Here is a 57059-nt window from a genome sequence, read left to right as displayed (position 1 = left end):
ATGACGCTCCTTCAAATGCCCGAGGACGTCGCTATGGCGGCAGTGGATTCAGCCGTGGCCACCGGCCAGCCAATCGTCTTCTACTGCTACACCCCGCACCATGTTTTCCAGCTTCATGACATTGTGCAATTGACGGAACCCAAGCACGATCCCGCCAAATGGAAAGTCGTGCTGCCGAGTGACGACCCGCAGTGGCTGTCGAAATCCGACGCGCCGGTCGCATGGGACGCATCGCATTTCAGCATAGGATTTGGATCCGCAATGGCGGACCGTCTGCCGAAAGTGGCAGCCTTTCTCTCCAACATCGATTTTACGCCCGAGGAGATCACCCAGATGTCCTATGCGCTGCAGGTCGACCGTCAGGATCCGGCCAAGTTCGCCCAGGACTGGATTGCCAAGCACGAGGACAGGCTAAGAGCCTGGTCGAAGTAGGAGAGGGAGAGCGACCATGATCTTTTCGCTCAGACGCCGGTCCGTCGCTCCGGGGCGCGATGACCGTCCAGTCGCGGGCCGTGGCGCGATTTCTAGCGTTTGCGCTGTAATTGTCGCTATCGCAATTGGCGCGACCGCCTTTGCCGCCGGAACGCAGATCTTCGATCCCAAGACGCGAAAATGGGTCGACTACGACAAGACCAAGGCGTGGAAATACTATTCTGTTCACAAGCAGGTCCCGGAAGCATTTCGCCCCCAGATCGTCCAGTTCCGGACTGCCGAAGTGCCGGGCACGATCATCATCGATGGCAACCAGCACTTCCTCTATCTCGTCATGCCCGGCAAGCAGGCCATGCGCTATGGCATCGGCGTTGGTCGTGACGGTTTCGGCTGGGCCGGTATCGTGCGGATCGGTCGCATGGCCGAATGGCCCACCTGGACGCCACCGGCGGAGATGGTGGCTCGCGACCCCAAGGCGGTTCCCTTTGCCGCCGGCATGGAGGGAGGTCCCAACAACCCGCTCGGCGCAAGGGCGCTGTATCTTTACGAGGGCGACAACGACACGATCTACCGCATCCACGGCACGCCGGAGCCATGGACGATCGGGTTGGATGTTTCGTCCGGCTGCATCCGCATGAACAATGACGACATCATGGACCTGTATGACAGGGTGAAAGTCGGGGCGAAGGTCATTGTGCTCATGCAGGGGGCCGCCCTCTACAAGGGCGTTTGACGACCGCATTCATGTAGGAGGGACAGACATGTCAGCAGTCGGAGTTCGCGCGCCGCAAATTTCAGTTTCGGCCGCAGTTGCGAGTGTCTTGCTCATCGCAAGCTGTGTTGCCGCCCCCACGCCGGATCAGATGTCCAGGACCAAGGTCGAGACCGCGCCGGCCGACCTGCAACTGATCTGCGCCAGCGCAGCGGCCAAGAACAGCGGGGTCGACAGCAGCAAGGTTCTTCCGGTCAGCTCGAGCCGTGTCGATCCAAAGACATTCCAGGTCGATCTCGATATGGGCGGAAAGAAATGGCGCTGTCTCGTCGATGACCAGGGCAATGTGCAATCGGTCCAGCCGGCCTGACGTGGCGCATTGCGGCCGGCGCTCCTCCCCCGTTTAGGTGCCCGGCACGGAGATGAGAAGCAGCGTCAAGCTGAAAACGGAAGCGCCTAAATCGACCGACGCCCGGATAAATACGGGTTGCCGCTCTATCCGTCAGTTTTTGCCGCATTTGTGCAACGCCAAGTGATTCCACTTGGCTGCAAAATATTCTAGCGCGATTTCCTCCCGCGCTCAGCCGGCGTCAGATCCGCAAACAGCGTATCGACCAGATCCACCATCCGCTCGTGCATGTCCGATCGCCAGAGCGCGAAAGCGATGTTCGCTTCGACGAAGCCCTCGGGCGAGCCACAGTCGAAAGTGCGGCCTTGGAAATGATAGCCGTGGAAAGGCTGCCTTTTGAGCAGCTTCAGCATGGCGTCGGTGAGCTGGATCTCGTTCCCGGCGCCGCGCTCCTGGCCCTCCAGTATGGAGAAGATTTCGGGCTGCAGGATGTAGCGCCCGTTGATGTAGTGGTTCGAGGGCTCGGTGCCCCGCTTCGGCTTCTCGACCATTGCCGTGATCTCGAAACCGGAATGGACAGTCTCGCCTTTGCCGACGATGCCGTATTTGTGTGCGTCCGCGGGATCGCATTCCTGCACCGCGATGACGTTCCCGCCGGTCCTCTCGTAGAGCTCCACCATCTCCTTCATGCAGCCGGTCTCCGACTGCATGATCATGTCGGGCAAAAGCAGCGCGAATGGCTCGTCGCCGACGAGCTCGCGCGCGCACCACACGGCGTGCCCGAGACCGAGCGGCGTCTGCTGGCGCGTGAAGCTGGTCTGTCCCGGCGCCGGCTGCAGTCGCTGAAGGTGCGCAAGCTGATCATCCTTCCCGCGCTGCGCCAACGTGTCATAAAGTTCGAACTGCACATCGAAATAATCTTCGATGACCGCCTTGTTGCGGCCGGTGACGAAGATGAAATGTTCTATTCCTGCCTCGCGCGCCTCATCGACCACATACTGGATCACCGGCTTGTCGACGACGGTAAGCATCTCCTTGGGGATAGCCTTGGTAGCAGGCAGAAAGCGCGTGCCGAGACCTGCGACCGGAAACACGGCCTTGCGGACCTTCTTCATATTGGATGCCCCTCAGCGGAAATATGAAAGTCTCATCAGCAAAAAGTGACATTTTCACGCCGAAATCGCGGAGTACCAGATCATTCCGGGTGCGTCTACGGCATGTTTTTGCCGGCATTGAAGGCGCCTACCCGTTCTATGGTAAACCAATTGCTTACCGCGTTCGCCCATGATTGCTCTTTCGTGATTGCTACATGGAGGGAACTGATGCCCATTCGCAAGTGCCTGCGGGGACTTCTCGGATTGGTCGCGGCCGCAGCCTTCGGCCTTGCCATTCTTCAATCGACCGGAACGGCCATGGCCGATGCCGGCTTCCAGCGCTGGGTCGCAGGCTTCCGCGCGACGGCGATGCAGAGCGGCATCTCCAGCGCGACCTTCGACCGCGCCTTTCGTGGTGTGACGGACCCGGATCCAGAGGTGCTGGAGAAGGCAGCCAAGCAGGCTGAGTTCATCGCGCCGGCATGGGATTATTTCGATAATCGCGTGCAGGAACAGTCTATCGCCACTGGCCGCGCCATGGCACGCAAATACAAACTGTGGCTCGACAGGATAGAGACGCAATTCGGTGTCGACCGCAATGTCCTGCTCGCCATCTGGTCGATGGAATCGAACTATGGCGAGATCCTCAAGGACAAGAAGGTGATGCGCAATGTCGTGCGCTCGCTGTCGACCCTCGCCTATGGCGACGCGCGGCGCGCCAAATATGCCAGAACCCAGCTGATCGCCGCGTTGAAGATACTGCAGCGGGGCGACATTGACGAAAGCCATCTCACCGGCTCCTGGGCCGGGGCTATGGGCCACACGCAGTTTATCCCGACCAGCTACGAGGCCTACGCGGTCGACATGGACGGCGACGGCCGGCGCGATATCTGGGGGTCGGTGCCCGACGCGCTCGCCACTGCCGCCAACCTGTTGCGCAAGAACGGCTGGCAGAGCGGCAGAACCTGGGGGTACGAAGTCACCCTCCCCGATGGGCGGAAGTTCCCGGGTGGCTCGGTGTCGCTGTCGAAATGGCAGGAACTGGGCGTGACGCGAGCCAGCGGCAAGCCGTTCCGGAACGGAAGCGACAAGGCCGAGTTGAAGGTACCGGACGGCCGCTCCGGCCCAGCCTTCCTGATGACCAAGAACTTCCGCGTGATCAAGGCTTACAACAACTCCGACAAATATGCCCTGGCGGTTGGCCTGCTCGCGGACCAGATTGCCGGCTATGGCGGCCTCGTCAACGACTGGAACCGGCCCTTCACCAAACTTAGTTTCGAGGAGAAGCAGGAGTTGCAGCAACGGCTGACGACTCTCGGCTATTATGACGGTAAGGTCGATGGCAGGATCGGCGAAGGATCCAAGGCGGCGATCCGAGCCTTCCAGGCGCAGGCAGGCTTGAATGAGGATGGCCACCCAAGTCTGGAGGTGTTGTCGACCTTGCGGAAGAAGAACCGGTAAGAGCTCGAGGCAGGAGTTGCGAGTGGGCGTGCTGAGTGGCATCGGGGGGCGCTGGACACGAAAGCGGGCCAGCCTTGCGCTGACGCTCCTCACTTGTGCTCTCGGCCTGCTCGCACTCTCCTTGCCGACTGTCGCGCAGGAAGAAATTCCGTATCGCTATCGCCCGCCCAATCTTCTCGAAAGGATATTCGGCAGGGAGGAGCCGCCGGTAAACATTCAGAGGCAACCGGTCAGGCCCAGAAGACCGCTCCTCGAAAGATTGTTCGGCGGCGGTACAGAAGAGCCGCCGCCGGCCGTCATACAAAGGGCTCCCAGCAGCAAGGCGAAGACGCGCAGATCGACGATGGGCGAGGTCGTGCGCGTCGAGGAGCCGGAGGCCCTTCCGAAGGCCGATGCGGCACGCACCGTCCTGGTGGTCGGCGACTTCATGGCAAGCGGCCTGTCGGAAGGCCTTCTCAGCGCCTATTCGCAGAATCCGAACATCAAGATCATCGAACGCAGCAACGGCTCTTCCGGCCTCGTGCGGAACGAGTTCTACAACTGGCCGAACGAGATCAAGACGCTGCTCGACACGGAGAAGCCGGCCGCGGTCGTCATCATGCTTGGCGCGAACGACCGCCAGCAATTGAAGGTCGCAGATACGCGCGAGCCGCCGCTCAGCGACAGCTGGATCAAGGAATACCAGGCACGGACGGATGCGCTTGTGGGCGTGCTCAAGGAGCGCAAGGTACCTTTTGCCTGGGTTGGCATGCCGGCGTTCAAATCACCCAAGGTCTCATCCGACCTCCTCGCCTTCAACGACATCTATCGGAAATCCGCGGAACAGGCGGGCGGCGTTTTTGTCGACGTATGGGATGGTTTCGTCGACGAGAACGGCGCCTTCATCATGAACGGTCCCGATATGAACGGCCAGGCGGTGAGGCTGCGCGGGCCGGACGGCGTCAGCCTGTCGAAAGCCGGAAAGCGCAAGCTGGCCTTTTTTGTCGAGAAGCCGCTCAACAAGCTCTTGGGGAATGAGGCGGCGACTCCGGGCCTGGCGAGCCCTCAAAGCGTGGGACCGGCGGCACCGGCCAATATCAATGTCGACCGCACAGCGCCGATGGCGATCGACGATCCTGAGATCGATGGTGGCCAGGTGCTGCTCGGCTCGAAACCCGAGCCCAAGGTCGAGACAAGAACTGTCGCCGAGAAGCTCGTCGTCGAGGGCATCGCCTCGGCCGCCGCCCCCGGGCGCGCCGACGATTTCGGAGGCGCAGCACCGGCTGCCGCTAGCGCATCAGCTCCAGCGGCAGTTGCTGCTGGGGTAAGGGAATAGGGCAATAAGGCAATAGGGCAGTAGGGGGAGGAAAAGCTATTGCCCTATTGCCCTATTGCCCTATTGCCCAATTGCCCTATTCCCTTACTCCCCTACCCCCTCATCATCTCGGCAACACCGTCGACCCCATCAGGTAGTCGTCGATAGAAGCCGCCGCCTGCCTGCCCTCGCGGATCGCCCATACGACCAGCGACTGGCCACGGCGGACGTCGCCGGCGGCAAACAGCCTGTCGAGGCTCGTCCTATAGTCGCGGTCATTGGCTTCGACATTGGTCGAGTGGCGGGCGTCCACCACGGTCTTCAGTCGCTCGCCCAGCTCACCGATCACGCCTTCCTTGCGCGGACCAGCGAACCCGATTGCGATGAAAGCGAGATCGGCGCGGATCACGAATTCGGTCCCGGGCACCGGCTTGCGCTTGTCGTCGACCTCACAGCAGCGGACGCCGACCAGCACGCCCTCTTCGCCGATGAACTCCAGCGTCGCGACCTGGAACTCGCGTTCGGCGCCCTCGGCCTGCGAGGAAGACGTGCGCATCTTGGTCGCCCAGTAAGGCCACACCGTCAGCTTGTCTTCCCTTTCCGGCGGCTGCGGCCGAATGTCGAGCTGTGTGACGCGCACCGCACCCTGGCGGAAGGCCGTGCCGATGCAGTCGGATGCCGTGTCGCCGCCGCCGACCACCACCACATGCTTGCCGCCGGCAAGAATGGGCTCCGACGGCCATGCGGCGGACTGGATATCCTCGCCGCCGACGCGCTTGTTCTGCTGCACCAGGTAGGGCATAGCATCATGGACGCCTTGCAGCTCGGTGCCGGGAATGCCGGCCGGGCGCGGCAGCTCGGAGCCGCCGCAGTAGAGCACCGCGTCGAACTCGGACAGCAACTCGTCGACCTTCTTGTCGACGCCGACATTGACCCCGCAATGGAATGTCACGCCTTCGCCGCGCATCTGATCGGCGCGGCGGTCGATGTAATGCTTCTCGATCTTGAAATCGGGGATGCCGAAGCGCATCAGCCCGCCCGGCCGGCTCTCGCGCTCAAAGACATGAACGTCGTGACCGGCGCGGCCGAGCTGTTGCGCCGCAGCCATGCCCGCCGGGCCCGAGCCGATGATCGCAACCCTCTTGCCGGTCTTCTTCTCCGGCGGATGTGGCCGGATCTGGCCGGTCTCATAGGCCTTGTCCGCGATCGCCTGCTCGATCGTCTTGATGGCGACGGGGATGTCCTCGAGGTTCAGCGTGCACGCTTCTTCGCAGGGCGCCGGGCAGATGCGACCGGTCCAATCCGGAAAGTTGTTCGTGGAGTGCAGGTTGCGGATCGCGCTTTCCCAGTCGCCGTTATAGACGAGGTCGTTCCAGTCCGGAATCTGGTTGTGGACCGGGCAGCCGGTCGGCCCGTGGCAATACGGGATGCCGCAATCCATGCATCGGGCAGCCTGCTTCTCGACCTCTTTGTCCGACATCGGCAGCGTGAATTCGCGAAAGTGCCTGATGCGATCCGATGCAGGCTCATATTTTTGAACCTGCCGGTCGATCTCGAGGAAGCCCGTTACCTTGCCCATAGTTTCGTTCCTGTGGCTGCCCGAGCGGATCTGCCGCCGAAGCCAATTAACGTCATCCAACTGTGCTGACAACGCGTCGCGTTGAACCGAGCCGAGAGCCCGGCCAACCCGCCGCGAGGTGCCGCGCGGCGGTTTTTTTACTCCGCCGCCATGCTCATGCGCATACGTTCCATCTCGACCAGCGCGCGGCGGTATTCGACCGGCATCACCTTCCGGAATTTCGGCCGATAGGTCGTCCAGTTGTCGAGGATCGTCTTGGCTCGTGTCGAGCCCGTATAGTGGAGATGGTTGGAGATGAGCTGCACCAGCCGTTCCTCATCGTGGCGTGTCATATCGCCGGAGACGTCGACGCGGCCCTTGTGAGCTATGTCCCCGCCATGATGGTGCAGCTTCTCGAGCAGGTAGTCCTCTTCCGGCACCGGCTCGAGCTCGACCATGGCCATGTTGCAGCGCTCGGCAAAATCACCGTCCTCGTCGAGCACGTAGGCGACGCCGCCTGACATGCCGGCCGCGAAGTTGCGGCCGGTGCGCCCGATGACGACCACGACGCCGCCTGTCATGTACTCGCAGCCGTGGTCGCCGACGCCTTCGACGACGGCAGCGGCGCCCGAGTTGCGGACGGCAAATCGTTCGCCGGCCACGCCGCGGAAATAACACTCGCCTTCGATAGCCCCGTAGAGCACCGTGTTGCCGACGATGATGGACTCTTCAGGCACGATGCCCGCTTTCTCCGGAGGGCGGATCACGATACGGCCGCCTGACAGGCCCTTGCCGACATAATCATTACCGTCACCGATCAGCTCGAAGGAGATGCCACGCGACAGGAAGGCGCCGAAGGACTGACCGGCGGTGCCGGTGAGCGTCACCTGGATCGTGTCTTCCTTCAGCCCCTTGTGCTTGTAGCGCTTCACCACCTCGCCTGAGAGCATGGCGCCGGCCGTGCGGTCGACGTTGCGGATCGGCAGGGAAATCCTGACCGGCAGCTTCGATTCGAGCGCAGGCTTGGCTTGCTCGATCAGCTTACGGTCGAGCACCTCATCGATCGGGTGCTTCTGCCGGCTGGTGTTGCGGATTTCGTCTCTCGGCGCCTCCGGCTTGAAGAAGACGCGGCTGAAGTCGAGCCCCTTCGCCTTCCAGTGCTCGATCACTGGCCGTTTCTCGAGCAGGTCGGACTGGCCGATGATTTCGTCGAGCTTGCGGTAGCCCATGGCGGCGATGAGCTCGCGCACCTCCTCGGCAACGAAGAAGAAGAAGTTGATGACATGCTCGGGCGTGCCCTTGAAGCGCTTCCTGAGCACCGGGTCCTGGGTGGCGATGCCGACGGGACAGGTGTTCAGATGGCATTTGCGCATCATGAGGCAGCCCGCCGAGATGAGCGGCGCTGTCGAGAAACCGAATTCGTCGGCCCCGAGCAGCGCCCCGACGATCACGTCCCGCCCCGTGCGCAGGCCGCCATCGACCTGCAGCGCGACACGCGAGCGCAGTCCGTTGAGCACCAGCGTCTGGTGGGTCTCTGCAAGCCCCATCTCCCAGGGCGAACCGGCATGTTTGAGCGAAGTGAGCGGCGAAGCGCCCGTGCCGCCGTCATAGCCGGCAATCGTGATGTGGTCGGCGCGCGCCTTGGCGACACCGGCCGCCACGGTGCCGACACCCACCTCCGAGACCAGCTTCACCGAGACGTCGCCCTCGGGATTGACGTTCTTCAGATCGAAGATGAGCTGCGCCAGATCCTCGATCGAATAGATATCATGATGCGGCGGCGGCGAGATCAGCCCAACGCCCGGCGTCGAATGCCGAACCTTGGCGATGGTCGCGTCGACCTTGTGGCCGGGCAGCTGCCCGCCCTCGCCCGGCTTTGCGCCCTGCGCGACCTTGATCTGCATGACGTCGGAATTGACGAGATATTCGGTGGAGACACCGAAGCGGCCGGACGCAACCTGCTTGATGGCGGAGCGCTCCGGATTCTTCCCGCCCCCCGGGAGCGGCAGGTAGCGGTCAGGCTCCTCGCCGCCCTCGCCCGTGTTCGACTTGCCCCCGATCGCGTTCATGGCGCGGGCCAGCGTGGTGTGCGCCTCACGGCTGATGGAGCCGAACGACATCGCGCCGGTCGAGAAGCGCTTGACGATCTCTGCCGCCGGCTCGACCTCCTCGATCGGCACTGGCTTGCGGCCAGTGGCCTCGGCGAGCTTGATCTCGAACAAGCCGCGAATGGTCTTGGCCTGCGCGCTGGCGCTGTCGATCTGGGCGGAGAACTCCTTGAAGGTCGACCAGGAACCCTTGCGGACGGCATGCTGCAGGGTGGCGACCGCATCCGGCGACCACATATGCGCCTCGCCGCGCATGCGGAACATATATTCGCCGCCCACCTCGAGCGAATTGCGCAATACCGGATCTTCGCCGAAGGCGGCGGCATGCCGGAGAACGGTTTCGGCCGATATCTCGTCCAGCCCGACGCCCTCGATCGTGGTCGCGGTACCGGTGAAATATTTCTCCACGAAATCCGACCTCAGTCCGACTGCGTCGAATATCTGCGCGCCGCAATAGGACTGGTAGGTCGAGATGCCCATCTTGGACATGACCTTGAGGATGCCTTTGCCGATCGACTTGATGTAGCGCGCGACAACCTCGTATGCGTCGACCTCCGGCGGCAGCTCGCCGCGGCGATGCATCTCGAGCAGCGTGTCGAAGGCGAGATAAGGATTGATCGCCTCGGCCCCGTAGCCGGCAAGGCAGCAGAAATGGTGCACCTCCCGCGGCTCGCCGGACTCCACGACGAGGCCGACCGAGGTCCTGAGGCCCTTGCGGATCAGGTGATGATGCACAGCAGCCGTCGCCAACAGCACAGGTATGGCGATGCGGTCCGGACCAACCTGGCGATCGGACAGGATGATGATGTTGTAGCCGCCGGCAACCGCAGCCTCGGCACGCTCGCACAAGCGCTCCAATGCACCCGGCATGCCTGCCGCACCCTCGGTCGCCGAGTAGGTGATGTCGATCGTCTTGGTATCGAACCGGTCCTCGGTATGGCCGATCGAGCGGATTTTCTCGAGATCGCCATTGGTAAGGATCGGCTGGCGCACCTCGAGCCGCTTCTTGCGCGACGTCCCGACGAGGTCAAAGATATTCGGCCGAGGCCCGATGAACGATACGAGGCTCATCACCAGTTCCTCGCGGATCGGATCGATCGGCGGATTGGTCACCTGCGCGAAGTTCTGCTTGAAATAGGTGTAGAGCAGCTTCGACTTGTCCGACATCGCCGAGATCGGCGTGTCGGTGCCCATCGAACCCACGGCCTCCTGGCCGGTCGTGGCCATCGGCGACATGAGAAGCTTGGTGTCCTCCTGTGTGTAGCCGAAGGCCTGCTGGCGGTCCAGCAGCGACACGTCCTTGCGCAGGGCGCGCGGCTCCACCGGCTTCAGCTCCTCCAGAATGAGCTGCGTGTTGGCGAGCCACTGCCGATAGGGATGCCTGCTGGAAACCTCGGCCTTGATCTCTTCGTCGGAAATGATGCGGCCCTTGACGAGGTCGACGAGCAGCATCTTGCCCGGCTGCAGACGCCACTTCCTGACGATCTTCTCCTCGGGGATGGGCAGCACGCCGGCTTCCGACGCCATGATGACGCGGTCGTCGTCGGTGACAATGTAGCGGGCGGGCCGGAGCCCGTTGCGGTCGAGCGTGGCGCCGATCTGGCGGCCGTCGGTGAAGGCGATCGCCGCGGGTCCATCCCACGGCTCCATGAGAGCTGCGTGATATTCGTAGAAGGCCTTGCGGGCCGGATCCATCTGCTTGTTGCCGGCCCAGGCCTCCGGGATCAGCATCATCATCGCATGCGCCAGCGTGTAGCCGCCCTGGAACAGGAACTCGAGCGCATTGTCGAAGCACGCCGTGTCCGACTGGCCTTCATAGGAGATCGGCCACAGCTTCGAGATGTTGTTCCCGAACAGCTCAGAATCGACCGAGGCTTGCCGAGCGGCCATCCAGTTGTTGTTGCCGCGTACCGTGTTGATCTCGCCGTTGTGGGCGACCATGCGGTAGGGGTGCGCCAGCTTCCAGGACGGGAACGTGTTGGTGGAGAAGCGCTGGTGGACGAGGATCAGCGCGGTCTCGAAATCCGGGTCCAGGAGATCCTGGTAATAGGCGCCCACCTGATAGGCGAGAAACATGCCCTTATAGACGATAGTGCGCGCCGACAGCGACACGCAATAGGCGCCGATGTCCTTGTTGTCGTTCTCGGCATAGATACGGCCGGATATGACCTTGCGCAGCAGGTAGAGTCGCGCCTCGTATTCCTCGTCATCGGGAATATCGGGCGTGCGGTCGACGAACACCTGGCGATGGAAGGGCTCGGCCGCCACGATCTCCGGGGCCTTGGAGAGGGAGGAGTTGTCGACGGGCACGTCCCGGAAACCGAGGATGGGTAAACCCTCGGACTGTGCCGACTCGCGGATGATGTCGTCGATATGGGCGCGCAGCGCAGGGTCCTGCGGCATGAACCAGTGGCCGACGCCGTACTGGCCGGGCGGCGGAAGCTCGATGCCCTGCTTTGCCATCTCCTTGCGGAAGAACTTGTCGGGGATCTGCACCAGCACGCCGGCGCCGTCGCCGACCAGAGGGTCGGCGCCGACCGCACCGCGATGTGTGAGGTTCCTGAGCATCGCCAGCCCGTCCTCGACGATGCCGTGCGACTTGACACCCTTCATCTGGGCAATGAAGCCGACACCGCAGGAATCGTGCTCGTTGCGCGGATCGTAGAGGCCGGCTCGGACAGCAGCGTCGCGGGCAGAAACGGTTTTGACGACGGTCGCCGCTTTGGTCTGCGCGGCGAGCTCGAGCCCGGTCGTCACAGAAGGCGTCTGTTCCGTCATCGTCCTTCCTCCGTCCTGCTTTGGCGCGGTCACCTCCTATGAGGCTCCGATGCCCTGGTATGAGGGGGCCCTGGTCTGCGGGCCGGCAAAGGCCGGACCTAGCGTAACCATACGCCAAATCCAGCCTGCTTGCTTCGTTAATTATGACAGTAATGCTGTCCTAAATTCGGTATGACAGAAATCCACAAAGCCAGCAAGACCGATTCGCGAATTTTTTCACTCAATTGCGACGGGAACTTTCGTAAGGAGTCGCCTTGCCGCAATTTCGTTGCGCATCAGCTTGCCCGTCCTGTGGTGCCGCGCAAACTTCGCCGGCCCTTGAGTGCGTGGTCGAAAGCAGCCATTGTCCGCCCGGTTTTTGAGACAATGAATGTCGGAACGATCATGATTTTTGCTTCGGACAACTGGGCAGGCGCCCATCCCAAGGTCACGGCGTCGATCGCCATGCATAGCGGCGGCTTCGTGAGCGCCTACGGCTCGAGCGACCTCGACAGGCAAGTGACAAAAAAATTCAGCGAGATCTTCGAGCGTGAGGTCGCGGTCTTCTTCGTCGGCACCGGCACGGCCGCGAATTCATTGGCCTTGACGCTTGCGAACAAGCCTGGCGGCGTCGGCTTCTGTCACACTGAAGCGCACGCCCTCGAGGATGAATGCGGCGCGCAGGAATACCTGGCAGGCGGGGCTCGTCTGCGCCCCGTCGGCGGGGCGCTTGGCCGGATCGACCCGGAGAAGCTGGAGCAGGTGATGACCCGCTTTGCGGGGGACCCCCTGCATGCCGGCCGGCCGATAGCGGTGTCCATTACGCAGGCGACCGAAGTCGGCACCGTCTATGGGCTCGACGACATTGGTGCGATCGCCAGGGTCGCTGGCAAGCGCGGCCTGCCGCTTCATATGGACGGCGCCCGCTTCGCTAACGCGCTGGTGGCGCTCGAGACGACGCCGGCCGAGATGACCTGGAAACGCGGCGTCGACATCCTCTCCTTTGGCGGCACCAAGAATGGTTGCTGGTGCGCCGAAGCGATCGTGCTATTCGACACGGCGAAGGCGTCCGAGATGGCCTTCATCCATAAGCGCGCTGCACAGCTCTTTTCGAAGTCGCGCTTCATCGCCGCGCAGTTCGCCGCCTATTTCGAAGACGGACTGTGGCTTGAGACCGCCCGGCACGCAAACTCGCTTGCTGCGCGGCTTGCCGGCCATATCCGCGCTTCGAAAAGGATACGGCTTGCCTGGGAGCCTCAGGCCAACGAGGTCTTTGCTATCGCCTCGACGGCGGAACGGGAGCGGCTGACGAAGAAGGGTGTCGCCTTCCACACATGGCACACACCGCAGGGTTTCGAGGCCGAGATCGGCGATGGCGACAAGATCTGCCGCTTCGTCACCAGCTTCGCGACGACCGCGGACGACGTCGACGCGTTCGGAGAGTTGATCGGCTGAAACCTGGTGGACAGAGTGGCGTGGCGATCCCACATGAGCACACGCTGCTCCAGTCCAGAACAAAAGCGGCGCCCGAAGGCGCCGCTCTGGACCGGAAGTCGGAAAACGACCGTCAGGCCGCCTTGGCTTCGATCTGCTTGGCGTTGGCCTTGTCACTGGTGATTGCGATCTTGCGCGGCTTCAGTTCCTCCGGAACCTCGCGCTTGAGATCGATGTGAAGCAACCCGTTCTTAAGGCTGGCGCCGGTCACTTCGACATGGTCGGCGAGCTGGAAGCGGCGCTCGAAAGCGCGGGCGGCAATACCGCGGTAAAGCACTTCCTTGCCTTCCTCATCCTTCTCTTCGCCCCGCTCGCCCTTGACGGTCAGTACATTGCGGTGGGCCTGGATAGAAATCTCCGGCTCGGAAAACCCGGCGACCGCCATCGAGATGCGATAGGCGTTCTCGCCGGTCCGCTCGATGTTGTAGGGCGGATAGGTTTGCCCGTTATCGGGCGTTCCGAGAGTGTCGAGAAGCGAAAAGAGACGGTCGAAGCCGACGGTCGAACGATAAAGGGGGGCAAAATCGACGTGACGCATGGTTCTGTTCTCCTGTGAGCAACAAGTTTGCGTTTCGATCCCTCGCGGGAAGACCCTGAATGGCGACTCCCTGGAACCGCGACCCCTAGCGGCGGTCGCAATGTTGATCTGGGTCTTCGTCCTTTCGATTTCAAGGGACTAGGGGAGTAGGGGAATACGGGAGTAGGGGAATAGGGCTCAACGGGCTCTTACGAATGCGGCCGCAGCGTTCCGTGATGACCGCTAATTAGCCCGCCGATCCCGAATAACTCCCCTACTCCCTTATTCCCCTACTCCCCTCTCTCATCCACCTTCCCTTGCTTTCGCCATTTCGCCTGCCTATCACCGGCAATCATGCTTCACACGCAGCCTATGCAGAGCATCTTGCATGAAACTCCCGGCAATCCCGCACCCGAGAAGCCGGTTGCGGGCTTCCTGGCCACACGGGACGGCCTGCGGCTGCGCTATGCCCATTTCGCCGCCACCAGTCGTCCATTGAACGGCACCGTCGTCGTTCTGCCCGGCCGCAACGAGTGCATCGAAAAATATTTCGAGACGATCCGCGACCTCAATGCCCGCGGCCTTGGCGTAGCGATCATCGACTGGCGCGGCCAGGGCGAGTCGGACCGCATGCTGAAAGACCCCGAGCGCGGCTACGTCGACAGCTTCCGAGATTATGTGCGCGACCTTGAGCAGTTCTTCCAGCAAATTGTGCTGCCGGACTGCCGCGGCCCATTTTACATGCTGGGCCATTCGACCGGTGCGGTGATCGCGCTGCTTTCCACGCCTTCCATGGTCAACCGCTTGCGCCGCATGGTGCTGATCGCACCGCCACTGGCGATTGCGGGATTCCCCTTCTCCATGCGCACCATCCATCGCATGGCCTCGACGCTCTACGCTGCCGGCCTCGGCGGCATGTACATGGGAGGCGGGCGACGCCCGCGCGAGGCAAAGCCGTTTTCAACCAATGTGCTGACCACGGACCGCCGCCGTTACATGCGCAACCAGTCTGTCTACGAAACCTGGCCACAGCTCGCGCTGGGCGGCCCGACAGTAGCCTGGGTGCGCGCCGCCTGCATCGCATCCGAGGCCGTGCAGGGCGAGGATTTCATCGCCAGGTTGCAAATCCCCACGCTATTCATCGCCGCCGGCGCAGATGCTGTCGTCTCCACTCCGGCGATCGAGCGCTATGCACGGCGGATAAGGTCGGCGTCGGTGCTCACGATCGACGGTTCCCGGCACGAGATCCTGCAGGAGGCCGACATCTACCGCGAGCAGTTCCTCGCCGCGTTCGATGCTTTCGTGCCGGGGAGCGAAGTGTAGGGCAGTAGGGCAGTAGGGCAGTAGGGCAGTAGGGCAGTAGGGCAGTAGGGCAGTAGGGCAGTAGGGCAGTAGAAAGCATCCCGTCCCTCCTGCTGCCCGCAAGTCATTTTTCGTCGTCGCTGGCCGCGTCCCCTACTCCCCTACTCCCCTACTGCCTTATTGCCCTACTGCCCTATTGCCCTAGCCGTTCAAAATCTCCATTGCCGCCCGATGCAGCTCCGGCGTTGCCGCGGCCAGGATATCGCCGCCCTTCTCGGCCGGGCGGCCGTCGAAGGTCGTCACGACGCCGCCGGCCTTCTCGATGATCGGGATCAGCGCGACGATGTCATAGGAATGCAGGCCGGGATCGGCAACGATATCCGCATGACCTGCGGCGACCATAGCGAAGGCGTAGCAGTCGGTACCGTAGCGTGCGAGCCTGACCGAGCTTTCGAGCCGATCGTAAAGTGTCCGCTTGGCATCCTTGTAAAGTGCAGGCGTCGTCGTGAAGAGCGTCGCATCGCCAAGCCGCTTGGTCGCTCGCGTCTTGAGAATGCGCGGCCCGCCCGGCCCTTCATAGTGCGAACCCGAATCAGTCGCGTAGAACAATTCACCAGTGAAGGGCTGCGACATCAATCCGGCCACCGCTTCGCCGTCGACCGTGAGTCCGACAAGCGTGCCCCAGACAGGAAGGCCGGAGATGAAGGCGCGCGTTCCGTCGATCGGATCGATGACCCAGACATAGCGGCTTCCAGCATTCACAGCACCGTGCTCCTCGCCAAGCACACCGTGATCCGGAAATTCGTGTAAAATCAAAGATTTGATCGCCCGTTCCGCTTCGCGGTCAGCCTCGGTGACTGGATCAAACCCCGCCGCCCTCTTGTTGGACACCGCGCCTTCGGCCCTGAACCGCGGCAGCGTCTCGGCTGCAGCGGCGGCGGCGATGCGCCGCATGAACTCCGCCGTCACATTCATTTCTGGGACTCTTTCACTGATGCAGGAATGCCACGCTTGTGGCGAATCGATGCGAATTTATCATTCTTCCTGAAAAAGGGGCGAGCGCGCCTTGACATTTGTGCAGCGCACAATACCCTTATCCACGGACGGATTGTTCTGTCCATGCCCTCCTTGGGCGTTTCCTCCCTAGACTTCGACCGCGTCGGCAACGGCGCGGTCTTTTTTATTCTCTGCTTCAGAGTCTATTGCCCGGCCGGTGGAAGCGCGGGCATTCATCCTCCTGCAGCCCTTTGTTTTCTTGCATGGGTTTATCCGAAACGCAGGCAGCCTTTTTCAGCGCCGAGCCTCGGATCATGCTCTACTCGGCCGCAAGCGGCAGCTCGGTAAAGTGGCAGTCGGGGATCGCCATGAGGTCGGCGACGAAGCGAGTGAGATCGTCCGCGAGCGCATCGAAGCCGCTCGATTTCTGGAAAGTACGCTCGTTCATGTAGAGACCGCGGTTGACCTCGACCTGCAGCGCATGCAGCCCCCGGGCCGGCCGGCCATAATGTTCAGTGATGAAGCCGCCCGCATACGGCTTGTTGTGGGCTACCGTGTAGCCCATCCCGATCAGCAGGTTGATCGCATGCTCGGTGAGCGCGGCCGAGGCCGACGCGCCGAAACGGTCGCCGACGATAAAATCCGGTCTCACGCCATTGTCACCGACGCGGATGCTGGCCGGCATCGAGTGGCAATCGACGAGCACGGCGAACCCGAAGCGCTGATGCGTCGCAGTAACCAGCCGTTTCAGCGCCTCGTGATAAGGCTTGTATACTGCCTCGATGCGGCCGATAGCCTCAGCCAGCGGCAGCCGCCCCGAGTAGATATCGAGACCCTCGCCCACCAGCCGCGGCACCGTCCCGAGACCGCCGGCCACCCGCGCCGAACGGATGTTGGCGAAGGAGGGAACAGGCTCGGCGAACATGCGTGGATCAAGCTCCCAGGGCTCGCGGTTCACGTCGATATAGGCCCGGGGGAAGTTCGCAACGAGCAGTGGCGCCCCGAGTGGCACTGCCGCGCCGAACAGCTCGTCTACGAAGCAGTCCTCAGAGCGGCGGATCGTGTTGCGATCGAGCCGCGCCATTGAGAGGAACCGGTCCGGGTAGCAGCGGCCGCTATGCGGCGAGTTGAAGACGAAGGGTACCCTCTGGTCGGCGGATCGCCTGATCTCAAACGGCGGCAAAGCCGCAAAATCATCGGCCGGCGTCATCCGGCCTGTCCGAGTGTAACGAACCACGCGCTCATGAACCGACCGTGCCACCCTCGCGCCGCCCTGTCCAGTCCGCCGTTGGAAGTGGGTTCCTGGATAGGCCAGTGCAAAGACCGTTCACTTGATGTTTACCCTCCGCTACTCATATACAGAACATGGTTAATAGGCCGCATCGCGGCGCTTTTCTGGTGAGTCGGACGGGAATCCATGGCGCGAATTCTCCTTGCAGAAGACGATGACGACATGCGTCGCTTCCTGGTGAAGGCGTTGGAGCGGGCCGGCTACGACGTTTCCGACTTCGACAATGGGGCGAGCGCCTACGAGCGCCTGCGCGAGGAGCCCTTTTCCCTGCTTTTGACCGACATCGTGATGCCGGAGATGGACGGCATCGAACTGGCACGCCGTGCGACCGAAATCGACCCCGACCTGAAGGTGATGTTCATCACCGGCTTTGCCGCCGTGGCGCTGAACCCGGATTCGAAGGCGCCAAAGGACGCCAAGGTCCTTTCAAAGCCGTTCCACTTGCGCGACCTCGTCAACGAGGTCGAGAAGATGCTGAAGGCTGCCTGACCACATCGTGTTCATCGCGCGGCAATTGCCTCCAGAATTCCCGTCTGCCGGCTATTGACGGCTCCAGCATGAATGTGGTGTAAGCCCCCGCGTCGAATGGGCGTGTAGCTCAGCGGGAGAGCACTACGTTGACATCGTAGGGGTCACAGGTTCAATCCCTGTCACGCCCACCATTCGCCACCGATATCGCAACTACAGCTAAGCTCGCTTCTGGGCGCGCCGTGTTTGCGCGCGCCGCTCAATCAGCTCCGCCCGAGCTCTTCCAGCGCGTCTCGCAAAGGTGCGTCGGAAATATAGATCAGCCCGAGATACGGGTTGGCCAAGTCGACGATCAGAAAGACCGCCCCGGCGACCGACAGCGAGCATACGAGCAACACGAGCACGACCGTCGAGTTGCCCGGCGCGAAAAGGCCGAATGTTGCGAACAGCACGGCCAGCCAGAATGCCATCACAATCAGAAAGGGCCAGGGCAGACCTTCCTCGCCGGTCTCGACCAGGAGCCAGTGAGCTTCCGCGAGTTTTCCGCTGACATCGAGGGCCCGCGTCTGCAGCCAGTGCTGCGCATCGGTCTTCGGCGTCAATGACCGAAGGATTTCCTGGACTGGCTCGATGCCGGGATCGACCCTGGAATTATCGGCCCGTGCGCCGATATCGAAATCTCCCCATCTCTGATCGAGTCTGGCGATCACCAGTTGCTTAAGCCGGGTCCGAGCCTCTTGAGTTTCGGGACCATACTGCGCCATCACCCGGTCCAGCAGGACGAGATGACCAGCTGAAGCCCGCAGATCCAATTCGGCCCCGTCATAGTCCGACTTCGCGGACGCGATCAGAAGCCCAAGAACGAGGGCCGACAGGGTGCCTACCACCGCCGTGGCAAGCTTGATGACATCCCTGGATTCGGCGGTGAGATGCTCGTCCGGCAGGTGGGTGCGAAGCAGCATGCCGAGCAATGCTGCGCCGAAGAGGCATACGAATATGACGACGCTGAGTACGACGGAGGTCAATCGGTCGGCTCCAGGACTGTGCTTCGAAAGCTAGCTTATTCGTCCGCAGAATGCGACTTGCGGCATGATCCCAAACTACAGGTCAGCGCACCATAAAGTTGCTGACGTCCGGATCAGTTCAGGCTGCGAAAAGCAGTGAAAGTACGATGAATGAGCCTATTGCCTTTCGCGCGGGCGGCATGCTTGTGTGACTGGCCAAATTTGGTTCAACTTCAATTACATCCCGGTCGGCCATCCATGAACCCGTTATCGCCGAGTCTGCCTTCTGGGGCAGCGAATGCCGACCATTGTGCGTCAGTGTCCACCGCGGAAGCGGTGACACGGCGCTGCGGCAATCCGATCGTGTTCCTGACCTTGGTGCTCAGCCTGGTCATCAACATCGGCGCCGGTGGACTGCTTCTGCTCTATCTCGCCGCACTCGCACTCGTCTCGCGTCTGCGCCTGGTAGTGCAATCCTTCAGGAACTTCACCCTCGAGTTCTGCCGCTCCGACATCGGGCGAATGTATCTCGTCGTCTCGGGCCTGACGCTGATCGTCCTTTTTCTCTCCTTTTATCATCGGGAATGGGGAGAGCTCGAAGTCGCCCTGAAACGGTTCTTCATTGCTTACGTCGTGGTGAACTTCATCTGGAAATATTCGACAAGGCTGATCCTCGATGGTGCAGCGGTCGGCGCCTTGCTCGCCTGCGTCGTAGCCGTAGTGCAAGTGGTTTGGCTGGGGGCAGATCGTGCGGAAGGTCCAACCAACGCAATCAGGTTCGGAATGATTGCCGCACTGTTCAGTGCGGTCTCGCTGGCCGGCGCCATGTTCTCGATCGAGAGCCGCGTTCATTCGATGTTCTATGGAGCCGCCGGTTTCGGCGGGCTTGTTGCGACGTTCTTTTCCGGTTCGCGCGGCGCTCTGCTGGCGCTGCCATTCATGCTCGCTCCCCTCGCCCTTCGACTTGTCAGCGCTTGGAGCTGGCGGCGCCTTGCGCTGCTCTTCGCCTACATTCTCGTTGCATTCGCTCTTTTCGTATCGGATGGGGGCAAGCTGCGAACACGCACAGAAACGGCTCTGATCGCTATGGGCTTGCCCCAAGAGACGGCCGCCGGGCATGAGGGCCAATCTGCCCAGGAAGACCAATCTGCCCACATTCGGCGAGCCCTGTTGGTGGCCGCGTTTGACCTGTTTCGGAAGAACGTGTGGCTCGGAGCCGGTTATCTAGGTTGGACCGAGGCGATTGCCGGGGCGAACTCGTCACCCAATCCCGAAGACCGGCTCAAGGCGAACTTCAATCAGGCGCACAATCAATACGCCAACGACCTCGCCAAGGGCGGCCTGCTGAGGGGCGCAGCCGGACTGGCGTTTGTGCTTGTGCCGTTGCTCTTCTTCCTGCGGGCGCGACCCTTTTCCGATTGGCCAGCGACGATGCCAGCCCTTCTTGGGGTGATCGTCGTGCTGGGATTCGGGGCCTTTTCGCTTACCGAGTCCGTGATGGTCCTCAGCCTGCCGGCGTCGCTCTATTCCCTGCTGGTATTCTATCTGCTCGGTGCGAAGGAGGAGAGCTGGTCGAAATCGGCCTGAGACAGGGATCCCCGTGCGGCCGACATGTACGAGCTTGTGGATCTAGTCGTGCAGCACGAGCACATCGTCCGGCGAGAAGCTGATATCGGCTCTCTCGCCGACGGTCGGCGGCGGCGCAGCGGGATTGTTGAAGGTGTCGAGCGACACAGCGTCCGCGCCAAGCCCGACCTTCACGCGGATTACCGAACCGAGGAAGCTGACTTCCGAGATCTGGCCGCCGAGGCTGGCTTCGCGGCCCGGCTGGCGGCCGAGCGAAATCGCTTCTGGCCTGAGTGCCAGCGTCAGGCTGTCGCCGGATTTCGAGCCGTTGAGCTTGTTCTTCAGCATCACCTCGCCCTCGCCGACGCGGACCTTGCCGGAAGCGGCATCCGACACCGTGCCCTTGAGCACGTTGAGCGTGCCGACGAAATTGGCGACGAACCTGGTCGCCGGGCGATTGTAGATCTCGAAGGGCGTGCCGACCTGCTCTGCCCTGCCGCCATACATGACTGCGACGCGATCCGAGATGGACAGCGCCTCTTCCTGGTCATGCGTGACGAAGATCGTCGTGATGCCGAGCTTCTGCTGGATCGAGCGGATCTCCTCGCGCAGCGACACGCGCACCTTGGCATCGAGCGCCGACAGCGGCTCGTCCAGCAACAGCAGTTTCGGGCGCGGCGCCAGAGCGCGCGCGAGCGCGACGCGCTGCTGCTGACCGCCTGAGAGCTGGTAGGGATAGCGGCTTCCAAACTGGTCGAGCGGCAGCTTGATGATGTTGAGCATCTCGGCCACGCGCTTGTCTGCGTCAGCCTTGGACACGCCTGCAACCTTGAGGCCGAAGCCGACGTTCTGCGCGACGGTCAGGTTCGGGAACAGCGCATAGGCCTGGAAGACCATGCCGACATTGCGCTGGTTGGGCTTGAGCCGGGTCACGTCCTTGCCGCCGACAAGAATGGCGCCCGAGCTCGGCTCCTCGAAACCGGCCACCATCCTGAGCACGGTCGTCTTGCCGCAGCCCGACGGCCCGAGGAAGGAGACGAACTCACCGGGCGCCGCGTCCAGGCTGAAGTCCTGCACGACCATGTTCTGGCCGAATGACTTCCTGACATGCTGGATCGAGAGGAATGGATCGGCCATGGTCTTCGACCTTTTGGATCAGCGGGTTTGGTTGGGCGACTTCGGCGCAAAGCGCGATAGCAGCTGGATGACGGACATGCACGCCCAGGTGATGGCGAAGGCGATGATGGCGAGCGCCGCCGGCTCGTAGGCGCGGTTGGCCCCTATGTTCTGCAGATAAGGACCGAAGGCCGGTCGGTTGAGCAGGCTCGCCATGGTGAATTCCCCGAGCACGATCGCGAAGGTGAGAAACGCGCCCGACAGCACCGAGATCAGCACATTGGGCAGGATGACGCGCGTGATGATCGTCGTCCAGCCCGCCCCGAGTATCTGCGCAGCCTCGGTGAGGGTGCGCACGTCGATGGTTCGCAAGCCTGTATCGACGGCCCGGTACATGTAGGGGAGCGCAAGCGTCGCGTAGCCGATGACGAGCAGCGCGTTCGTGCCGGCCGCGCTCGCAAGGAACGGCAGGGGCGAGTTCGATCCATACATGCGGATATAGCCGAACACGATGACGATTGCCGGAATGACGAGCGGCAGCAGCGTGATGAACTCGACCACCGGCCTCAGCTGCGGCAGGCGCAGCCTGATCCAATAGGCGGCCGGGACAACGATGAGTATGCCGAGGATGATGGTGAAGATGGCCGCCGCCACCGAATAGCTGAAACTTTGCTGGAAGCGAGCGTCGCCAAGCACAACCTTGTAGGCGTCGAAAGAGTAGGTGCCGCGCCGCATGCGCATCGAGAACTCGAGGGTCGCGATCAGCGGAATGAAGAAATAGGCCGCGCCGACAGCAAAGGTGAGCCAGGCCCAGAAGCGCCCCGACATCATTTCAGCCACCTTTCGCTGCGCATCCTGAACCAAATGTAGAAGAGATTGGCGAGCCCGGTGATGACGATCATGCCGAACGCGATCGCATAGCCGAGATGCGCGTTGTGCAGCACGTCGCCGCGGATCTGCGCAAAGAGCAGGATGGGGACGATGTTGAGCGACGAACCGGTCAGCGCATAGGCAGTCGCGATTGCGCCGAAGGCGTTGGCGAAGAGCAGAATGACGGTGCCGAGGAAGCTCGGCCACAGCACCGGGATCACGACCATCCGCCAGTACTGCCAGCCGGTGGCGCCGAGCGTCGCAGCGGCCTCGCCCCACTCTTTCTTGATGCCGTCGATCGCCGGCGTGATGATGACCACCATCAGCGGGATCTGGAAATAAAGATAGGTGAGCGTGAGGCCCCAGAAGGACAGGATGTTGAAGCCATGGGCATAGATGTTGAAGCCAAACACCGTGCTCAGCAGCACGGTGACGAGGCCGAGCCGGCCCAGCGTTGCGAGGAATGCGAAAGCAAGCGGCACGCCGGCAAAGTTTGAGGCCACACCGGAGAAGGTGAGCGTTGCCGAACGCATCCATGAAGGCAGGCCGCCGCGCACGATGGCAATCGCGATGGCGAGCCCGATCAGCGCACCAAGCATGGCGGAGGCGAAGCTGACCTTGATCGAAATCCAGTAGGCGGCGACGATTGACGGCTGCCAGAGCGCCGTGACGTTCTCGAGCGTGAACTCGCCCGCTTCGTTCTGAAACGCACCCAGCATCAGATATGCCGTCGGCAGGATCAGGAACATGACGGCAAAGATGAAGAACGGCGCGACGCCGAGCCAATGCGTCGGCAGCCTGACCCGACGTGCCGAGGCGGGCGGGGCCGAGCGTGCGACAGGTTCGGAGATGGTTACTTGGGCCATGACGCCGTCCGTGCTTGAATGGCTGACGCCCAGGATGGCGCGAGGCCGAGCAGCCCGAAGACCGCCCGGCCCTGTCGCGATTTACTGAACGTTGGCGCCGACCACCGTATCCCAGTTCTTGGTGATCGCCTCCTTGGAAATGGCCTGCTCCTCGAGCGTCGGGAACACGGCGGCCTCGTAGGCGGCGGCCGGCGGCAGCTTGTCGAGCAGATCCTGCGGGATCGCGCCCTTCTTGGCGAGGTCATTGAAGCGGATCGGATGGCAATAGCCCTTGAGCCAGCCGATCTGTCCCTCATCCGAATAGAGATACTCCATCCACAGCTTGGCGGCATTCGGATGCGGCGCATAGGCGCTGATCGCCTGAACGTAGACGCCGGCGACGACGCCGGTCTTCGGCACGATAACGTCGACCGGTGGGTTGCCGGCAAGCGTGTCGCGGCCGGCAAGCGCATTGTAGTCCCAGTTGATCAGGATCGGCGTCTGGCCCTGCGCCAGGGTCGCCGGCTTGCCGATGACCGGAACGAAATTGCCGCTGGAGTTCAGCTCCTTGAAAAAGTCGAGGCCGGTCTTGCCGGCGGCTTCGCCGGCCGCAGCGCCCTTCGAGAGCCCCGCAGCATAGACGGCCTGGATCGCCTGGTTCGAGGCGCGCGGATCGCCGGCGAGCGCGACGCTGTTGGCGTATTCCGGCTTCAGGAGGTCGGCCCAGTCGGCCGGGACGTTCTTGACGAGGTCCTTGTTCACCATGAAGGAGAGCACGCCGTAATAGTCGCCGTACCAATAACCCTCGGCGTCCTTGGCGCTGTCGGGGATCGAGTCCCACGTGGAGACCTTGTACGGCTGGATAAGGCCGTCCTTCTTGGCCGAGGGCCCGAAGGAGAGACCGACGTCGATGACATCGGGCGACTGCGGACCCTTGTTGTCCTTGTTGGCCTTGATGGCCTCGACCTCGTCGCCGGAACCGGCGTCTGGGTTGAGTTCGTTGACGGTGATCTCAGGGTATTTGGCCTTGAAGCCGTCGATCACGGCGCCGTAGCCGCACCAGTCATGCGGCAGCGCGATCGTGGTGAGCTGCCCCTCGGCCTTGGCAGCCTTGACGAGTTCGTCGAGCGACTGCGCCGACGAAATCGCCGTCGACGCGAACAGGGCCGCGGCTGCGAGGGAAAGCACTTTCCCCGTGAAATTGAACATATGTCTCTCCGTTGAACTGACACCATCCGGCGCCGTCGCTGCGGTAGCTGTCATTGATGACACTTGGATGAATGCTCCCGACCGCCGGCTCCCCCTGGCAAGGAAAAATTAACTACTTTTCCGCCCCCGTAGCAATCGGCATCGTTGTTTCGTGGCTAACGATTGCCTGCTGCGGGCTCAGACCCTCCCCTCCATCGCGTTCTCGAGCAGCGTCAGCGCTGCCTTCTTCGTCAGCTTCACCGGATTGCCGCCGGCAGTCGGATCGACGACCGCCATGTCGGCAATCAGTGCTTTACGCTTCTTGTCCATCTCGAGCCCCTTGATCAGATCCGGCAACGTATGCGGCACCTTGAGCTCCTTGCGCAGCTTGCCGACAGCCTTGGCGAACCCGTCGAACCCGCCTTTGATGCCGCAATAGGCGGCAAGCCGGGCGATACGCTCCTCGACCGCCTCGCGGTTGAAGGCCAGCACGTAGGGCATGAAGACCGCATTGGTCATGCCGTGATGCGTGTCGTACAGCGCGCCGATCGGGTGCGACAGCGAATGGATCGCGCCGAGCCCCTTCTGGAAGGCAGTCGCGCCCATCGCTGCTGCGGCCATCATGTTGGCCCGCGCGACGAGATCGTTTCCATTCGCGAAGGCCTTCGGCAGGTTTTCGAAGACGAGGCGGATGCCTTCGACCGCAATGCCGTCCGCCATCGGGTGATAGCCCGGTGCGCAATAGGCTTCCAGGCAATGAGCTAGCGCATCCATGCCGGTGCCGGCGGTGATGAAGGGCGGCATGCCGGCGGTAAGCTCGGGGTCGGCGATCACGATCGCAGGCAACATCTTCGGATGGAAGATCACCTTCTTGGTGTGCGTCGCCTCGTTGGTGATGACGCCCGCGCGGCCGACCTCCGAGCCGGTACCGGCGGTGGTCGGCACCGCCACGATCGGAACGATCCCATCCGGATCGGCGCGCGTCCACCAGTCGCCGATGTCCTCGAAATCCCAGATCGACCGCGTCTGCCCGGCCTGGAAAGCGATCAGTTTGCCAAGGTCCAGCGCCGAGCCGCCGCCGAAGGCGATCACGCCGTCATGCTTGCCTTTCCTGAACGCTTCAATGCCGGCGGTGAGATTGGATTCGACCGGATTGGGCTTCACCTCCGAGAAGACGGCGTAGGGGACCTTGGCGTCCTCGAGAATCTTCAAGCTCCTTGCAACGACTGGCAGCTTGGCGAGACCGGGATCGGTGACAAAGAGGGGTCGTTTGATGCCGGTGGCGGCCAGCGCATCCGGCAGTTCGGAGATCCGGCCGGCGCCGAAGCGTACGGTGGTGGGATAGTTCCATTTGGAAATCAGCTTGGTCATTTGTCTCTGGTTGCTTCGAGTTCATCTCACGAACGTGTTCATTACGCGTTCGGACTGCATCATGTATGGAATCCAGATGGCGGCGCCGATAACGGATCCTATGATAGCGCGCATGGTCTCTTCATCGAACGCGTGGGCCTCGGCCTCGGGGAAAGTCGCATATCCAACGAGCGCGAACGCGATCAGGGTGACCGGTATGGCGGCCCACCAGATCATGTACCAGCCGGGGAAAATCTCCCATCGTTTGAACATGAAGTAGAGCAAAGCGATCGGCGCAGCAAAGAAGAGGGTGACGTGTACGGCCAGTTCCGCCACTGTAAAGGCGGCCTGCGCAGCAGTCAGGAGCGGCCAAAGCTCGCTGATATGAGCGGTGTCTTTCGCTAGCCGAGTGAGCGCGGTCAACGGCACGAGGAAAAGCCCAAGCAACGGCAGAATGAGCCAGCCGCCAAGGCCTGCTGGGCCATCGCTTGGATCGTCAGTTTGCGTCTCTTCCATTCCCCCCTCCAGTTTAGGATGCGCTCAGATCGCCTCGCGCAGGTGATAGGATTTCGGCCGGGTCAGGTTCTCATAACCGATTGCCGAAAGCGCCGCGCCCTTGCCTGTATCCTTCACCCCGGTCCACACCAGCGCCGGGTCGAGATAGTCGCAGCGGTTCATGAAGACGGTGCCGGTCTCGACGCGGTCGCCGATTGCCGCGGCATGGTCGGTGTCGCGTGTCCAGATCGAGGCGGTGAGGCCGTAGGGGCTGTCGTTCATCAGCGCGATCGCCTCCTCGTCGTTCCTCACCTTCATTATGCCGACGATCGGCCCGAAGCTCTCCTCGCGCATGACACTCATCTGATGGTCGACATTGGTGAGCACTTCCGGCGCGAGATAAGGTGAGCCCTCCTTGTCACCCTCGACCTTCATGTCGATGTGCGCGGTGGCGCCCTTGCGCAAGGCTTCCGCCTTCTGTTCGCGAATGAGATCGGCAAAACGCGCCTGCGCCATCGGCCCCATGGTGGTCGCCTGGTCGAGCGGGCTGCCGACGACATAATCCTTAGTCAGCGAAATGAAGCCGTCTACGAACTCGTCATAGACCTTCTCATGCACATAGATGCGCTCGATGCCGCAGCAGCACTGACCGGAATTGTAGAAGGCTCCGTCGACCAGATTGGCCACGGCGTGATCCATCTTCACGTCTGGCAGTACATAGGCCGGATCTTTGCCGCCGAGCTCCAGCCCGAGCGTCATGAACGTGCCGGCGGCGGCCCTTTCGATTGCGCGGCCGCCGGCAACCGAACCGGTGAAATTCACGTGGTCGATCCTGCCGGAGCCGAGCAGCTTCTCCGTCTGGGCGTGGTTCATCACGATGTTCTGGAACAGGCCTTTCGGCAGCCCGGCTTGATCGAAGGCCTTTGCGAAGCGCTCGCCCACGAGCAGCGTCTGTGCCGCGTGCTTCAGGATCACGGCGCTGCCGGCAATCAGCGCCGGCACGATGGTATTGACCGCGGTGAGGTAGGGATAGTTCCACGGTGCAATGACCATGACCACGCCGAGCGGCTCCCGCTTCACATAACGGCGGAAGCCCGGCTTGGGATCGCTCGCGATCACCGGCACCAAGGCCTTCTCGGCGATGTCGATCATGTATCTGGTACGCTCGATGACACCGCCCTTCTCGCCGCCATAGCGGACGGGGCGGCCCATCTGCCAGGCGAGCTCGACCACGATCTCATCGTTCATGGCGACGAGCGCATCGAGAAACGCAAGCGCATAACGGCAGCGCTCGGCGATCGGCGTCTGCGCCCACGCGACCTGCGCCGCCCTCGCCCGCTCGACTGCGGCGTTCACCTGTTGATCGGTGGCTAGCGGCCTCTCGGCATAGATCGAGCCATCGATGGGGGATTTGATCTTCACGGTTTCGGTCATGGTTTTTTTCAATCGCTTGTCAGCAGGGGATTACCTGGACATGGCCTTGCTCGGCGTAGTCGAGGATTTTGCGGTCGCGCGTCATGATACGATAACCATGCTCACGCGCGGTCGCGATGAAAAGACGGTCAAAGGGATCCCTCGGTGGGTTACCCGGAAGAAATGACGAGTTGATCAGTATGTCGGTCGTGAGTGCAGCCGTTTCTGAGAACGGAGGGATCACCAAGCTGTCGAACCACGATCGCACCGACATGGCCGATGTCGCCCGGCGCCGAGCGATCAGCATTCCCATCTCCCAGGCGCTAGTTGGTGAAACCATAACAGGCACGCGCGCTTCCGCGGACTCATCGAGGGCAGCCTGAGCCCTCGGATGAAGCTCTGCTTCTTCCGTTATCCAAATGGCGGCACACGTGTCGAGCAATATGCTTCCGGGCATGGGATCAGTTTCCGGCCTCGGGCCCGTACTTCCGGTCCAGGTAGTCGGCCAGATCCGTATCGGGGGGCTCCGTGAGATCGACGCCAGGGGCCAAAGTGATGACGCCCTTCAGACGGCCAAACAAAGGGTGACGTTTTGGCGGTACCGTATAGTCGGACTGGGATTTCTCCCCGAAGCCGGCCGTTCCGACATCGCTCCCTGACACGCCAATGCGCGTGAACGTCAAACGCTCCCCGGCAATATCGACCTCTTCCGTCTGGAAGCCCGCAGCGAGCCACTCCTTTGTCATCGGATTGTTGCTCGGGTTATTGCTCCACCACGCGGGATATTTCTTCGACGCGGGCAGCCTCGTTTCGAGGAGACGTTCGATTTCCTCGAACGTCATCGCGATACGATTCTTGTCCTGTGCCTCGAGATACGAACGCAATGGAGAGTATTTTCCCATCTGCGCCTCCATCCTAACTTCCCTACAATACAGCTTTAGTTAGGTAGACGCAATTTCCTACAGCTTTAATAGCGTTCGAACCCCCTGTGCAGCTCCCAGTCCGTCACACGGCGGTCATATTCGAACTGCTCCCATTTTGCCGTGTGAACGTAGTGCTCGATCACTTCCTCGCCGAAGGCAGTCTTCAGCATCTCTGAACCGGCCAAGGTGTCGGTCGCCTCGCGGAGCGTCTTCGGGATTTCGGTTAGCTCGGCACCATAATACGCGTCGCCCTCGAAGGGCTTCGCCAATTCCAGCTTTTCGTCGACGCCGGCGAGCCCCGCCGCGATCAGCGCCGCGAAGGCAAGGTAGGGATTGAGATCGGCGCCGCCGACACGGCATTCGATGCGCACGCCCTTGGTGCCCTCCCCGCAGAGCCGGAAACCGGCGGTGCGGTTGTCGCGGCTCCAGGTGATCTTGGTGGGCGCAAACGTGCCAACCTGGAAGCGCTTGTAGGAGTTGATGTAGGGCGCGAGGAACCAGGTGAAGTCGCTCGCATATTTGAGCTGGCCGGCCACCCATGAGCGCATCAGCGGGCTCATGGAGTATTCTGAGTTCTTGTCGAAGAACAGCGGCGCCTTGCCGTCGGCGCTCCACAGCGAATTGTGGATGTGGCTCGAATTGCCGGCGAGCGCATAATTGTACTTCGCCATGAAGGTGATCGCCTTCCCCTGGGAGGCAGCGATCTCCTTGCAGCCGTTCTTCAGGATGGCATGGCGGTCGGCCATCTCCAGCGCTTCGGCATAGCGCACATTGATCTCTTCCTGGCCGGGGCCCCACTCGCCCTTGGAGTTCTCGACCGGGATACCGGCCGCTTCCAGCCCGTTTCGGATCGCCCTCATGACGGCCTCTTCCTTGCTCGTCAGCTGGATGAGGTAGTCTTCGATGTAGGGCGAGGCGGTCGCAAGGTTCTGCCAGTGCTTGCCACGGGCGGAATCGTAGGTTTCCTCAAACAGATAGAATTCGAGCTCGGAGGCGAAGTATGCCATCCAGCCGCGCTCTTTCAGCCGAGAGACCTGACGCTTCAGGATCGCGCGCGGCGAGTGCGGCAGGTCATCATGCGTGTGATGGTCGAGCACGTCGCAAAGCACAAGTGCCGTCTTTTCGAGCCACGGCACGTGGCGCAGCGTGGAAAGGTCCGGCTTCATGACGAAGTCGCCGTAACCCTTGGACCAGCTTGCCGCCTTGTAGCCGGGCACCGGCTCCATATCGATGTCGTTGGCGAGCAGGTAGTTGCAGCCATGGGTCTCGTCATGCGCGGACTCGACGAAATATTTGGCGAGAAACCTCTTGCCGATGAGGCGACCCTGCATGTCGACCGCGGATGCGAGGACTGTGTCGATCTCGCCCGCAGCGACCGCCTTCTCGAGTTGGTCGAAACTAAGGTTTCCGGCCATTATTCAGAAACTCCGTTGCCTGCTTCCTTGAAACGAAACAGCCGTGGCCGGCAGGCGCCGCCCACGGCGTGTGCGATGGTCTAGTGTCTTTCGCCAACGGCCTTCTCGGCTGCGGCGATCGCCGCCTGGCGCGCAGCAATGATCTCGCCCATCGGCGGGCCCCGGAAACGGCCATTCTCCATCGCGAACCAGACAATCGCGGTCAGGATGAAGAAGCCGACCGTGATGTAGAGCGCCCAGTCGTTCGGCGGTTGGATGCCGATCACGAAAATCAGGATCATCGACAGCACCGAGAGCACCCCGAATAGCATGTAGACGCCGCGCCCGAGGTTCCATGGGCCCATCTTGTCCCATTTCGGCGTCCCCCAGGCCATCATCCCGAGCACGATCGGGATGGTGAAGGACAGGAACAGGAAGATCACGGTGCAGGACACCACGATTGTATAGGCCGACGTGCCAGCTACCGAGACCAGCGACGATCCCCATACGAACAGCACGGAGAGCACCGCCGACGTCCAGATAGCCGCAACAGGCGTGCGGTATTTCGGGCTGACTTTCGAGAGGGCTGTCGAGGCGGGCAGCCCCCCGTCACGCGAAAAGGCGAAGATCATGCGCGAGGCAGAAGTCACCGTCGCCAACCCGCAGAGAAGCTGCGCAAGGAGGACGACCAGGTAGACCAGCTCCTTGATGCCGGAGCCGACCTTCTGGTCGAACGCCCAGAAGAAGACGTTCCAGCCTTGCGCGGCCGCCTGATCCATGTCGGGAACCATGAGCACGAACGGCACCAGGAAGACCAGGCCGAAGATCGCGGACCAGATGACGGACATCACCATCGCCCGAGGCACCGAACGAGCCGCCTTGATCGTCTCTTCGGACGTGTGCGCCGAGGCGTCGTAACCGGTGATCGTATAGATCGGCAGCAGCAGGCCAAGCGCGAACACCCAGGCGTTGGAGACTGCGGGCCAGACATTGCCGCCCGCCTCGCCTGAATAGTTCTTGAACGTGAACAGGCGGCTCAAGTCCCAGGTGTCGGCTGCCGCAAGGCAAACGATACCGATCAGGATGGAGCCACAGAAGATCAGCCAGCCTGAGAAGTCGGTCAACTTTGCGGTCAGCTTGATGCCCATATGGTTGATCAGCGCCTGGCCGCCCGTGATGATGATCAGGAAGATCGTCTGGTTGGTCAGGGTGTTCTCGATGTGAAGCGCCGGACCGAAGGCGCCCACGAAGAAGGTCCAGGTGCCGACATTGATAGCGCCGAGCACCGTGACGAGGCCGAGCAGGTTCAGCCAGGCCGTCACCCAGCCTGTGCCACGGCTGCCGAGGATCGAGCCCCAATGATAAAGACCGCCCGCGGTCGGATAGGCGGAGCTGATCTGCGACATCGCCACTGCAAAGGTCAGCGATACGAAGCAGCCGACCAGCCAGCCGACGCCGATGCCGATGCCGCCGGCGCCGGAGGTTGCCTGCGCCAGCGAGTTGATGCCGCCAGATAGAATGCAAATGATCGAGAACGAGACTGCGAAGTTGGAGAATCGGCTGAGCCGCCGCTCCAGTTCCTGGGCATAGCCCATCGAATGGAGGACTTTGACGTCCTCACGCTTGTCGGTTTCGGTATAATCATGTGTCGACATGCTATTCACCTTCCCCTGGATGTTTTGCCGAACTCAGGACGCGTCCGCCTTGGCCGTTTCAGCTCCTTCTTAGTATTCCCGCACTCCCAGCTTCTTTATATTCCGCACTCCCGGCCAGCCCGGCGAGGATTTCACCGAGCCGGCTGCCCCAAATTGAATGTCCCTTCTGCCCTGAGATCTCGTCGTTGCGGATCTCGATCATCGCGCATGGCAGGCCACGCGAACGTGCATGCCGCTCCAGCGTGTAATAGACGCGGTCGGATGGCGAGTAGGGTTGGTTGATGCCGATGACCACTCCGGTTCTCTGCAGCGCCTCGATCATCGGCGTCGCGAGCCGCGTATCGTCATCGTGAATGATGCCGACCTGCCAGGGGCGCGACACGGACTTGTAGATGGGCGTGTAGGAATGGACGGAGACGAGCCATGTCGGACTGCCGGAGCGCTGCCGCTCCGATATGACATCGTCGATGAGGTCGTGAAACGGCTGGTGCGCGAGCGCGATGCGCCTGGCACGCTCGGCTGCCCCGAGATTGCGGTTGCCAGGTATTTCCGTGTTTTCGCTGATTTCCGGAATGAGGTCCGGCGCGTCCAAGGGCCGATTGCAGTCGATGAGGAGGCGCGAGACACAGGATTCGACGAGCGGAGCATCGAGCATTGCCGAGATGCGTTGAGCGACCGGCAGCGCGCCTGGGTCCCAGGCGATATGGCGTGACAGCTCGGCAGGCTCCAGCCCGAGCGTTCCATATTCTTCAGGGAGGGAGTTGGAGGCGTGATCGCAGACGACGACGAACGGGCTCGAACCATGAGGGTTCGTCACCTTTGCCGCATTCGACGGAGCAAGCCGGGCAAGCCGCGCTGCATCCATGGTCCCCGTCCCTTTGGGCGCTGTATCGAATGATACGAAATTTCTCTCATTGCGCCGATACGGATGATTTCATACAGCTTGCAAAGTTTTGTCAAACGGGTTTTCCGCCGTGCCCGCGCAAGTTTCGCGAAAACATTGGAAAACCGCTCCGCCCGAACCGCGGACAGAGGCCGATATGAGCAGCATCGCCGAACAGATCGCCGACCGGATCGGCGTCATGCCGGCAAGCGAGCGCCGCGCTGCGCAGACTTTGATCGCGAATTACCCGCTGATCGGCCTGAAGACTGTGGCGGACTTCTCGGCTGCGGCGGGCGTAAGCTCTCCGACGATCCTGCGCTTCGTGGCGCGACTCGGTTTCCAGAACTATCCCGAATTTCAGGCGGCCCTTCAGGACGAGCTTGCAGCACAGCTGCAATCGCCGCTCTACCGGGCCGAGCATCCCTCGACCGTCGCAGCAAGTGAGAGCTCGCCGACCGTATGCGCGATTGTCGAGAACATAGGCGAGACCTTCCGCCATCTCTCGGGCAAGCAGATCGCGCAGCTAGCGACCCTCCTTACCTCCCAAAAGTCCAAAGTTTTCCTGGTCGGGGGCCGCTTCACCGATCCGATCGCCCGCTACATGGCCGCGCACCTCGCCATCGTGCGGCCCAACGTCTTCCACCTCGCCGGCCAGGAGAGCATGTGGCGTGACCGGCTGATCGACATGGGCAAGCGCGATGTTCTCCTGATCTTCGACATACGCCGCTACCAGGAAAGCCTCCTCCGTTTCGCCGAAAAGGCGCATCAGCGCGGCGTGCAGATCGTGCTCTTCACGGACCAATGGCTATCGCCGATCGCACGCTTCGCGCGCCATGTGGTGGCGGGCCGCACGGCAGTTCCCTCCGCGTGGGATTCTTCGGCCGCGCTCTTCGTGGTAGCCGAGACGCTGATCAGCGAGCTCACACTCCAGCTCGAGAAGGATAGCGAACGGCGCATTCGCGAGATGGAGAAACTGCGGTGAGCGAGTAGCGAATAGGGGAACAGCGAACAACGAGAAGAGGCGTGCGGGCTGCATCGCATTCACGGCAGTGTCCGCTACTCGCTATTCGCTATTCCCTATTCGCTCTTCTCTATTCGCTCTTCTTCACACATCCGTGATCTACACGCCGTTCAACCTTACGCAAATTTAATGAGAAATCGGCGTTACGATCTGGCACAGGGGTGCTCGAGTCGGGGCTGTCTGCGCCTTGCAGATTGGCTGATTTCATGTTTTGGCGCCGGCGTCGTATTATGGTGCGATGCCTCGCACGTCGATTTTGCGCATGATCGGGGTCATGAATGTCTGTTTGGAAACAGCTTGCTGTCTCGCTGGTGGTGCTCGTTGCGGCCGCCGCGGCCTGGGTCAAGTTCTTCCCCGGCTCGGACAGGGTGCTGGCTTCCTGGGGCATCGAATGGGCGGCCGCCTCAACTCCGAAGAATGAAGCGACCGGCGCAACTCGTCGCGAGGATGGCGGCAAGGGCGGCGGGCAGCCGATGTCCGTCGTCGCGCAGGCGGCGACCACCGGCACTATTAACGACCGCCTGCAGGCGATCGGAACCGGCCGTGCCAATGCGACAGTGACGGTCACGCCCTATACGTCCGGCCGTCTTACCGAATTTCTGGTGAACTCCGGCGTCCGTGTCCAGGCGGGGCAGGTCATTGCCAAGCTCGACTCCGAAACCGAGGAGATCGCGCTCGAGCGCGCCAAGCTCGCGCGTGACGATGCCTCTGCCAAAGTCGAGCGCATGCGTGCCTTGAGCAAGTCGAACGCCGTGACGACGGTTCAGCTGACCGAGGCTGAACTCGATTTCCGCAACGCCGAGCTGGCGGTGCACGATGCACAGGTGGCGCTCGACCGCCGCTCCGTCGTTTCGCCCATTTCTGGCGTCGTGGGCATACTGCCGATCGAGGCCGGCAACTACGTCACCAGCCAGTCCGCCGTCGCGACAGTGGACGACCGTTCGTCGATCCTGGTCGATTTCTGGGTGCCGGAGCGCTTCGCCGCAGCGGTGAAAGTCGGCGCGGAAATTGCGGCGACGCCGCTCGCCAATCCCAAGGATTCTTTTTCGGGCAAAGTCTCGGCGATCGACAACCGCATCGACGAGAAAAGCCGGACGCTTTGGGTGCAGGCGAGGATCGCCAATCCCGCCGACTCGCTGCGCGCCGGCATGTCCTTCCAGGTCACGATGCGTTTCGAGGGCGAGACGTATCCGGCGGTCAGCCCGCTGGCTGTGATGTGGGGTACCGACGGTGCCTTCATCTGGACGGTGGCGGACGGCAAGATCAAGCGCGTCCCGGTGCGCGTCATCCAGCGCAACACAGAGCTGGTTCTGGTGGACGCCCCGCTCGCCGCGGGCGACATGGTCGTGACCGAGGGTGTGCAGAGCGTGCGCGAAGGTAGCGAGGTGCGTATCGCCGGCGAGCGCCAGCCGCGGCCCACCGACGTCAGCGGGTCCTGATTCCGATGGCGGAGCCCGACCACAAGCCAGCGAGCGACACTGGCCTGACGGCCCTTTTCATCCGAAGGCCGGTGATGGCCTTCGTGCTCAACACATTGATCGCGGTAGCCGGCCTCGCCGCCTTTTACGGCGTCGAGATCCGCGAGCTGCCGGACGTCGATCGCGCAGTCATATCGGTCAGCACGGATTTCACAGGCGCGGCAGCGGAAACCGTGGACCGACAGCTTACCGACGTGATCGAAGGCGCGGTGTCCCGAGTGTCGGGCGTCAAGTCGATCTCCTCGACCTCCTCGTTCGGGCGCAGCCGCGTCACGATCGAATTCAATGACGGCGTCGATCTCAACGTCGCGGCCTCGGACGTGCGCGATGCCATCGGTCGCGTGTCAAACCAGCTGCCGGATGCGGCCGACCCGCCGCGGATCGTCAAGGCGGACGCCAATTCCGATGCGGTCATGCGGCTCGCGGTGACCTCGGACAAGATGTCGATCCAGGACATGACCGTCCTTGTGGAGGACCAGATCGAGGATACGCTGGCGGCGGTGCCGGGCGTTGCCGACGTTCAGGTCTACGGCGACAGGGAAAAGATCTTCCGTATCGACGTCGATCAGAGCAAGCTCGCCGCTCTGGGCTATACCGTCGCCGACTTGCGCCGGGCGCTCGCCTCAGTGGCTTTCGATTCTCCGGCCGGCTCGATCACCACGACCAATCAGGACCTTATCGTACGCACCACCGCGGACGTGACCACGCCGGAAGATTTCGAGGCGATCGTCATCGCCGGCAACACGCATCTGCGCGACGTGGCCAGCGTTACGCTCGGCCCCGATATCGCCCAGAGCACGCTGCGCTCCGACGGCAAGAACGGCATCGGCCTCGGCATCGTGCGCCAGGCCGAATCGAATACGCTCGACATTTCGGAGGGCGTAAGGGCGGCCGTCGCACAGATCCAGAAGACCCTCCCCGAGGGCATGACCATCAAGGTCACCAGCGATGACGCCGTGTTCGTCAACGGGGCAGTGCACGAGGTCGAGCTGGCGCTCGGGCTGTCGGTCTCGATCGTGCTGATCGTCATCTACCTCTTCCTGCTGGACTGGAAGGCGACGCTCATTCCCGGACTTTCCATGCCGGTCGCCATGATTGGGACAATCGCAGCGATCTATCTGGCCGGCTTCTCGATCAACATCCTGACGCTGCTGGCGCTGGTGCTGGCCACGGGCCTGGTCGTCGACGATGCGATCGTGGTGCTCGAAAACATCGTGCGCCGGCGGAACGAGGGTATGGGCCCGCGTGCCGCGGCGGTGCTGGGCACCCAGGAAGTCTTCTTCGCGGTCATCGCGACCACGGCAACGCTGGTCGCCGTCTTCGTGCCGATCTCCTTCCTGCCCGGCCAGGCAGGCGGCTTGTTCCGCGAATTCGGCTTCGTGCTTGCGATGTCGGTCATCCTGTCCTGCGTCGTGGCATTGACGCTGTGCCCCATGCTCGCTTCTCGCATGCTGTCCGGCGCGTCGGTCCACCATGAAGGAGACCGAGGCGGCCTGGGCGGCCGGATCGGTGGCGCCCTGGGCGGGCTCTACAAACGCTGCCTGCATGCTTGCCTGGACGCGCCGATGATCGTCGTACTGGTGGCCGTGCTGTTTGCCGGAACCGCCTTCGCCATGTTCGGGACGATCCGCCAGGAGCTCACTCCGACCGAGGATCGTTCGGCGGTGCTTCTGAGGATCAACGCGCCGCAAGGGGTGAGCTTGGATTATACCGCTTCTCAGATGCGCCGGCTTGCCGAACTGCTGCAGCCGTTGCGGGATTCCGGCGAGATCGAGACGACGTTCGAGAACGCCGGCAACAACGGCCAGTATAACAGCGGCTTTTTGGTAGCCACGCTCGCGCCGTGGGAAAAGCGCGAACGCAGCCAGCAGCAGATCATGGCGCAGATCGCGCAGCTTGCGAAACAGGTTCCAAGCGTGCGCGTGTTCCCGGTGCAACCAAACAGCCTCGGCATTCGCGGGGCCGGCAATGGCCTGCAATTCGCACTGGTCGGCAGCGACCGGGAGGCGCTGAGCCAGGCAGCGGTCAAGGTTATCGAGAAGATGCAGGACAATCCGCGCTTCCAGCAGCCGCGGCTCTCCGTCGATCCCACGCAGCCGCAGCTTTCAGTCGTCATCGACCGTCAGCGAGCTTCCGATCTCGGCATCGACATCACCGGGCTCGCCGCCACGCAGCAGGCCATGCTCGACGGCAACGACATCGGGGACGTCTATATCGGCGACCGAGCCTACGGCGTGAAACTTGTCTCGACTACCAATCCCATCAACGATCCGACCGACCTGGAGAACATCTACCTCAAGACCGGCGACGGCCGCTACGTGCCGATGTCGACCATCGCCACCCTCACCGAACGGGCCGTTCCGCCTTCGCTGACACGTGAGCAACGGCAGCCGTCAGTTGCGATCACCTCGAACCTGCGCGAGGATTTCGCGCTCGGCGACGCATTGCATGCGGCCCAAGAGATCGCGGAGCCGCTGCTGCCGCCGGGCAGCCGTATCGTGCCGTTGGCCGAAGCGGCGACACTGGGCGAGACCAACAGCGGAATGCTCACCATCTTCGGCTTCGCGCTCGTGATCATCCTGCTCGTGCTCGCCGCCCAGTTCGAGAGCTTCGTCAGCGCCGTCATCATCATGGCGACCGTGCCGCTCGGGCTCGCCTGCGCGATCATCGCACTGATCCTCACCGGCACCAGTCTCAACGCTTACAGCCAGATCGGCCTGGTGCTCCTGGTCGGGGTGATGGCCAAGAACGGCATTCTGATCGTCGAATTCGCCAACCAGCTGCGCGACCGCGGGCTGGGCGTGCGGGAAGCTATCGAGCAGGCATCGAACATACGCCTGCGGCCGGTCATGATGACCATGATCTGTACCGTGCTCGGCGGCGTGCCGCTCGTGCTGGCAAGCGGCGCCGGTGCGGAGGCCCGCATTGCGCTCGGCTGGGTGATCGTCGGCGGCCTCGGCCTCGCAACCGTCTCGACGCTGTTCCTGACGCCGGTCGCCTATCTGTTGCTCGGCCGTTTCGTCACGCCCAAGGTCGAGGAAGAGGTGCGCCTGAAGCGCGAGCTTCACGAGGCAGTGAATGGCAAGATGGCCGCAGCGCAGCCGGCCGAATGAGAAGGAGCAAGGGAATAGGGGAGTAAGGGAATAAGGGAATAAGGGAATAAGACGGTGACGCACAGGGCGGTGATGCCTCCCCTACTCCCCTACTCCCCTACTCCCCTACTCCCTTCCCTCAACTTCCCCTCAATCGACCATTTCGCAGCCGCGAAATTCAGCGTCGCAATAATGACCAGCGCGATGAGCTTGGCCGGCCACACTCCGATGCTGCCTGCAAGAACTGCGATCGACAGGTTGGAGACTCCGAGCGAGGTAAGCGCGCCGAGCGACACAAATTGAAGGAAAGAATGCGCGATCGGCTTTTCGCGATCGCGGTCGAAAGACCAAAGCGAGTTGGCGGCGAAGGAGAAGATGACCGCGACGCACCATGCGACCATGTTGCTGACGAAAGGCATTCCGATCAGCTTCAGCATGAGAGTGAACGTGGCGAGATCGATGGTGGTATTGGCAAGCCCCACCACCGCGAAGCGTCTGAGCTTCCCGGCGAGGCTCCGTTTGCGACCCGCTTCGCTCATGCGTTGATGCCCGACAGGCGGACCCCGTTTCGCGAAAGCAGGGCCGCATAACCATCGGACAGCAGGGTCCTTAGCTCGAATGGACGAGCGCCGAGCATCGGATCCCGCTCTCGAAGCACTGCGTCGATCTTGCCTGGATGGCACATGAACAGGCTACCGTCGGGCGCTCCCGCTACGGCTCGTTCCAGCGCTGCTTCGAAGTCCGCCGGCTTGCGCCAGTCGTAGATGCCGAAGAGCGGTCCCATGATCTCGAAGCCGGATTTGCGCATAGCGGCGTCGAAGCCGAGCGCAAACGCCGCGATCGTGGCGATTTTTGCCGCGGCCATGTCTGCCTTGGCGGGCATCGACGGCGAGCCTCGCAGCCTGGGCCGGGATTCCTCGGATCCGCTTGCGAATGTGGCTCGCAGCCAGTCCCGCACCACGGGCAGGAAATGCACATGCTGATGCCCGTCGATGAAGTCGGGATGCTTGCCGAACGCTGCGGAGAAGCGGCCGAGCTGTGCGTCGAGTTCGGCGTGAACGTGCCGCCTCTCGACCGTGCCGAGCGAAGAGGCGGCAACCAGCTTCGCGAAGGAAGGCAAGCTTCCGGCCGGTGCGAGCGTCGAGCCGCCGGTGAGCGCCGGCTGATCGGTCAAGGTGAGATGCAGCCCGATCGCGGCCCGGTTGAGATACGGCTTCAGTTCGGCAGCATCGCTCGACCAGGCCGGAAAACCCGTCATGCAGCTCGTCCCGGAAATCCGACCCGCTTCGAGGAGCGCAAGGATACCCTCATTAACGCCAGGGGCAAGGCCGTAGTCGTCGGCAATCACCCAGACCCGACGCCTCATGCGGAACTTGTCTCCGGCCGAGCTTTCGGCTTCACGGGCTCGGGCGCGGAGATGACGTCGCGCACGACATAGACAGGCCGATCCTTACTCTCGCTGACGGCGACCCAGACATACTCGCCGACCAGCCCCAGCAGCGCGAGATTGAGGCCGCCAAGAAATACGACAGCAACGAGCAGGCTCGGATAGCCGGGAACCGCAATCCCGTAAAACAGCACCTCGAACAGCACCTTTACGCCGACGGCCCCCCCTCCAATGGCTGTGAGCAGTCCGAACAGCGTAAGGATGCGCAACGGGACGGCAGAGAACGAGGTAAGCCCTTCGAGGCTGAAGGCGATGAGATCGAGGCGCGACCACTTGCTGGAACCCGCGGCCCGTGGCTCGGGCGAATAGACGACGGCCTTCTGCCGGAAGCCGGCCCAGGCATAGAGGCCCTTGTTGAAACGACGCTTGTCCCGCAGTTTTGAGATGGCGTGCGCCACCGCTGCGCGCATCGCACGGAAGTCGCCGGCATTGGCTGGGATATCGAAGCGCTGGCTGCTGTTGATCAGACGGTAGAACACGCGTGCCAGCTGGCTGCGCCGCCAGCTCGAATCGCTGCGGTCTGTCTTGGCGTAGACCACGTCGACATTGGGATCGCCCAGCAGCTCCGCCAGCAGCTTGAGGCCGATCTCGATCGAATGCTGGAGGTCGGCATCCATGATGAGCACGTAGTCCCCGCCGACCCTGTCCAGTCCGGCCAGCACCGCGACCTCCTTGCCGAAATTGCGGCTGAGCCTGACGATTTCCCACGAACCGGTGAGCCCGCTCGCGAAGATCTCGGCGCTGCCATCCGTGCTGCCGTCATCGACGAGGATCTTGTGAACTGTCAGGCCGAACCGGCGTCCCACTTCGGCTTCGAACTTGGCGACGAGCGAAATGAACGCTTGCGCCGCCTGCGCCTCGTTCAGGAAAGGCGAAATAAGGTCCAACCTAGCCATTCGCAGCGTTCATTTCGATGCGAGAGCGGCACGGCGCGGATTGAAATTTGAAGACGCTCGAATTGTCCCGGGCATTGTTTCTTTCGTGCAGGCGCCTGTTCTAGCCCGCTAATAGCCCATAAGGCGAGGCGCGCAAACATCCGATGCCTGTGATTGACGTCGCCGGCCACATGATCAACCGCTCCTGCCGATCTTTGCGGAACATGCAAGCTCGGACATGTTAGGACAAGGGAGTTTCCGGCGGTTTCGGACAGGGAGGATCAATGAGCTACGTCGAGGATCTGTTTTCGGTCGCAGGCAAGAAAGCGCTGGTGACGGGTGGCGCGACCGGCATCGGGCGCATGATCGCGACTGCCCTCGTGAGGGCTGGCGCCGAGGTGATGATCGCTTCTCGCAAGGGTGCCGATTGCGAGAGCGCAGCCGCTGAGCTCAACGCGCTCGATGCGGCCGGCAAGGCGGAAGGCTTTTCCGGCGACCTTTCCAGCGAGGCCGGCATTCTGGCGCTGGCTGAAGAGGTGAAGAAACGCGCCGGCCGCCTCGACATTCTGGTCAACAATGCCGGCACTTCGTGGGGCGCGCCCTTCGAGGACTTTCCCTACCACGGCTGGACGAAGGTGCTGGCAGTCAATGTCACCGGCCTCTTTCACCTCACCCGTGAGCTGATGCCGCTGATCGAACGGGCAGCCAGCCCGGAGGACCCGGCTCGCATCATCAATCTCGGTTCCGTAATGGGCACCCAGCCACTCGCCGACGATGCCTATTCCTACACGGCGTCGAAGGCCGCCGTCCATCATCTGACCCGCACGCTCGCGATCGAGCTCGCCGGCCGCAGCATCACCGTCAACGCATTCGCGCCGGGCCCCTTCCAGAGCCGCATGACGGCTTTCGCCACGGCGACGGACGAGCAGGCGGCAATGGTCGGCGCGCGCGTGCCGCTCGGCCGTATCGGACGCCCGGATGACATAGCCGGGGCGACGCTGTATCTGTGCAGCCGTGCAGGCAGCTACGTCACAGGCGCGATTCTGCCCATAGACGGAGGCCAGTCGGTGCAGCATGGGATGACGCTGTTCAAGGAATGAGTGCGTGGAGACAATTTCGCTGGAGAAGGTGCAGGCGAGCGTCGGAACCGAAATCGGTGTCTCCCCTTGGCGGGTCGTCTCGCAGACGATAATCGACAAATTTGCCGACGCGACCGACGACCACCAGTTCATTCATGTCGATCCGGAGCGGGCGGCGCGTGAAGCGCCGTTCGGCGGCACCATTGCACACGGCTTCCTGCTGCTCTCCCTGCTTTCGGCGATGACTTTCGAGACGCTGCCTGAGATCGAAGGGCAGAGCATGGGCATCAATCACGGCTTCGACAAGATCCGCTTCCAGGCCCCCGTCAAGTCCGGCGCCCGCATCCGCGCTCGCTTCTTCCTCGCCGACGTCAACGCCCGGCCTTCGGGCTGGGTGCAGGTGTCCTACGACGTGACGATCGAGATCGAGAATTCACCGAAGCCCGCACTGACGGCGCGCTGGCTGACGCTCACCTTCGTGGAGCCCAAGCAAGCAAATGCATGAGCGACCCGCAACGCGTCGCTTGACGGCAATGCCTCGAATACCGCAAAGGCTGAGCCCTGGGGCAGGAAGGCCCCGCCTGAGGCCGAATGCACTGCGCAGCTGATTGACGGGGGACGGGAAACCGGTAATGGGGCGTTTCGAGGGGCTCGCTGTTCTGGTGACTGGGGCGTCAGGCGGTTTCGGCCGGCGCGTTTGCGAACGGCTCGCCAAGGATGGCGCCAACCTCGTGCTTTCCGACCAGGACCCGAAACAGCTTGAAAAGCTCGCGGCCTCACTCGATGCCGAAACAGTCGTGCTTTGCGGCGATATCGCCGGGGAGGAGCTTTCCGAAAGCCTTGTCAAGCTTGCCGTCGAGCGCTTCGGCCGGCTCGACGTCGCGGTCAATAATGCCGGCATTGCGCAAAGTTTCGTCAGGCTGGCACAGGTGCCGTCCGACGAGGCACGCCGCATCATCGACATCAACCTGATGGGCGTCTTCTACGCCATGAAGCATCAGCTGCCGCAAATGGAGCGGCAGCACCGCCAGACCGGCAGAGGCGGCGTGATCGTCAACATCGCCTCGGTAGCCGGACTGGTCGGCGCTGAGCGGCTTTCGGTCTATGCGGCAGCCAAGCATGGAGTTGTCGGGCTCACCCGCTCGGCCGCTGCCGAATACTCCAGGAAGGGTGTGCGCGTGAACGCGGTCTGCCCGGCCTATGCCCGCACAGCCATGGTGAACGACTTCGTCAAGATCGCCGGAAAGCGCGAGGCCGATGCCATCGCCGAGCTGACGCGCGGCGTGCCGATGAAGCGCGTTGCCGAGATCGACGAGGTTGTCGAGGCCATCCTTTTCGCGGCCGACCCCAAGAATTCCTTCATGACCGGCCATGCGCTGTCGGTCGACGGCGGGACGACGGCGATCTAGCGGTGAAGTCCTGACATTCGGCAGAGGTCGGTCCTGGGTTCACCCACGCCCTTCATCGCCAAGCAAAAGCGTTCAGCGCTTCGGTTTGCCCGGCCGGCCCGGAATCGCAGTCGAGGTCACCGACGGCGGATCACTGGCGGGAAAGGAATCCTCCAGCCCCTCGTCGAGCTCTTCCTGCAGGTCGTCCGGATTCGCTGGTCTGTCCGCCGGTTGCGCCGCCGCGGCCTCGTCCTTGAGCTTCTTCTTTCCGTCCATGTCACCACTCCCGAAGCTTAGCCAAGCGCTGTCAGCTAAACCCGACAGCGGTCCGGTCGGTTCCGCGGCCTATGCCGCAGCGTCCTTGGCGGCTTCCGTCAGAAAGGTCCAGACATAGTCCGAGAACGAGCGCCAGCATTCAACCCTGAAGCTTTCCTCAGTCGGGCGATAGAGCACGATCTCGGCCTTGCCGAGCACCGTGCGCGAGCAAGCGCCGACCGGAAAGACAGCCAGCGACAAATCCTGCGGGCAGCCGGCATTGATGGCCGCCGCGGCTGCGGGGCCGGACACCGAGATCGCGACATTGCGGTGCGAAACGCCAACCGCCGAATGCAAGGCCTTAACGCCGGCGCAGTCCGCCAGAGGGTCCTTGCCTGCCTCGTCGATGACCAGCCATTCGTCCGGACCGAGCCAGAGCGCAATGCGGGCGTCCTTGTCCGTGGAGGTCTTCGGCTTCTCAGGCAGCTTGACGCCGAGCGCCTTGGATAAGGCCGAAATCGACGCGGCCGGTGCACGCAATGAGATGCGCTCGGCCGGTGGCAGCACCGCAAGGGTAACGCCCCTCGCTTCGAAGGTCTCGCCGGCAAGCGCCGGGCGACGTTCGACCGCAGTGGAAGATCCGGCCTTCTTCGCAGCCGCCTTAGCCATTGAGGCGCTCTCCCTTCTCGTCGAAGAACACGGTGCCGGAAACTTCTACCTCGATCACACCGTCGGGCATCGGCACATACAGCGTGTTGCCCATGCGTTCGCGTCCACCGGCGACCAGCGCCAGCGCAATCGATCGGCCGCAATTCTCCGACCAGTAGCTCGACGTCACATGACCGATCATCTTCATGGGGATCGGCTGCTTGGGATCCTCCACGATCTGAGCACCTTCCTCGATCACGACCTTCGGGTCCCTGGTCTTCAGGCCGACGAGCTGCCTGCGGCCGGGCGCGACGAGATCGGGCCGCATCATGCCGCGGATACCGACGAAATCGGTCTTCTTCTTGCCGACCGCCCAGTCGAGCCCGGCGTCATTGGTGGTCACCGTCCCGTCCGTATCCTGCCCGACGATGATGTAGCCCTTCTCGGCGCGCAGCACATGCATGGTCTCGGTACCGTAGGCGCAGGCGTTGTGCTTTTCGCCCTCGGCCCACAGCGCCTCCCACACCGCCTGGCCGTAATCGGCCGGCACGTTCACCTCGAAGCCGCGTTCGCCGGAAAACGACATGCGGAAGAGCCGCGTCGGCACGCCGCAGATCTTGCCCTCGCGCACCGACATATGCGGCATCGCCGCGTCGGACATGTCGATGCCTTCGATCAGCGGCGCGATGATGTCGCGGGACTTCGGGCCCTGCACGGCGATCACCGCCCACTGCTCGGTGATGGAGGTCAGCCACACATTGAGATGCGGGAACTCCGTCTGGAGATAGTCCTCCATATGGTGGAGCACGCGCGGCGCGCCGCCGGTCGTTGTCGTCACGTGGAAGCGGTCCGGCGCCAGCCGGCCGACCACGCCGTCGTCATAGATGAAGCCATCCTCGCGCAGCATGATGCCATAGCGGCAGCGGCCGGGCTCGAGCTTCTCCCACGGGTTTGTGTAGAGAAGCTCCATGAATTTGGCCGCATCCGGGCCGACTACTTCGATCTTGCCGAGGGTGGAGGCATCGAAGAGCCCAGCGGACTTGCGGACCGTCGCGCATTCGCGGTTCACCGCTGCATGAATGTCCTCGCCACCGCGCGGAAAGTACCAGGCGCGTTTCCAATGGCCGACATCCTCGAACACGGCGCCCGCTGCTTCAGCCCATCGGTGGATCGCGGTGCGGCGGGTCGGGTCGAAAAGAGCACCGCGCGAATGGTTGACGATCGCGCCGAAGGTCACCGGCGTGTAGGGCGGTCGGAAGGTCGTGAGCCCGACCTCCGGGATTTCCTTTCCGAGCGTCTCTGCGGCGATCGCAAGCCCATGCATGTTGGAGGTCTTGCCCTGGTCGGTCGCCATGCCGTTGGTGGTGAAGCGCTTGACGTGCTCGATCGAGCGGAAGCCCTCACGAACCGCGAGACGGATGTCCTTGGCCGTCACATCGTTCTGGTAGTCGACGAAAGCCTTGACGGTCGCATCCGCGCCGGCACCGGGAGCCGAACCCAGCATTCCGCCGGTCCAGGCTTCGCTCGTCTCGGCCTTGATCTTCACGCCTTTGGCTGACTTGCCGCCGGCTTCGTTGGCGGCTTTCTCGCCGGCAGCAAGAGCTTCTGCGACGGATTCGGCGAGACCGGCCGTGCCGTTGCAGGCGCCGACCGAAACGCAGTCCTGCGCATATTGGCCGGGCAGAAAGCGCCGCGTCGTCTCGTCGAAAGCGACCTTGCCGCGCGACTGGGAGAACAAGTGGACGGAGGGCGTCCAGCCGGCCGACATCAGGAGTGCGTCGACCGGGATGGTGCGCTCCGGCCCGCCAGCCTTCGCCTGCACGGTCATGGAGGAGATGCGCAGCCTGCCGCTCGTCCTGACAACCGCGCGCCCGTAGTTGATCTCGATGCCCGCCGCCCGAACCTCGTCGATGACCGCTCCGGTCGGGTTGTCGCGCAGGTCGACGATCGCCGATATGTTGGCGCCGGACTTCTTGAGGTCGAGCGCAACCTGATAGGCGGAATCGTTCGTAGTGTAGACGCCGATATTCCTGCCGACGGCAACGCCGTAATGGTTGAGATAGGTCCGCGCAGCCGACGCCAGCAGGATACCCGGCCGGTCGTTGTCGGCAAAGACCATGTGCCGTTCGATCGCGCCGGTGGCAATGATCACACGCTTGGCGCGCACCTGCCATAGCCGCTCGCGGGGATCGTCGCCGGGCTCGGCGAGATGGTCGGTGACGCGCTCGACCAGCCCTACGAAGTTCTGTGCGTAATAGCCAAAGGCGGTGGTGCGCGAAAGCACCCGGACATTGCCCATTGCCCTGAGCTTTGCGACTGCCGCCTGGGCCCAGGCCCAGCCCTCCTCGCCATCGACCCTGGCGCCGGCCTCGAAGCGCAGCGCACCGCCGAACTCTGCCTGCTCGTCGCAGATGATGACGCGAACGCCCGTCTCGGCCGCGGCAAGTGCTGCCGCAATCCCTGCCGCTCCGCCGCCCAGCACCAGCACCTCGCAATGCGCATAGCGCGAGGAATAATGGTCAGGGTCCGGCTGGTCAGGCGCGACGCCCAGGCCGGCTGCCGCGCGGATATTCGGCTCGTAGAAGCGCTTCCAGGCCGCCTTCGGCCACATGAACGTCTTGTAGTAGAAGCCGGCGGAGAACATCGAACCGGTGAGGTCGTTGACGGCACCGACATCGAAGCTGAGCGACGGCCAGCGATTCTGGGAAGCGGCGGAAAGTCCGTCATAGACCTCCTGCACCGTGGCCCTGACATTCGGCGTTTTGCGCGAGCAGTCCCGTTCGACGGTCACCAGCGCGTTGGGTTCCTCGGCTCCCGCTGAAAGAATGCCGCGCGGCCGATGGTATTTGAACGAACGGCCGACCAGATGAATGTTGTTGGCGATCAGCGCCGAGGCGAGCGTGTCGCCCTCGAGGCCTTCGTAACCATTGCCGTCAAAGGTGAAACGGACGGGCTTTCCGGAGAGCCGGCCTGCGCCGGGGAGGCGATTGGGGGCGGTCATAGGGCGGCTCCCGCAAAAAGTTGAATACCAATCAGCGCTTGCGCTCTACGTCGCCCCCCTCTGTCCTGCCGGACATCTCCCCCGCAAGGGGGGAGATTGGACGGCCGCTTTGGTTTCGCCAATCGCCAGCGTTGCAGATTGGCGAGACCAATGGTGACAGCCAATCTCCCCCCTTGCGGGGGAGATGTCCGGCAGGACAGAGGGGGGCGCGACAGAACGCTGCCTCTCATTTCGAAGCACCCTTGACGCTGCTGTCATTCGCCGCCGCTACCACCTCGGGCTTCGGCTCCCCGGCCTTGTAGGTCATGACGAACTTGTCGGTGACGGTGTCACGCACGGCGTTGAAAAACCGTGCGCAGCCATGGATGTGCCGCCAGCGCTCGTAAATGATCCCCTTCGGGTTCGAGCGGATGAACAGGAATTTTTCGAAGTCGTCGTCGGTTTCACCGGTGATGCTGGACGAGCGCGCGATATGCGCCTCGCCGGTGTTGCGGAACTCGATTTCCGGCCGCTCTTCGTCGCAGTAAGGACAGTGGATCAGGAGCATCGTATTCTCGAAAAACAGTTCATCAATGCGCGACGGCCGCAGCCGCGGCTTCGTCGATGAGCCGGCCGGTGCGGAAACGCTCGAGGGTAAACGGCGCGTTGATCGGATGCGGGTTGTCGTTCGCGATCGTGTGGGCGAAGACGTGGCCGGAACCCGGCGTCGCCTTGAAGCCGCCGGTACCCCAGCCGCAATTGACGTAGAGACCCGGCACCGGTGTCTTGGCGAGGATCGGCGAGCGGTCGGGCGTCACGTCGACGATGCCGCCCCAGCTCCGCAGCATCTTCATGCGCGTGAACATCGGAAACATCTCGCAGATGGCGTCGAGGGTGTGGTTGATGATGTGCAGCCCGCCGGTCTGCGAATAGGAGACATATTGGTCGGTACCGGCACCGATCACCAGCTCGCCCTTGTCCGACTGCGATATGTAGGCGTGCACGGTGTTGGACATGACCACACAGGGGAACACCGGTTTCACCGGCTCCGACACCAGCGCCTGCAGCGGATAGGATTCCAGCGGCATCCGGACGCCGGCCATCTGCATGATGACGGAGGAATGGCCGGCTGCCACCACGCCGATCTTCTTTGCGCCGATGAAGCCGCGCGTGGTCTCGACCCCGGTGACATGGCCGTTGCCGGCGCGACGGATACCTGTCACCTCGCAATTCTGGATGATTTGCACACCCCGATCCGAAGCCGCTCGCGCATAACCCCAGGCGACGGCGTCATGCCGCGCCGTACCACCGCGTCGCTGCAGGGCGGCGCCCACGACCGGATAGCGCGCCTCGCGCGAGATGTTGAGCGGCGGGCAGAATTCCTTCGCCTGTTCCGGCGTCAGCCACTCATTGTCGACGCCGTTCAGCCGGTTGGCGTGGACATGGCGCTTCAGCACCTGGATGTCGTGCACATTATGCGCGAGCATCATGACGCCGCGCGCAGAATACATGACGTTGTAGTTGAGGTCCTGCGAGAGCCCGTCCCACAACTTCACGGCATGATCGTAGATCCCCGCGCTCTCGTCATAAAGATAGTTGGAGCGGATGATGGTGGTATTGCGCCCGGTATTGCCGCCGCCGAGCCAGCCCTTTTCCAGCACCGCGACATTGGTGAGGCCGTGTTCCTTGGCGAGATAATAGGCGGTAGCCAGCCCATGGCCGCCGGCGCCGACGATGATGACGTCGTATTCCTTCTTCGGCTCCGGGGAGGCCCATTGCTCTTCCCAGCCCTTGTTGCCGCGCATCGCCTCACGTGCAATGGCGAACACCGAAAATTTGCGCATGCGCCTTTTGCCCTCGGAACCCCGGAAACCCTGGTGGAAACGCTGGATTGCGACGTTACCACTAGCCAAAAGGCTCTGCCACCCTTGCGCTGTTTGCGACGGGGCTTGCCGCTTTGCGCCGCACACCCTCATTCGGACGGGCAAAGGTTTGGGCTGTGGGAATCGCCATTAACCCTCTTCGCGTGGCAAGGCCGCCGATGATAGAGACGGGCCGCAACGAGGTTCTTGGATGAAGGTTGGCATCGACATGGGAGCGGCTGCCGGCGGCGCCGCGGCCAAGCTCGATCTCGAGGAACTGTTGGCGACCCGCCTGCTGGTGCAAGGCAATTCCGGGTCCGGCAAGTCGCACCTTCTGCGCCGGTTGCTGGAGCAGAGCGCACCTTGGGTCCAGCAATGCGTGATCGACCCCGAGGGTGACTTCGTCACGCTCGCCGACAAGTTCGGCCATCAGGTCGTCGACGCGCAGCGGACCGAGGACGAACTCACGCGAATCGCCGGGCGGGTGCGGCAGCATCGCGTCTCCGTCGTGCTCAATCTCGAAGGCCTCGACGTCGAGCAGCAGATGCGGGCAGCAGCGGCCTTTCTGGGCGGCATGTTCGATGCCGACCGCGACTACTGGTATCCGGTCTTGGTCGTCGTCGACGAAGCCCAGCTTTTTGCTCCGGCCGCCGCCGGCGACGTCGCCGACGAGGCGCGAAAGATCTCTCTCGGCGCCATGACCAACTTGATGTGCCGCGGCCGCAAGCGCGGACTGGCCGGCGTCATCGCCACTCAGCGGCTGGCAAAGCTGGCCAAGAATGTCGCCGCGGAAGCATCCAACTTCCTGATGGGTCGGACATTCCTGGACATCGACATGGCTCGGGCCGCGGACCTGCTCGGCATGGATCGCCGCCAGGCGGAGATGTTCCGCGACCTCGCACGCGGCAACTTCGTTGCGCTCGGCCCGGCCCTCTCCCGGCGGCCTTTGCCCATCACCATCGGAGCGGTCGAGACCTCGGCCCGCTCGACAAGCCCGAAACTGACGCCGTTGCCGGACGCACCGGAGGACGCACGCGATCTCATCTTCACGCCGGGCCCGGAAGAGGCTCGCCCGCCGGTGCGCCGGCCGGCGGCGCCGCCGCCCATCCCGACCGCCGATCTGCTGGCGCAATTGACGCGACCGAAGCTCGCGCCCCTGGAGCCGGCGCCGCAGCCCGTCTTCCCGGTGATCGACGAGGCGGAGCGCGAAGCAGGCATCGAGACGGTGTTGCGCGAGATCATCGACGATGCCGACGCAGCCTTCCGTTCGGACGCCGTGCTCTACCAGGATTTTCTCGTCCGCTGCCGCATCCGCCGAGTTCCGGGAGAGCCGCTGGCCCTGCCAGCCTTTCGCCGTCGCCTGGCCGTAGCGCGCGCAGGCGTCGACGAGAAGTCCGCCGATGGCGAAGCATGGTCGACGGCTCTCAGCCTTTCCGAGGCTCTGCCCGACGACCTGCAAGGCGTTTTCCTGCTTTTGGCGCGTACCGCCACCAACGGCGAGCCGTGTCCGTCGGACGCCCTTCTGGCGCGTACCTATGGCAGTCATTCGCCACGCCGGGCCAGGCGGCTGCTCGCCTATTTCGAAGAGCGCGGGCTGCTGGTCATCCGCACCGATTTCCACGGCAAGCGCATCCTGGCCTTTCCCGATCTCGGCTGCGAGACGGCGCCAGGCGACCCCGACGCGCCGGACGATGGCTTGGCTCGGGCCGCTGCGGAGTAAGGCTCAGGCGAAATTCTGCTGCCCATTGAGCGCGAGGGGATGCCGGCGAACATGTTGCCTTCGGCGGTTGATACTGGCGATGATAGATTTTGACCGTTGGCGCTGCCCCTCATCGCCCTGCCGGGCACTTCTCCCCGTAAACGGGGAGAAGGACGCCGGCCGTTTTTGATGGCGCTTCTTCTATAATGCTGGCGATTTGCGAAACCAAAACGGCAGTCGTGCCTCTCCCCGTTTACGGGGAGAGGATGCCGGCAGGCAGGTGAGGGGCGGCGCCAACGGTCAAAATCTTACAGCCGTCCGTATGGTCCTTCCCCTTTCAAATGGCTTCGCGCGATGAAGGGCTGCGCCAGCCGAATTGCAGGACACGCCAGCCAGAAGGCGCTGCCACCATTGCGATTTTTGCGACGATGCCTGCCACCTTGCGCCGCAGGTTTCGGGTGGCTGGTCCGCTTCGCGTCTGCGATCACGTCGCCGCTAGCCGGCGGCTTCCGGCTCACACCATTGCAAGGAGCGGAGAATGTTCGCACTCACCAACAAGGTTACCATCGTCACCGGAGCAAGCTCGGGGATCGGACGGGCAACTGCCGTCCTGTTTGCCGAGCAGGGCGCCAAGGTCGTCGCAACGGCGCGCCGGCAGTCGGAGCTGGACAGGCTCGTTTCGGAAATAGCCGAGGCGGGTGGCGACGCCGTTGCGCTTGCCGGCGACGTCGTAGACGAGGACCATGCCGAAGCGCTGGTTGACCTCGCCGTCAAGCGGTTCGGCGGCCTTGATATCGCTTTCAACAATGCAGGCGTGGTCGGCCAAATGGGGCCGGTTTTCGATCTCTCGCTGCAAGCCTGGCGCGATACGCTGGACGTCAACCTGACCGGCGCCTTCCTTGGCGCCAAATACCAGATACCGGCGATGATTGAACGCGGCGGCGGCTCGCTCATCTTCACCTGCACATTCGTAGGCCACACTGTCGGCATGCCGGGAATGACGGCCTATGCCGCGAGCAAGGCCGGCCTCATCGGCCTCACCCAGGTGCTTGCCGCCGAATATGGGCCGAAGGGTGTGCGCGTGAACGCGCTGCTGCCGGGCGGCACGGATACGCCGGCCGCGACTTTCAAGACCCCGGAGTCGCGGAGCTTCGTGGAAAGCCTCCATGCGTTGAAGCGCGTCGCAACGCCGGAGGAGATCGCACGTTCGGCGCTCTACCTTGCCTCTGACGCGTCTAGTTTCACCACGGGCGCGGCGCTCCTCGCCGATGGCGGGATCTCGATCAATCGGATCTGAAATTTGTAATTGGAGGTCGCCGAGCAGTCTCGATCACTGCGTCAACTCGCTCATTGCTGGAATGGCATAGCGCGAGACCTCGGCCACCTTCGGCGGGCACCTCGGAATCAGGTCCAGCCTCGGCCATTTGTCCGGATACATGACCGCAAAACGCGCTTCGAGACGCAGCAGGAAGAACGCCGACGCCCCGATTTTGGCCGTGCCGTGCACGACACTGATCCTGCCGTCGATCTGCGGATGGTTGAGGATACGCTGGTGGGCGAGAATTGCCTGGACAAGCGGATCAGCGTCGGTTCCGGCGCAGGTGCCGGTGAGTTGCACCTTGCGGTAGAGGACCTTCCTGTCCAGGTCCGTAAGGTGAAAATCGGCCGCAAGGATGTAATACCATTGGATGAACGACACGTCGCAAGGGTCGCTGTTGCTGCCGCCCTTACCAACGGACGCGTCGAGGTTCCACATGAATTTCGGTCCATAGATGTACGGCTTCATTGCTGGCTTTCCCCAAGGGCAACAAACGTACAATCTGCAACCGTTGATTTTGGCCCGCAAGCCGTAAACCTCTTTGCGAGCTCAAGCCCGCTAAATGCTCGAACACCCCTTGTCGGCAGGCCGGCGGTCGCACCTCCGCGTGCCGCGGCACATGTCGCAGCAATTCGACAGCCGCCGCCGATCGTGTGGAAAGCCGACAGATGCTGAGCTTAGGGAGAGCTCATGCCCGGTGGCCCGTTGATGCAGCCACCACTACCGCGGACTGCGTTCATTGCCGGCACCGCTCTCGCCCCTTCGGATGCGGCAAGGCTCCTGGCCCTGCCTGCGCCGAGCTGATCAGCGTGCCTTCGCCGTCTTCATATCCGGCAGGAAAATGGTGAGCAGCCCAAAAAGTGGCAGGAACGAGCATAGCCAGAAGACGTAGTCGATGCCCTTCTCGTCGGCGATGACGCCGAGCAGCGCTGCACCGATGCCGCCGAAGCCGAAGGCGAGCCCGAAGAAGATGCCCGCGACCAGACCGACGCGCCCGGGCACCAGCTCCTGCGCGAGCACCACGATCGCCGAGAAGGCCGACGACAGGATCAGGCCGATCAGGATCACCAGTATGTTCGACCAGACAAGGTCCGCATATGGCAGCGCCAGTGTGAAGGGAAGCACGCCCAGGATCGAGAACCAGATCACCGCCTTCGGCCCGAAGCGGTCGCCGAAGAGGCCGCCGAGCACCAGCCCCGCGGCCGACGCGCCGAGGAACAGGAACAGCATCAGCTGAGAGTGCTGCACGGTCACCCCGAATTTGTGGATCACATAGAAGGTGTAGTAGCTCGAAAGGCAGGCCGTATAGATGTTCTTCGAGAAGGTGAGAACAGTGAGCACGGTGAGTGCGATCAGCACCGTGCGCCTGGGTAGCGTCGGAGATGTGCTGGCTGCGGCTTTGCGTTGGGCGCGCTCGCGCAAATGGGCGCTGTACCAGCCACCAACCTGCCAAAGCACCACGATGCCGACTAGGGCAAGCGCCGTGAACCAGGAGACGCTCACCTGGCCAAACGGAACAACGATAAAGGCTGCGAGCAGCGGCCCGACTGCCTGGCCGAAATTGCCACCGAGCTGAAACAGCGACTGCGCCAACCCGAACCGTCCGCCAGAGGCGAGCCGGGCGACACGCGACGATTCCGGATGGAAGATCGCCGAGCCGAAGCCGATGAGCATGGAGCCGACGACAAGCATTTCATAGCTCGGCGCGAAGCCCAGCACGACAAGGCCGATCAGCGACGAGGCCATGCCGACCGGCAGCGAGTATGGCAGCGGCCGCTTGTCGGTATACATGCCGATCCCCGGCTGCAGCAGCGATGCCGTGACCTGGAAGGCCATTGTGAGCAGGCCGATCTGCCAGAAGTCGAGATGAAAGCCGTCCTTCAGCATCGGATAGATGGCAGGCAGCATCGACTGCATGATGTCGTTGACCATGTGGCCGAAGCTGACGGCGAGGATGATCGCCATCACCGTGCCTTGTGCCGCAGCCGAAGGGCGTGCGGGATCAGCAGTAACTGTCGTGTCGGTCAACTCTGGCTCCGAGAAAATCGGCGGATCGCCCGGAATTATCGATAATGTCGCGCGATCACTTAGTGAGTCCATCCTGCGCTGTGATGGCACAGCCTCGGCCAAGTGACAGGCCAGCATGCCTCGGCCGGCCATCATGGGCCGTTGCGCTTCAGGCGAATTTGCGGTGCGCGTCGATGGCCAGACCGAGGCCGACGCTGCCGAACATGTCACCCTCGATAACCTCTGCGTGAGGGAACAGGCCGAGGATGCCGCTGCGGACCTGAGGAACCGCAGTCGATCCGCCCGTCAGGAACACGGTGTTGATGCGCTCGGCCGTGACCTCGGCATCCCTGAGCGTTTTGAGCGCGGTGTCGGCGATGCGCTGGACCGAGTTGGTGATGGCCCGGGAAAGGTCAGCAGCCGAAATCGACAGCATGAGGCGATCGTCCAGCATATCGAGAATGATGTCCGTCTCTGCACGGTCGGTCAGCGCGATCTTGGCCTGCTCGACTTTTGCCGCCAACGCATGCCCCTGGCGATGGGCGATGACCTCGATCATGCGCTCGACCAGTTCCGGGCGCGCCGCCTCGTAGCGAATCTGCCTGAGGTCGCTCATTGCCTTGGACGTGTAGAGGAAGTGAATGCGCTGCCAGGTGGCAAGGTCGTAAAAATAGGCGACCGGCAGATTGCGCTTTGCATCCTTGGTGGGCGTGGAAAGCCCGAACTCGGGCATGACGGTCGCGATGGAGAGCAGGCGATCGAAATCGGTCCCGCCGATATGCACGCCGGCATTGGCGAGGATATCGTTCTTGCGGTCGGAGGCTACCCTGCCCTCGGGCGAGACGCGGACGATCGAAAAATCGGACGTGCCGCCGCCGATGTCCACGATGAAGGCCAGTTCCTCGCGCTCGACGCGCTGCTCGTAATCGAGCGCGGCCGCGATCGGCTCGAACTGGAATTCGACATGGCGGCAGCCGCGGCTCTGCGCCGCCTTCTCGAGTTCGGCCTGTGCCCGGGCGTCTGCTTCGTCGTCGTCATCGACGAAGCGAACCGGCCGCCCGAGCACGAGCTTGTCCAGGCCGGCGTCCAGGTCAGCCTCTATTCTCTCCTTCAGATAGGCGATGAACCCACCGACGATATCCGAGAATGCAATGGAATGGCCCTTGAGCCGTGTCTTTTCTCGAATGAGCGACGTGCCGAGAATGCTCTTGAGGGCACGCAGCAGCCGTCCTTCCGTGTTGGAAGTATATTCTTCGATCGCCTGGCGCCCGAAATAGGTGCGGTCGTCCTCGAAATTGAAGAACACCGCACTCGGCATGGCAATGTGCTCATCCTCGAGCGCAACCAGTCTCGGCCCGCCCTGCCCGAACACCGCCGCAGTGGAATTCGACGTGCCGAAGTCGATGCCGCCATAGTCGGGCTTCATGACATGCCTCAATTTTCTCGGGAGCTGCTGTCTGGGACCCGCCGCGCGGCGGGGAGGCGTTGGCTACACGAGACGCCTATGATTGTCGATCTGAAATCGGCCGGGAGTCAGTCATGGGAAAGTTGTGGGCCAGATATCCGCTTCCGGCACACACGGCTCGGAGTCAGGCGCCTTTACGGTGTGTTCGGTATTTCGATCGCGGCAGCGCCAAGGCACTCGACATCTTACCCTGATTCTGCTATCAGCCGCGACAATTCGCGGTGGAGTCCATCGCGAGGGCAGTAGGGCTTTTCGCCGACTGCCCGACAGATCGAACCCTAAACAAGGAACACACGTGCAGGTACTCGTCCGCGACAACAATGTTGACCAAGCGCTTCGCGCGCTGAAGAAGAAGATGCAGCGCGAGGGCATTTTCCGCGAGATGAAGATGCGCGGACACTACGAGAAGCCGTCCGAGAAGCGCGCCCGCGAGAAGGCCGAGGCCGTCCGCCGCGCCCGCAAACTTGCCCGTAAGCGGGCGCAGCGCGAGGGCCTGATCCCCGGCTCACCGCGCGCGGCAGCTGGCTCACCGCGTGCGGGAGTTGGCCAGGCTGCGCGTCCGGCGCGTTGAAAACGCCAAGTTTTCGTCCTTTTCCGACGATACGCGGGTGGTGGTGACATAGCACCGCCACCTTTTTGTTTGCCCGCGTGTCCGGGCTTCATGGAGAGCAAGGCCACCGACGCGGTGCGCAAAGGGACCTGACCGCATGCATCAAGTTGCGAGCCGCCGAAAGAGCTTCTGGCGGGACGGCGTTTTCGTTGCCCTGCTGACTGCCGGTTTGCCGCTCGCAGCATGCCAGACCAACGGCGAGGTGGCACCGATCGAGGCAGCCCAGGGCTCTTCGGAGAACATTGCCTCCCTGACGGCGGTCATCAACCGCAGCCCGAATGATCCGGAAGCCTACAACGTTCGCGGCTCGGCTTATGGCCGTGCCGGCCGATATCATGAGGCTCTGTCGGATTTCGACAAGGCGATCGCGCTCAACGCGAACTACTATCAAGCCTATTCCAACCGCGCGCTGATCTACCGTTACCTGGGCGACCAGGCGAAGGCGCAGGCCGACTACAATCGTGCGATCCAGATCAATCCCAACTACGACGCCGCCTATATCGGGCGCGGTGACCTCTATCGCAAAGCAGGCCAGACGCAGCTTGCCTTCAACGACTTCCAGAAGGCGATCCAGCTCGACACCACCGATGGCCGCGCCTACCATCGTCGCGGCTTGATCTACCAGAGCCAGGGCCAGCATGCCTTCGCGATCGAGGATTTCTCGACGGCCATTTCGCTCTCGCCCGATTCACCCGAACCCTATAATGGCCGGGGTATTTCCTATCTGGCGCTGAACGACGACGACAACGCTTTCGCCGACTTCAACCAGGCGATCAAGCTCAACGAACGCATCGCCGAGAGCTGGGCAAACCAGGCTCTGGTGTACGAGCGGCGTGGCGACAAGGCGAAAGCCGCCAAATCATATGGGCACGCCAAGCAGATCGATCCTAACTACCAGCCTGCGATCGAAGGGCTGGCGCGCACCCGCAACGGCTGAAGCCCGATCCAGTCAGAAGGCACCCGCATGACGCCGTCGGAACATTCGTTCTGACTGTCCGTTGTTTGGTGATTGCTGTCCAACCCAGGAGAGTGTCATGAAACGGATCAGTCTTGCGGCGCTTGCCGCCTTCGCCATCTCAACCTTGCCGGTCGCCACTCCCTTTGCAGCCACCCAGCGCGCAGGCGTCGAGCTTGGCATGCTCGATTGCGCGATCGGCAGCGGCACAGGCTTCATCATCGGCTCACAGAAGCCCGTCAGTTGCACCTTCAAGCCTACCAATACGAAGTTCGCGCCCGAAACATATACCGGCAGTGTGAGCAAGTGGGGCGTCGATATCGGCCACACCAAAGGGGGCGTGAT

Annotated in this window: 50 protein-coding genes and 1 tRNA gene (2 of these 51 only partly in view); 21 read left to right on the top strand and 30 right to left on the bottom strand. The window is 62.7% G+C overall.

Annotation, left to right across the window (positions count from 1 at the left end; translation table 11 throughout):
* The 3 genes in view from SAZ10_RS25160 to SAZ10_RS25150 are tightly spaced (at most 28 nt apart) and all read left to right on the top strand, a layout consistent with a single transcriptional unit that may run on beyond the window.
* Window positions 1-432, top strand: partial view of a glycine betaine ABC transporter substrate-binding protein gene (locus tag SAZ10_RS25160; RefSeq protein WP_318612139.1) — the final stretch only. Its footprint begins 534 nt before the window's first position; 432 of the gene's 966 nt are visible here — the last part of the coding sequence; its start codon lies beyond the left edge, outside the window; it ends in the stop codon at window positions 430-432.
* A 16-nt stretch (window positions 433-448) separates the two neighbouring features.
* Complete coding sequence (locus tag SAZ10_RS25155) at window positions 449-1165, top strand: L,D-transpeptidase (RefSeq protein WP_318612138.1); 717 nt, start codon at window positions 449-451, stop codon at window positions 1163-1165.
* A gap of 28 nt (window positions 1166-1193) precedes the next feature.
* Window positions 1194-1514, top strand: a complete 321-nt coding sequence (locus SAZ10_RS25150) for a hypothetical protein (protein ID WP_318612137.1) — start codon at window positions 1194-1196, stop codon at window positions 1512-1514.
* A gap of 188 nt (window positions 1515-1702) precedes the next feature.
* Here SAZ10_RS25150 and galU read toward each other — a convergent pair whose 3' ends face one another.
* Complete coding sequence (galU, locus tag SAZ10_RS25145; protein ID WP_318612136.1) at window positions 1703-2608, bottom strand: UTP--glucose-1-phosphate uridylyltransferase GalU; 906 nt, start codon at window positions 2606-2608, stop codon at window positions 1703-1705.
* 207 nt (window positions 2609-2815) lie between these two features.
* Here galU and SAZ10_RS25140 point away from each other — a divergent pair, with 207 nt between their 5' ends.
* Window positions 2816-4048: a lytic murein transglycosylase gene (locus SAZ10_RS25140; RefSeq protein WP_318612135.1), complete on the top strand. Its 1233-nt coding sequence runs from the start codon at window positions 2816-2818 to the stop codon at window positions 4046-4048.
* A 22-nt stretch (window positions 4049-4070) separates the two neighbouring features.
* Window positions 4071-5363, top strand: coding sequence for a DUF459 domain-containing protein (locus SAZ10_RS25135; protein WP_318612134.1), 1293 nt, complete (start codon window positions 4071-4073; stop codon window positions 5361-5363).
* Between the two features lie 103 nt (window positions 5364-5466).
* Here the strand turns inward: SAZ10_RS25135 and SAZ10_RS25130 are convergent, their stop codons facing one another.
* A complete protein-coding gene (locus SAZ10_RS25130) occupies window positions 5467-6921 on the bottom strand; it encodes a glutamate synthase subunit beta (RefSeq protein ID WP_318612133.1) in 1455 nt (484 codons plus the stop codon).
* A gap of 137 nt (window positions 6922-7058) precedes the next feature.
* Entirely contained in the window at window positions 7059-11786 is a 4728-nt protein-coding gene (gene gltB / locus SAZ10_RS25125) for a glutamate synthase large subunit (RefSeq protein WP_318612132.1), read from the bottom strand.
* A 384-nt stretch (window positions 11787-12170) separates the two neighbouring features.
* On the opposite strand from gltB, the gene SAZ10_RS25120 reads away from it, so the two are divergent.
* On the top strand, window positions 12171-13220 hold the full coding sequence (locus tag SAZ10_RS25120) for a low specificity L-threonine aldolase (RefSeq protein WP_318612131.1): 1050 nt from the start codon (window positions 12171-12173) through the stop codon (window positions 13218-13220).
* Window positions 13221-13332: 112 nt separating this feature from the next.
* Here SAZ10_RS25120 and SAZ10_RS25115 read toward each other — a convergent pair whose 3' ends face one another.
* Entirely contained in the window at window positions 13333-13797 is a 465-nt protein-coding gene (locus tag SAZ10_RS25115; protein ID WP_318612130.1) for an Hsp20 family protein, read from the bottom strand.
* 351 nt (window positions 13798-14148) lie between these two features.
* On the opposite strand from SAZ10_RS25115, the gene SAZ10_RS25110 reads away from it, so the two are divergent.
* On the top strand, window positions 14149-15099 hold the full coding sequence (locus tag SAZ10_RS25110) for an alpha/beta hydrolase (RefSeq protein WP_318612129.1): 951 nt from the start codon (window positions 14149-14151) through the stop codon (window positions 15097-15099).
* Between the two features lie 180 nt (window positions 15100-15279).
* On the opposite strand, the gene hisN is transcribed toward SAZ10_RS25110, so the two are convergent.
* Window positions 15280-16053 (bottom strand): histidinol-phosphatase, encoded by a 774-nt coding sequence (gene hisN, locus SAZ10_RS25105; RefSeq protein WP_318612128.1) that lies wholly within the window; start codon window positions 16051-16053, stop codon window positions 15280-15282.
* A gap of 340 nt (window positions 16054-16393) precedes the next feature.
* Window positions 16394-17284, bottom strand: coding sequence for an N-formylglutamate amidohydrolase (locus SAZ10_RS25100; RefSeq protein ID WP_318612127.1), 891 nt, complete (start codon window positions 17282-17284; stop codon window positions 16394-16396).
* Between the two features lie 207 nt (window positions 17285-17491).
* On the opposite strand from SAZ10_RS25100, the gene cpdR reads away from it, so the two are divergent.
* The gene (gene cpdR, locus SAZ10_RS25095) at window positions 17492-17854 is read left to right on the top strand and encodes a cell cycle two-component system response regulator CpdR (protein ID WP_202312920.1); all 363 of its coding nucleotides are present in this window, start codon (window positions 17492-17494) and stop codon (window positions 17852-17854) included.
* Between the two features lie 98 nt (window positions 17855-17952).
* Window positions 17953-18027, top strand: a tRNA-Val gene (locus tag SAZ10_RS25090).
* A 69-nt stretch (window positions 18028-18096) separates the two neighbouring features.
* Here SAZ10_RS25090 and SAZ10_RS25085 read toward each other — a convergent pair.
* Entirely contained in the window at window positions 18097-18858 is a 762-nt protein-coding gene (locus SAZ10_RS25085) for a DUF4239 domain-containing protein (RefSeq protein ID WP_318612126.1), read from the bottom strand.
* 297 nt (window positions 18859-19155) lie between these two features.
* Between SAZ10_RS25085 and SAZ10_RS25080 the strand changes: the two genes are divergently transcribed.
* Complete coding sequence (locus SAZ10_RS25080) at window positions 19156-20424, top strand: O-antigen ligase family protein (RefSeq protein WP_318612125.1); 1269 nt, start codon at window positions 19156-19158, stop codon at window positions 20422-20424.
* 42 nt (window positions 20425-20466) lie between these two features.
* Here SAZ10_RS25080 and SAZ10_RS25075 read toward each other — a convergent pair whose 3' ends face one another.
* The 12 genes from SAZ10_RS25075 to SAZ10_RS25020 all read right to left on the bottom strand — a co-directional run bounded on the left by SAZ10_RS25075 (window position 20467) and on the right by SAZ10_RS25020 (window position 32517).
* Entirely contained in the window at window positions 20467-21540 is a 1074-nt protein-coding gene (locus SAZ10_RS25075) for an ABC transporter ATP-binding protein (RefSeq protein WP_318612124.1), read from the bottom strand.
* 18 nt (window positions 21541-21558) lie between these two features.
* A complete protein-coding gene (locus tag SAZ10_RS25070) occupies window positions 21559-22350 on the bottom strand; it encodes an ABC transporter permease (protein WP_318612123.1) in 792 nt (263 codons plus the stop codon).
* Window positions 22347-23138, bottom strand: a complete 792-nt coding sequence (locus tag SAZ10_RS25065) for an ABC transporter permease (RefSeq protein WP_412535296.1) — start codon at window positions 23136-23138, stop codon at window positions 22347-22349. Before SAZ10_RS25065 ends, SAZ10_RS25070 begins: the two co-directional genes overlap by 4 nt.
* 198 nt (window positions 23139-23336) lie before the next feature.
* Complete coding sequence (locus SAZ10_RS25060; protein WP_318612121.1) at window positions 23337-24443, bottom strand: ABC transporter substrate-binding protein; 1107 nt, start codon at window positions 24441-24443, stop codon at window positions 23337-23339.
* A gap of 177 nt (window positions 24444-24620) precedes the next feature.
* Window positions 24621-25793, bottom strand: coding sequence for an iron-containing alcohol dehydrogenase (locus SAZ10_RS25055; RefSeq protein WP_318612120.1), 1173 nt, complete (start codon window positions 25791-25793; stop codon window positions 24621-24623).
* Window positions 25794-25814: 21 nt separating this feature from the next.
* The gene (locus SAZ10_RS25050; RefSeq protein ID WP_318612119.1) at window positions 25815-26288 is read right to left on the bottom strand and encodes a DUF2569 domain-containing protein; all 474 of its coding nucleotides are present in this window, start codon (window positions 26286-26288) and stop codon (window positions 25815-25817) included.
* A gap of 24 nt (window positions 26289-26312) precedes the next feature.
* A complete protein-coding gene (locus tag SAZ10_RS25045) occupies window positions 26313-27701 on the bottom strand; it encodes an aldehyde dehydrogenase family protein (protein ID WP_318612118.1) in 1389 nt (462 codons plus the stop codon).
* 19 nt (window positions 27702-27720) lie between these two features.
* Window positions 27721-28137 carry a type II toxin-antitoxin system VapC family toxin gene (locus tag SAZ10_RS25040; protein WP_318612117.1) on the bottom strand — a complete coding sequence of 139 codons (417 nt, stop codon included), beginning with the start codon at window positions 28135-28137 and terminating at the stop codon, window positions 27721-27723.
* Between the two features lie 4 nt (window positions 28138-28141).
* On the bottom strand, window positions 28142-28594 hold the full coding sequence (locus tag SAZ10_RS25035) for a hypothetical protein (RefSeq protein ID WP_318612116.1): 453 nt from the start codon (window positions 28592-28594) through the stop codon (window positions 28142-28144).
* A 53-nt stretch (window positions 28595-28647) separates the two neighbouring features.
* Window positions 28648-30018, bottom strand: a complete 1371-nt coding sequence (locus SAZ10_RS25030) for a glutamine synthetase family protein (protein ID WP_318612115.1) — start codon at window positions 30016-30018, stop codon at window positions 28648-28650.
* A gap of 80 nt (window positions 30019-30098) precedes the next feature.
* Entirely contained in the window at window positions 30099-31652 is a 1554-nt protein-coding gene (locus tag SAZ10_RS25025) for an amino acid permease (protein ID WP_318612114.1), read from the bottom strand.
* A 58-nt stretch (window positions 31653-31710) separates the two neighbouring features.
* Window positions 31711-32517: an N-formylglutamate amidohydrolase gene (locus SAZ10_RS25020; RefSeq protein WP_318612113.1), complete on the bottom strand. Its 807-nt coding sequence runs from the start codon at window positions 32515-32517 to the stop codon at window positions 31711-31713.
* 175 nt (window positions 32518-32692) lie between these two features.
* Here SAZ10_RS25020 and SAZ10_RS25015 point away from each other — a divergent pair, with 175 nt between their 5' ends.
* From SAZ10_RS25015 to SAZ10_RS25005, 3 genes are all read left to right on the top strand, one after another.
* Window positions 32693-33517, top strand: coding sequence for a MurR/RpiR family transcriptional regulator (locus tag SAZ10_RS25015; protein WP_318612112.1), 825 nt, complete (start codon window positions 32693-32695; stop codon window positions 33515-33517).
* 317 nt (window positions 33518-33834) lie between these two features.
* Entirely contained in the window at window positions 33835-34995 is a 1161-nt protein-coding gene (locus SAZ10_RS25010; RefSeq protein WP_318612111.1) for an efflux RND transporter periplasmic adaptor subunit, read from the top strand.
* Between the two features lie 5 nt (window positions 34996-35000).
* Window positions 35001-38147 carry an efflux RND transporter permease subunit gene (locus tag SAZ10_RS25005; RefSeq protein WP_318612110.1) on the top strand — a complete coding sequence of 1049 codons (3147 nt, stop codon included), beginning with the start codon at window positions 35001-35003 and terminating at the stop codon, window positions 38145-38147.
* A gap of 89 nt (window positions 38148-38236) precedes the next feature.
* Here SAZ10_RS25005 and SAZ10_RS25000 read toward each other — a convergent pair whose 3' ends face one another.
* The 3 genes from SAZ10_RS25000 to SAZ10_RS24990 are packed head-to-tail and all read right to left on the bottom strand — an operon-like array spanning window position 38237 to window position 40469.
* Window positions 38237-38665 carry a GtrA family protein gene (locus SAZ10_RS25000; RefSeq protein WP_318612109.1) on the bottom strand — a complete coding sequence of 143 codons (429 nt, stop codon included), beginning with the start codon at window positions 38663-38665 and terminating at the stop codon, window positions 38237-38239.
* Window positions 38662-39492, bottom strand: a complete 831-nt coding sequence (locus tag SAZ10_RS24995; protein ID WP_318612108.1) for a ChbG/HpnK family deacetylase — start codon at window positions 39490-39492, stop codon at window positions 38662-38664. Before SAZ10_RS24995 ends, SAZ10_RS25000 begins: the two co-directional genes overlap by 4 nt.
* Window positions 39489-40469, bottom strand: coding sequence for a glycosyltransferase family 2 protein (locus SAZ10_RS24990; RefSeq protein ID WP_318612107.1), 981 nt, complete (start codon window positions 40467-40469; stop codon window positions 39489-39491). The genes SAZ10_RS24995 and SAZ10_RS24990 overlap by 4 nt, the downstream gene beginning before the upstream one ends.
* Before the next feature lie 263 nt (window positions 40470-40732).
* On the opposite strand from SAZ10_RS24990, the gene SAZ10_RS24985 reads away from it, so the two are divergent.
* The 3 genes from SAZ10_RS24985 to SAZ10_RS24975 all read left to right on the top strand — a co-directional run bounded on the left by SAZ10_RS24985 (window position 40733) and on the right by SAZ10_RS24975 (window position 42936).
* Entirely contained in the window at window positions 40733-41548 is an 816-nt protein-coding gene (locus SAZ10_RS24985) for an SDR family oxidoreductase (protein WP_318612106.1), read from the top strand.
* Between the two features lie 4 nt (window positions 41549-41552).
* A complete protein-coding gene (locus SAZ10_RS24980) occupies window positions 41553-42032 on the top strand; it encodes a MaoC family dehydratase (protein WP_318612105.1) in 480 nt (159 codons plus the stop codon).
* Window positions 42033-42159: 127 nt separating this feature from the next.
* Window positions 42160-42936 carry an SDR family oxidoreductase gene (locus SAZ10_RS24975; RefSeq protein ID WP_318612104.1) on the top strand — a complete coding sequence of 259 codons (777 nt, stop codon included), beginning with the start codon at window positions 42160-42162 and terminating at the stop codon, window positions 42934-42936.
* 72 nt (window positions 42937-43008) lie between these two features.
* Here the strand turns inward: SAZ10_RS24975 and SAZ10_RS24970 are convergent, their stop codons facing one another.
* The 5 genes from SAZ10_RS24970 to SAZ10_RS24950 form a co-directional block, all read right to left on the bottom strand.
* Window positions 43009-43191, bottom strand: a complete 183-nt coding sequence (locus SAZ10_RS24970) for a hypothetical protein (protein WP_318612180.1) — start codon at window positions 43189-43191, stop codon at window positions 43009-43011.
* Window positions 43192-43260: 69 nt separating this feature from the next.
* Entirely contained in the window at window positions 43261-43839 is a 579-nt protein-coding gene (locus SAZ10_RS24965) for a sarcosine oxidase subunit gamma (RefSeq protein ID WP_318612103.1), read from the bottom strand.
* A complete protein-coding gene (locus SAZ10_RS24960; protein WP_318612102.1) occupies window positions 43832-46819 on the bottom strand; it encodes a sarcosine oxidase subunit alpha in 2988 nt (995 codons plus the stop codon). Before SAZ10_RS24960 ends, SAZ10_RS24965 begins: the two co-directional genes overlap by 8 nt.
* Before the next feature lie 226 nt (window positions 46820-47045).
* Complete coding sequence (locus SAZ10_RS24955) at window positions 47046-47366, bottom strand: sarcosine oxidase subunit delta (RefSeq protein WP_318612101.1); 321 nt, start codon at window positions 47364-47366, stop codon at window positions 47046-47048.
* Between the two features lie 22 nt (window positions 47367-47388).
* The gene (locus tag SAZ10_RS24950; RefSeq protein WP_318612100.1) at window positions 47389-48642 is read right to left on the bottom strand and encodes a sarcosine oxidase subunit beta; all 1254 of its coding nucleotides are present in this window, start codon (window positions 48640-48642) and stop codon (window positions 47389-47391) included.
* Window positions 48643-48871: 229 nt separating this feature from the next.
* Here SAZ10_RS24950 and SAZ10_RS24945 point away from each other — a divergent pair, with 229 nt between their 5' ends.
* Both SAZ10_RS24945 and SAZ10_RS24940 read left to right on the top strand, forming a co-directional pair.
* Window positions 48872-50380 (top strand): ATP-binding protein, encoded by a 1509-nt coding sequence (locus SAZ10_RS24945; protein WP_318612099.1) that lies wholly within the window; start codon window positions 48872-48874, stop codon window positions 50378-50380.
* Window positions 50381-50897: 517 nt separating this feature from the next.
* Window positions 50898-51656 carry an SDR family oxidoreductase gene (locus tag SAZ10_RS24940; protein WP_318612098.1) on the top strand — a complete coding sequence of 253 codons (759 nt, stop codon included), beginning with the start codon at window positions 50898-50900 and terminating at the stop codon, window positions 51654-51656.
* A 33-nt stretch (window positions 51657-51689) separates the two neighbouring features.
* On the opposite strand, the gene SAZ10_RS24935 is transcribed toward SAZ10_RS24940, so the two are convergent.
* From SAZ10_RS24935 to SAZ10_RS24925, 3 genes are all read right to left on the bottom strand, one after another.
* A complete protein-coding gene (locus SAZ10_RS24935) occupies window positions 51690-52145 on the bottom strand; it encodes a hypothetical protein (RefSeq protein WP_318612097.1) in 456 nt (151 codons plus the stop codon).
* A gap of 336 nt (window positions 52146-52481) precedes the next feature.
* Window positions 52482-53705, bottom strand: coding sequence for an MFS transporter (locus tag SAZ10_RS24930; protein ID WP_318612096.1), 1224 nt, complete (start codon window positions 53703-53705; stop codon window positions 52482-52484).
* Between the two features lie 148 nt (window positions 53706-53853).
* On the bottom strand, window positions 53854-55110 hold the full coding sequence (locus SAZ10_RS24925; RefSeq protein WP_318612095.1) for an Hsp70 family protein: 1257 nt from the start codon (window positions 55108-55110) through the stop codon (window positions 53854-53856).
* Between the two features lie 334 nt (window positions 55111-55444).
* On the opposite strand from SAZ10_RS24925, the gene rpsU reads away from it, so the two are divergent.
* From rpsU to SAZ10_RS24910, 3 genes are all read left to right on the top strand, one after another.
* Complete coding sequence (rpsU, locus tag SAZ10_RS24920; RefSeq protein ID WP_318612094.1) at window positions 55445-55720, top strand: 30S ribosomal protein S21; 276 nt, start codon at window positions 55445-55447, stop codon at window positions 55718-55720.
* A gap of 136 nt (window positions 55721-55856) precedes the next feature.
* Entirely contained in the window at window positions 55857-56696 is an 840-nt protein-coding gene (locus SAZ10_RS24915) for a tetratricopeptide repeat protein (protein ID WP_318612093.1), read from the top strand.
* A gap of 97 nt (window positions 56697-56793) precedes the next feature.
* Window positions 56794-57059, top strand: partial view of a DUF992 domain-containing protein gene (locus tag SAZ10_RS24910; protein ID WP_318612092.1) — the 5' portion only. Its footprint extends 229 nt past the window's final position; only the first 266 of its 495 coding nucleotides appear in the window; the start codon lies at window positions 56794-56796; its stop codon lies off the right edge, out of view.

The organism is Mesorhizobium sp. BAC0120 (genome assembly GCF_033542235.1).
Taxonomy (GTDB): domain Bacteria; phylum Pseudomonadota; class Alphaproteobacteria; order Rhizobiales; family Rhizobiaceae; genus JAWRCU01.
This window is presented reverse-complemented; position numbering and strand designations above follow the sequence as displayed.

Excerpts from the sequence above, each read along its gene's own strand:
- SAZ10_RS25100 (WP_318612127.1), bottom strand. The coding sequence starts at position 17,284 with ATGACGCCGGCCGATGATTTTGCGGCTTTGCCGCCGTTTGAGATCAGG.
- SAZ10_RS25000 (WP_318612109.1), bottom strand. The coding sequence starts at position 38,665 with ATGAGCGAAGCGGGTCGCAAACGGAGCCTCGCCGGGAAGCTCAGACGC.
- SAZ10_RS24960 (WP_318612102.1), bottom strand. The coding sequence starts at position 46,819 with ATGACCGCCCCCAATCGCCTCCCCGGCGCAGGCCGGCTCTCCGGAAAG.
- SAZ10_RS25130 (WP_318612133.1), bottom strand. The coding sequence starts at position 6,921 with ATGGGCAAGGTAACGGGCTTCCTCGAGATCGACCGGCAGGTTCAAAAA.
- SAZ10_RS25005 (WP_318612110.1), top strand. The coding sequence starts at position 35,001 with ATGGCGGAGCCCGACCACAAGCCAGCGAGCGACACTGGCCTGACGGCC.
- hisN (WP_318612128.1), bottom strand. The coding sequence starts at position 16,053 with ATGAATGTGACGGCGGAGTTCATGCGGCGCATCGCCGCCGCCGCTGCA.
- SAZ10_RS25050 (WP_318612119.1), bottom strand. The coding sequence starts at position 26,288 with ATGGAAGAGACGCAAACTGACGATCCAAGCGATGGCCCAGCAGGCCTT.
- SAZ10_RS25055 (WP_318612120.1), bottom strand. The coding sequence starts at position 25,793 with ATGACCAAGCTGATTTCCAAATGGAACTATCCCACCACCGTACGCTTC.
- SAZ10_RS24945 (WP_318612099.1), top strand. The coding sequence starts at position 48,872 with ATGAAGGTTGGCATCGACATGGGAGCGGCTGCCGGCGGCGCCGCGGCC.
- SAZ10_RS24990 (WP_318612107.1), bottom strand. The coding sequence starts at position 40,469 with ATGGCTAGGTTGGACCTTATTTCGCCTTTCCTGAACGAGGCGCAGGCG.
- SAZ10_RS25075 (WP_318612124.1), bottom strand. The coding sequence starts at position 21,540 with ATGGCCGATCCATTCCTCTCGATCCAGCATGTCAGGAAGTCATTCGGC.
- SAZ10_RS25120 (WP_318612131.1), top strand. The coding sequence starts at position 12,171 with ATGATTTTTGCTTCGGACAACTGGGCAGGCGCCCATCCCAAGGTCACG.
- SAZ10_RS24950 (WP_318612100.1), bottom strand. The coding sequence starts at position 48,642 with ATGCGCAAATTTTCGGTGTTCGCCATTGCACGTGAGGCGATGCGCGGC.
- galU (WP_318612136.1), bottom strand. The coding sequence starts at position 2,608 with ATGAAGAAGGTCCGCAAGGCCGTGTTTCCGGTCGCAGGTCTCGGCACG.
- SAZ10_RS25110 (WP_318612129.1), top strand. The coding sequence starts at position 14,149 with ATGCAGAGCATCTTGCATGAAACTCCCGGCAATCCCGCACCCGAGAAG.
- SAZ10_RS24940 (WP_318612098.1), top strand. The coding sequence starts at position 50,898 with ATGTTCGCACTCACCAACAAGGTTACCATCGTCACCGGAGCAAGCTCG.
- SAZ10_RS25045 (WP_318612118.1), bottom strand. The coding sequence starts at position 27,701 with ATGACCGAAACCGTGAAGATCAAATCCCCCATCGATGGCTCGATCTAT.
- SAZ10_RS25040 (WP_318612117.1), bottom strand. The coding sequence starts at position 28,137 with ATGCCCGGAAGCATATTGCTCGACACGTGTGCCGCCATTTGGATAACG.
- SAZ10_RS25065 (WP_412535296.1), bottom strand. The coding sequence starts at position 23,138 with ATGTTCCTGATCCTGCCGACGGCATATCTGATGCTGGGTGCGTTTCAG.
- SAZ10_RS25155 (WP_318612138.1), top strand. The coding sequence starts at position 449 with ATGATCTTTTCGCTCAGACGCCGGTCCGTCGCTCCGGGGCGCGATGAC.
- gltB (WP_318612132.1), bottom strand. The coding sequence starts at position 11,786 with ATGACGGAACAGACGCCTTCTGTGACGACCGGGCTCGAGCTCGCCGCG.
- SAZ10_RS25010 (WP_318612111.1), top strand. The coding sequence starts at position 33,835 with ATGTCTGTTTGGAAACAGCTTGCTGTCTCGCTGGTGGTGCTCGTTGCG.
- SAZ10_RS25030 (WP_318612115.1), bottom strand. The coding sequence starts at position 30,018 with ATGGCCGGAAACCTTAGTTTCGACCAACTCGAGAAGGCGGTCGCTGCG.
- SAZ10_RS25060 (WP_318612121.1), bottom strand. The coding sequence starts at position 24,443 with ATGTTCAATTTCACGGGGAAAGTGCTTTCCCTCGCAGCCGCGGCCCTG.
- SAZ10_RS25115 (WP_318612130.1), bottom strand. The coding sequence starts at position 13,797 with ATGCGTCACGTCGATTTTGCCCCCCTTTATCGTTCGACCGTCGGCTTC.
- cpdR (WP_202312920.1), top strand. The coding sequence starts at position 17,492 with ATGGCGCGAATTCTCCTTGCAGAAGACGATGACGACATGCGTCGCTTC.
- SAZ10_RS25015 (WP_318612112.1), top strand. The coding sequence starts at position 32,693 with ATGAGCAGCATCGCCGAACAGATCGCCGACCGGATCGGCGTCATGCCG.
- SAZ10_RS24975 (WP_318612104.1), top strand. The coding sequence starts at position 42,160 with ATGGGGCGTTTCGAGGGGCTCGCTGTTCTGGTGACTGGGGCGTCAGGC.
- SAZ10_RS24925 (WP_318612095.1), bottom strand. The coding sequence starts at position 55,110 with ATGAAGCCCGACTATGGCGGCATCGACTTCGGCACGTCGAATTCCACT.
- SAZ10_RS25020 (WP_318612113.1), bottom strand. The coding sequence starts at position 32,517 with ATGGATGCAGCGCGGCTTGCCCGGCTTGCTCCGTCGAATGCGGCAAAG.
- SAZ10_RS24985 (WP_318612106.1), top strand. The coding sequence starts at position 40,733 with ATGAGCTACGTCGAGGATCTGTTTTCGGTCGCAGGCAAGAAAGCGCTG.
- SAZ10_RS25070 (WP_318612123.1), bottom strand. The coding sequence starts at position 22,350 with ATGATGTCGGGGCGCTTCTGGGCCTGGCTCACCTTTGCTGTCGGCGCG.
- SAZ10_RS24935 (WP_318612097.1), bottom strand. The coding sequence starts at position 52,145 with ATGAAGCCGTACATCTATGGACCGAAATTCATGTGGAACCTCGACGCG.
- SAZ10_RS24955 (WP_318612101.1), bottom strand. The coding sequence starts at position 47,366 with ATGCTCCTGATCCACTGTCCTTACTGCGACGAAGAGCGGCCGGAAATC.
- SAZ10_RS25025 (WP_318612114.1), bottom strand. The coding sequence starts at position 31,652 with ATGTCGACACATGATTATACCGAAACCGACAAGCGTGAGGACGTCAAA.
- SAZ10_RS24915 (WP_318612093.1), top strand. The coding sequence starts at position 55,857 with ATGCATCAAGTTGCGAGCCGCCGAAAGAGCTTCTGGCGGGACGGCGTT.
- SAZ10_RS25140 (WP_318612135.1), top strand. The coding sequence starts at position 2,816 with ATGCCCATTCGCAAGTGCCTGCGGGGACTTCTCGGATTGGTCGCGGCC.
- SAZ10_RS24995 (WP_318612108.1), bottom strand. The coding sequence starts at position 39,492 with ATGAGGCGTCGGGTCTGGGTGATTGCCGACGACTACGGCCTTGCCCCT.
- SAZ10_RS25150 (WP_318612137.1), top strand. The coding sequence starts at position 1,194 with ATGTCAGCAGTCGGAGTTCGCGCGCCGCAAATTTCAGTTTCGGCCGCA.
- SAZ10_RS24965 (WP_318612103.1), bottom strand. The coding sequence starts at position 43,839 with ATGGCTAAGGCGGCTGCGAAGAAGGCCGGATCTTCCACTGCGGTCGAA.
- SAZ10_RS24970 (WP_318612180.1), bottom strand. The coding sequence starts at position 43,191 with ATGGACGGAAAGAAGAAGCTCAAGGACGAGGCCGCGGCGGCGCAACCG.
- SAZ10_RS25035 (WP_318612116.1), bottom strand. The coding sequence starts at position 28,594 with ATGGAGGCGCAGATGGGAAAATACTCTCCATTGCGTTCGTATCTCGAG.